The following is a 57,671-nucleotide window of genomic DNA, read 5'->3' on the forward strand; positions in this document are numbered from 1 at the left end:
GCTTATCTCCTACCTTTAATCCATTACCTTCTATGTATCCCCTTATCTTCTCTGCTGTCTGCTCCGGCAGCAGTTTCTCTTTTTGCGTCTGTCGCACGCGACCACCTCCCAATTATATCAAAAATACCTGATGTTTATCCGTCGTTATTTCATGATATAACTAACAAACCATGAATGTCAAGCCCATAACACCCCCCTGGGTGTTTTAAAAATGGAAGATTTTGGAAAGGGGCACTGCAGCCCGACTGATCGTCTTACTACAGCACCCCTTTTCTAAGTGTACTATTTAACTATCCCACCTGTGAGGACATCATCATGACTTAACTAAGAATCCGCCGTCTACAGGGATAACAGCACCATTTAAGTAGTCACTTGCATCAGAAGCCAGGAACAGTACCGGTCCCTTAAGGTCATCTGGCAGTCCCCAACGTGCTGCAGGGATTCTCTTGGTACACTCGTCTTTTCTTTCCTGAGTCATGTTAGCGCACATTTCAGTATCCATATATCCAGGAGCAATTGCGTTGCAGCAGATATTGTGGTCAGCACAGTCAGATGCAAGGCTCTTGGTCAGCATTGCTACAGCACCCTTAGCTGCTGTGTAAGCAGGAACAGTTGTACCACCAAAGAATGCGTTCATGGAAGCGATGTTGATGATCTTTCCGGTGCTGCCTTCCTTATCTTTCATAACCTGAACTGCCTTCTGGCACATAAACCATACATGGTTTAAGTCAACATCAATAACCAGTCTCCATGCATCCTCCGGGAATTCCCATGGCTCGTAACGTCTCTGGATACCTGCTGCAGGAATCATAACATCCAGCTTATTTCCCAAGATCTCCATAGCTTCTGCGAACATACGGTCAATCTCTGGCTTCTTGGATAAGTCACCTGCTACTGCATGTGCCTTGTAACCCATCTTGCAGTATTCATCTGCAACTGCCTGCAGCTTTTCTGCCTGAAGGTCCATTAATACAACCTCAGCACCATTCTCTAACAGACCTTCTGCCATACCTCTGGAAAGTCCCTGTGCTGCACCGGTAACGATGCACTTTTTGCCAGCTACGCTGAATTTTTCCTTGTAATCAAATGCCATTTTTTTATCCTCCTATAATAATATATGGTGGCCCGCTCCCGTGATACGGGAGCGGAATGTATAAATATATTTTGATTTTCCCCGGTAAACCGGGGAGATTGGTGTAAGAACCCGGGGATCCTTCATCCCTTTATGGAGTCTGCAATGCTCCGTCCCTGCGTCTTGTCTGTGTCCATGTAGTCACAGTATTCTCACAAGGATATTTTGCAGCTTCTTCCTCATTTAAGTCAACGCCTAAACCAGGTTTATCATTTGCATATACATAACCATTGTCAAACTCAGGCAGTCCCGGGAATACTTCAAGGAGAGCACCATGTGGTCCCTTTAATTCCTGGATAACAAAGTTTGGAGGCTCAATGCCGGACCATTCCTGTACACCAAAGTTTGGTGCTGCCAGGTCAATATGGATGTTTGCTGCATGAGCCAGAGGAGACATGTCTCCAGGTCCGTGCCATGCAGTGCGTACACCAAACTGTTCTGCAAAGATCTGCAGCTTTCTTGCCGGTGTAATACCGCCAACCTGACTTAAATGTACGCGGATGTAATCGATCAGCCGTTCTGAGATAAGTTTTCTCCACTCAACAGGATTGTTGAACAGCTCGCCTTCTGCGATTGGTATGGAGGTCTGCTCTCTCATTCTTGCTAACCAGTCTGTCTGCTCGATCGGTACCGGATCCTCTAAGAATAACAGATCAAATGGCTCCAGCTCTCTTGCCAGCTTAATAGCTTCAATAGGAGCAATACGTTCATGAACGTCATGTATCAGATTGATCTCATATCCTAATTTGTTTCTGATGCCTTCAAACAGCTTTACTGTATTGCGGATATAGCTTCTGGAATCCAGATAAACACCTGGCTGGGCGCCCTTTGGTGCAGTTGCCGGCGTATTTCCATAGCTTTCGCCGCCGTAACCACCGCACTGGCAGCGGATATTGGTAATACCCATTTCATGGAAACGTTCAATATTTTCACACAGCTCGGAAAGATCGCGGCCATCTGCGTGACGGTATACAGGAATACCTTCCCTGCACTTTCCGCCAAACAGCTGGTACAGCGGCATATTTGCTATTTTTCCCTTAATATCCCATAATGCCATATCTACGCCGGAAATAGCATTATTTTCAATGGGGCCGTTTCTCCAGTATCCGTTCTGGTTCATCAGCTGCCATAGATCTTCAATATTCTCTACATTTCTTCCAACAAGAAGAGGCTTCAAATATTCTTCTACTACCAGCTTTACAGCCAGGTGGCGGTAAGCAAAGGTTCCGCAGCCCAGTCCGTAAAGTCCCGGCTCGCTGGTCTCAACTTTTACCACCACAAGGTTGATGCCTTCCGGCGCTGTGCAGATTACCCGTATATCACGTATGGTTACTGCCATTTTACTATCCTCTCTAACTTACATTCTAGGTTTTTAACCCTTATAGTCTTCCAGATCCTGGATTGCCTGATAGATCATCTCTTTTGTTACAGGATAAGGTGTATGGGTCATTTCCTGGTTTGCCATTGTTGCTTCAAGGACATCCTCTAACTTGTCATCCTTTTCCAGCTCCAGATCAGCCAGGCATACAGGCAGGTCAATAGACTTATTTACGCCATAAGCCAGTTTCAGCTTATCCCAGTCCTTATCTACCATAAGATTTACCAGTGTGCCGTAGGAAACTACCTCACCATGGAGATGTTTCTTTTCAATATGCTCTCTCTTGGTCAGGCCATAGAATAAAGCATGTGCAATACCGCCATTATAATTTGGATGAACAGAAACAGATACAACACCTGGGGAAACAACAATATTTAAAATAGTGTTTTCAAGCTCTTCACTGTTTCTTCCTGCTTTTGCATCATCCATTGCCTTCTTCGCATCCTTAACCATTGGATAGAAGCACATCTGTCCTGCTGTGATACCAAACTCACTGCCAAAGCTTAACTTCTCCCCAGCCTTTGCAGACCAGCTGGACTCTACATGCTTTGCCATGGCATCGCCGATACCAGCCCACAGGTATTTAACAGGAGCTGCTAAAACCAGTTTCGGATTGATAAAGCAGTGTACCGGTACTTCCTTTAATCTTGGGATGTCGCAGAAAGAACCATCCTCATGGTACATAATACTGATCTGGGTAACAGGAGCACAGTTAGACGCAATGGAAGGAGCGGTAAATACCGGTTTTCCAAGGTGATCTGCAGCCAGCTTTGCTGTATCGATACATTTTCCACCGCCTACTGCAAGGAGCATATCTGCTTCCTGTACTGCAGGATCATTTGAGATCTTATCAGCGTTTTCATGGGTTGCATCATGTCCATACAGCCATTCTGTAGTAATCGTAAGACCTGCTTTTTCCAGTGCAGGAACTACATATTCCCTTGCTGCCTTCCATGCTCTTTCTCCGTGGATCACTGCTACTTTTTTTCCATATCTTCCCATTTCATCATGGAAAGCGTCAAATGCATTCTCGCCAATGGTAAAACGTGGGAGAAAAATTGAATCCATTGCGTTCATGTCTCTGCCTCCTAAATATAACTCTTAATTTTACTTTATTTCTGGCCTAGTTCATTTCTGCGCGCTTCGGGTCCAGAACTGCCAGATCATAACGACGACTCTTGTGGGAATGTGCTGCCAGTACCCATAAATATGTATTTCTGGTTCCCGGTGCAGCTACTGTAGGATGGTAACCTCTTGGTGCCAGGATCATAGTACCACTCTTAACAGTATGAGCTACTACTCCATGGGTATCTCCTGGTTCTACATAGCTTAAATGCAGTCCAAAATGAGGATCATCCATATCAAAGTAGCAATAAACCTCTTCCAGATCCTTTTCATGCTCATGAGGCGGCCAGCTGGTCCATGCACCATTTCCGCCCCAGGTCAGACCTACTAACAGTCTGGAAGATGCTGTACCTGGATCGATGGTCATAAATACCTCTCTCTGGCTGACGCCGGAGCCATGGATCTGATGGATCTCACCAATAGGCATGGTCAGGTCACATTTACGGAAAAATGGTTTTCCATATCCTTCATCAACAGCACCTGCAATGTAGAAAATACAGTCTTCTTTTGCTGTAATATGTACTTTCATATTGCTTACTACATAGAAGGAATCCAGCTTATCACAGGTTCCTGCATAACCGTCCCAGGAAAAATCAGCTGCACCTTTGATACATACAGCATCCATTTCCAGTTTTCCGGTCTCCAGATCAAAACTCTTTCCTGCGGACAGGTTTAAACGGTAAATATACTCCTGTTCACAGTCTGCCTTTCCTGGTGCAATGATCTCATGGAATCCTTCTTCACAGGAAGAATCAAACTTCCAGCCTTCCATACGTTCTTTTGTTATTTCACCTTGGATCATGATAAACCTCCTGTTATACCTGACCAGCCTTTTGCTGATCATGTTATGTGATTATTTACAAGGCCGCCTGCAGGCGGCCCCAGTTTTTAAAATTAAATAAGCATTGTACAGAAACCTCTTGAGAATACGCACAGGAAGAATACTGCAACATATCCGATCAGGAATGGGATCTCTGCCTTTGCAATGTCTCCCATTTTCAGTCCTGATACAGTTGACGCTGAGAAAATGTTAACTGCAACAGGTGGTGTCATAGTACCAACTACGTTGGAGATACATACGATCATACCAAAATGGATAACATCGATTCCCATGCTCTGGGCGATCGGCCACAGAACCGGAACCAGTAAAACTGCGATGGCAGTACCTTCCATAAATGTACCGAAAATAAGAAGAATGATAGCAACAACGAAGCAGAATAACATAGAATTCAGGTTCATTGCTACAACGGTGTCTACCAGTGCCTGGGAAGCGCCGGAGAAAGTAAATACCCAGGAGAATGCAGTAGAGGAAGCGATGATGAAAAGGATCATTGCGGAGCTCTTTGCAGAATCCTTTAAGATCGGGATCAGTTCCTTAAATGTCAGTTCCTTGTAGATGAACAGACCTGCAATAGCTGCCCATACAACGGCAACAGCTGCACTTTCAGTAGCTGTCAGCATACCGGAGTAGATACCGCCAAGGATGATGATAGGTGTCATTAATGCAGGAATAGCATCTAAGAACACTTTGAATATTTCTGCCGGTGTACGCTTTACTTCCTGTTTTGGCCATTTTTCTTTTCTTGCGAAGAAAAGAACCTCTGTCATAAGCACTACCATGATGGTAACACCTACTAACATACCCTGTTTGAACATATTACCTACAGAAGCACCGGTTAAGGTACAGTAGATAACCATGATAATGGATGGAGGAATGATCGGTCCCATACCACCGGATACTACTAACAGGCCGGCTGTACGGTCACCAGGATATCCCATCTTGACCATATCGTTGTAAAGCATGGTTCCGATAGCAATAACAGTTGCAGGTGCGGAACCGGATAATGCTGCGAAGAATGCACATGCAAGTACCAGCGCAAGGCTCATACCGCCGCGTACATTACCAACCAGGCAGTTAGCAAAGTTTACGATACGGCGGGAGATACCACCTTTTGTCATCAGGTTTCCTGCAAGTACGAAGAATGCGATGGCCATAATAGAGGTTGACTGAAGTCCACCGAAAATACGCTGTGCGATTACCGTAGAAGATGCGGACAGTCCGCCAAATACTACGGAGCAAAGGGAAGCCACTCCCAAAGAAATGGAAACCGGAACACCGATCACCAGGCATGCTGCGAATGCAACGAAAAGAATTACTCCTGCGCTCATGCCTCTACCTCCTTATTTTTCAGGTCCATAACTTTTTCAACCAGCACAACTGCCTGGATGACCAGGATCAGTGCAAAGGTCAGGACCAGTGAAAAGTACATTACTGACATTGGTACTTTTAAAACCGGTGTGGTCTGTCCGGTCTGTAACTGCTTGGAAAACAGTGCCAGACCTGCTTTTAACATTACGAAAGAGAAGATCTCCAGAATGATCTGTTCAATAATAGATACGATCTTTTTTGTAACTCCGTGGAGTTTTTCGATCACTGCAGTAACTGCTACCTGCGTGCCGTCACGAAGACCAACTTCTGTTCCTAAAAGTGCCATATAGATCATACTGTACATTGCAACTTCTTCTGTCCATGGCATAGATGCCTTGATGAAGTTACGGTTTACGACAGAGATGAAATACGCGATGACCATTGCCACAAAGGTAACGACCATGATGGCATATTCTACATTGGTAATGTAAGATAATGCTTTCTTAATTCCTTTCATTTCCAGTCCCCTTCTTTTCTCTCGCTCTTTAAAACAGCCGCACCGTCACTGACTGTTGCCGGCACGGCTGTATGTTTACTGCTTTTTTTATTTTGTGTTGCCTGTGGATCTTTGGCAGATTATTTTACAGCTGCTTTTGCTGCATCTACTGCTGCTTCCCATTCTGCATCGAAAGAAGTACCAGCCTTCTCCTGAGCTGCCTTGTAAGCGTCCTTCATTTCATCTAAGTTGATGTCATAGAACTTAACGCCAGCGCCTTCCAGGTTACCCTTAGCTTCTTCGTTTGCTTCGTTCAGATACTGCCACTGAGCTTCGCAGCCTTCTGCTACAGCCTTAACGAAGGTATCTTTTAAATCATCCGGGATCTTGTTCCAAGCGTTATCGCTCATGCACAGTGGGATGTATACGAAGCAGTGATGTGTATTGATAACGGAGTTTACACCAGCCTCATAGAACTTGTTGATCCAGCAGTTAGAAACAGCGTTCTCGCAAGCATCAATGGTCTTCTGCTGAAGAGCGGTAAACTGCTCAGAAGCGGAAAGTGCGATTGGGTTAGCACCGAAAGCGGTAAATGCTGCTAACTGTCCTTCGTTCTGCATTACACGGATCTTTACGCCCTTGAAATCTGCCATAGACTCGATTGGCTTTGTGGAGAATACATCACGGAAACCGGATTCCATGTAGCCAATTACGTGAATACCATGCTCATTTGCCTTAGTCTGGATCAGATCGCCTAACTCATGAGTTACTGCGTAGTTAGCCTGATCTGCGCTGTCCCACAGGAAAGCCTGATCCAGAATGCTCATCTCTGGGATGTAGTTAGCAAGTACGGAGTTTGCACAGGATGCGATATCAAGGTCGCCCTGAACTGCCATGTCCAGTGTATCGCTCTCGCCGCCTAATGTGCCGCCTGCCTGGATAGTCAGTGTGATCTTTCCGTCAGTTGCCTTTTCTACACATTCAGCGATCTTTTCAGCGCCCTTGTAGTAGTTGGAAGAAGTATTGTCAACCAGTGACATTGTAAAGTTGATAGCATCTGCAGAAGCTGTGGAGCCTGCTGCCTCTGTCTTTGTGTCAGAACCGCCTGCTGCTGCGGCTGTTGTAGCTGCTCCTTTGTCAGAAGAACCTCCACATGCTGTGAGGCTTGCTGCCATTGCTGCTGCCAGGATTGTTAACATTACTTTTGACTTTCTCATAACTTAATACCTTCCCTTTCTTTTAATAGATCCTGATCATCTGCAGGATCTTAATTAATAAGATGTCTGATGTAATCTTTTTACCACATCAGACATCTTATGTCAAGGGATTGTGAAAAATTTGTGTATCTCAAATGCGTTTTTTATGTTTTTCACAATTTTGTATTTATATTTTTGTGCAACATTACTTTGTATTTGTTTTGCGCAATAAAAATGCCTTTTGTACAGATGTACAAAAGGCATTAATTTGTATTATATTGGTCAGACAGCTTTTTCTGTCTGATGTTTTGGTAAGATTATTCCATGCGCTGGATCCACTCAGGACTACACCATATATCCGCCTTTAATAGGTGATACTGCATGCTCAGAGAACAGCTTTAAGGTTCCCTTGGTATATTTCGGAGGCTTTGGCTGCCATTTAGCTTTTCTGACCTTTAATATCTCTTCCATTTCCTCTGGAGTGCGCTTTTCACCCTTTACGCCTACGATCTCCAGTCTGCGCTCTTTTACATTAATATAGATCAAGTCATCTTCTTCTACCAGTGCAATAGGTCCGCCTGCAGCAGCTTCCGGGCTTACATGACCGATAACCGGGCCTCTGGATGCACCGGAGAAACGTCCGTCAGTGATCAGAGCCACGCTGGAAGCCAGTTTCGGGTCAGAACATATAGCTTCACCTGTATAGAACATTTCAGGCATACCGCTTCCCTTTGGTCCCTCATAGCGGATAAAGATAGCATCCCCTGGTTTTACCTTTCTCTTAAGAACAGCGTCAATACACTCTTCCTCACTGTTAAATGGTCTTGCAAGAAGGGTGGCCTCAAACATTTCCTTCGGGCATGCAGTGTGCTTGATCACACAGCCTTCCGGAGCCAGGTTGCCCTTTAAAATAGCAATACTTCCATCTGTTCCCTTTGCATCATCAAAGGCATGGATGATCTCTGTACGCTTGATCTCGCGTCCTAACAGCTTGCCCTTTTCCCTTAACAGCTCATCGCAGTGGTCATAGAAACCATTTTTCTTTAATTCTTCCAGGTTCTCACCTAAAGTCTTGCCTGTAACTGTCATTACATCCAGATGCAGCATATCCTTAATCTCTTCCATAACTCTTGGAACACCGCCTGCATAATAGAAATACTGGGCTGGCCAGTCACCAGATGGACGGATATTAAGCAGGTAATGAGCTCCTCTGTGCATACGGTCAAAGGTTTCTGCATCTACTTCAAAGCCGAATTCATGGGCAATAGCAGGAATGTGCATGGTAGCATTGGTAGAACCGCTGATAGCAGCATGTACCATAATAGCGTTCTCAAAGCTCTTCATGGTAACGATATCCTTTGCCTTGATACCTTTTTCTACTAACTTCATCAGCTGTTTTCCTGCATCATAAGCAGCCTGCTTTAATTCAGGTGCAGTTGCGGGCATCAGGGCAGTGCCTGGAAGCATAAGGCCTAATGCCTCTGCCATGATCTGCATGGTGGAAGCAGTACCCATAAAGGAACATGCGCCGCAGCTTGGGCATGCATTGTGCTTATAATAATTTAACTGTTCCTCCGGGATCTCGCCTCTCTTTTCCTGTGCATCGAATTTACCGATCTGCTCCAGTGTCAGCAGTTCGTTAATAGCGCAGGCCGGGTCATTTTCCACATACTTAGGTGTAATAGTATGTGCCTCCATAACACCGCCAGTAACTACAATAGCACTCATATCCTTTAAACGGCCGATACCCATTAAAATAGCAGGCACGGACTTGTCGCAGCTGGCAATAAACATGCCGCCGTCAAAGCCGCTTGCCATTCCGTGAACTTCGATCATATTGGTCATCATATCTCTGTGTGCAAGAGAATAATTGATGCCGTCATGTCCCTGGGCAATGCCGTCGCAGATATCGGTCACATAATATCTGGCTGCTTTTCCTCCGTTATCGTTGACTGCTTTTACGCCCTCTTCTACAAACTGGTTCAGATGGGCACTTCCCGGATGACTGTCACCAAAAGAGCTTTCTACTAAAATCTGAGGTTTATCCAGATCTGCCACGCTCCATCCCATTCCGATCTTTAACGGGTCATTTTCCGGTGCAAGTTTTCTAACTTCCTGACTGTGTAACTTCATAACCGTTCTCCTTTTAATTCATCATATTATTTTTTAAAAATTCGTCTGACATCTCATGAGTTTAGATTAGCATTTTTTTATTAAAAAGGCAATAGGTCAGACAAATTTTTAACAAAAAAAGAAGTCTGCAACGTTTTTATCCGCCACAGACTTCTTTTTACTAACAGTATATTCCTATTTTTATATTTCTGATTAATACATTCCGCCCATATCAGGTGCAGCCGGAGCAGCCGGAGCTGGCTCCTTGATGGTTGCTACTACAGACTCAGTGGTCAGTAATGTAGATGCAACGCTGTTTGCATTCTGTAATGCACTTCTTGTAACCTTAACAGGATCCAGGATACCTGCTTCGATCATGTTTACGAAAGTCTCATTGTAAGCATCAAAGCCTTCGCCAACCGGGGACTCTTTTACCTTGTTTACGATAACAGCGCCTTCCAGACCTGCGTTTGCTACAATGTGGAACAGAGGAGCTTCCAGAGCCTTTAAGATGATCTTGGCACCGGTCTTCTCGTCACCTTCCAGAGTATCAACTACCTTCTGAACATCAACGGTAGCATGTGCATAAGCAGAACCGCCGCCTGCGATAATTCCCTCTTCAACTGCTGCACGGGTTGCATTTAAAGCATCTTCCATACGAAGCTTAGCTTCCTTCATCTCGGTCTCAGTAGCAGCACCTACACGGATAACAGCTACACCGCCAGCTAACTTAGCCAGACGCTCCTGTAATTTCTCTCTGTCGAAATCAGAAGTGGTCTCACCGATCTGCTTACGGATCTGGGCAACTCTTGCTGCGATCATTTCCTTGCTGCCGTTACCATCAACGATCACTGTGTTCTCTTTCTGAACCTTAACGGATTTTGCACGGCCTAACTGCTCCATGGTAGCATCCTTTAATTCCAGACCAACTTCTTCGGAGATAACAGTACCACCGGTTAAGATAGCGATATCCTGCAGCATTTCTTTTCTTCTGTCGCCGTAGCCAGGAGCCTTAACAGCAACTACATTGAAAGTACCTCTTAACTTGTTTACGATCAGGGTTGTAAGAGCTTCTCCTTCTACATCTTCAGCGATGATCAGCAGTCTTGCGCCCATCTTTACGATCTGCTCAAGAATTGGCAGGATCTCCTGGATGTTGGAGATCTTCTTATCAGTAATTAAGATGTATGGATCATCCAGATTTGCTTCCATCTTATCCATATCGGTGCACATATATGCGGACAGGTAACCTCTGTCAAACTGCATACCTTCTACCAGGTCAAGCTCTGTCTTCATTGTCTTGGATTCCTCGATGGTGATAACGCCGTCTTTGGAAACCTTTTCCATAGCATCTGCTACCATGGTTCCTACTTCATCATCAGAAGCAGAGATAGCTGCTACTCTTGCGATCTGTGCCTTGCCGCCTACTGGCTGGCTCATCTTCTTGATCGCTTCTACAGCTGCATCAGTTGCTTTCTTCATACCTTTTCTTAAGATAATTGGGTTAGCACCTGCAGCCAGGTTCTTCATACCTTCATTTACCATAGCCTGTGCCAGTACAGTTGCGGTAGTAGTACCATCACCAGCTACATCATTGGTCTTGGAAGCAACCTCCTTGATCAGCTGTGCGCCCATGTTCTCAAATGGATCTGCCAGTTCGATCTCTTTTGCAATGGTAACACCATCATTTGTGATCAGTGGAGCACCGAAAGACTTATCCAGAACTACGTTACGTCCTTTCGGTCCTAAGGTTACACGAACTGTATCTGCTAACTGATTTACGCCTGCTTCCAGTGCCTTGCGGGCTTCTACACCATATTTGATCTGCTTTGCCATGATTATTTACCTCCGAACAATCTAAACTATTTCGTATTTATACCTACTATACGGGAAACGCGAACTCCGCTGCGCTGCGTTTGCGTAGCGAAAAATGCCTCTGGCATTTTTCTTTACTCTACAACAGCTAAAATGTCGCTTTGCTTTACGATCACGTATTTTTCTTTCTCTAACTCTACTTCTGTACCTGAGTACTTGGAGTAGATAACTTTATCTCCAGCCTTAACCTGCATGGTAACTTCCTTGCCGTCAACTACACCGCCTGGGCCTACTGCGATAACTTCTGCCTGCTGTGGTTTTTCTTTTGCTGCACCTGGAAGAACAATACCGGATGCTGTGGTCTCTTCTGCAACTAACTGCTTTAATACAACTTTGTCAAATAATGGAACTAACTTCATAACTAGATTCCTCCTTGATCGTCATTCTTATTTTTCTACCTGCAGCTTTTACTTTTCGCTGCTTCTTTCGCTCACAATGTAAGTTATAGCACCTATTGTTAGCACTGTCAAGTTCTGAGTGCTAATTTTTTCATTTTGTCTCTTAACTTTGTAAATCTTTTATATTTTTTTGCAATTTTAGTTTCTTTTTTTTTCTGTTCGTATTACAATATAATAATCAGACATACTAATTTATAAATTCAGACACTATTTTAAGAAGGGGGTATTTGTATGGCTAAGAAAGGTTTTGGAAAGTTTGTAGCCTTTGCCGCTATTTCCGGTGCTGTGGCAGCTGGCGTTTCCTATGTACTCCAGTACAAGATCTACCATAAAGAGCTTGATAAAGATTTCCGTGAATTTGAAGAGGACGAAGAAGACGAGGACGCTTCCCAGAGTGACTCCTTTGATCCCCGTAAAATAAACCGCAATTATATCTCCTTAAATTCCAGCAGGGATGAATTTAAAATGGCAGCAAAAGATATGGCATCTGCTACTAAAAATGTATTAAAAGATGCAGGAAATCTGTTCTCCGATACAGCCCACGAAGCAGTTTCCGCTGCTGTAGATACCGCACATATCGCTATCCACTCCATGAAAGCAAAAAAAGACGATCTCTTTGAAGAAGAGGATGATCCTAAAAAGGGAGACTCTTTTACAGAAGAAGATTATCTGGATGATGACTATGTAGACGATGACGATCTTTACGACTACGAACGTCTGGATCACTCTCCTTCACCAGCAAAAGAAGAAAACATCTCTGTTTCTGTTAATCCGGAAGCCGCTGATGATCTGGAAGAAGAAAGCGAAGAAAAAGAAGAGACAGCCAAGGCAGCTGAACCTGAAAAAGAAACAGCTACCATCGAGGAAGATACCATCTAATCTGATTTAACCAGACTTTAAAAGAGCTGCACAGCCCCAAAGCCGTGCAGCTCTTTTTTCTTAATTTTTCTGATACCGGATTGCTATGTTCTTTGCACTCACCCAATCATCTTAAGTATTTCTGGATCACCCGGATCAAATTTCCTGCGTCTAATGGTTTTGGAAGATGTTCATCCATTCCTGCCTGACGGCATTTTTGTGCATCTTCTTCATAATCGCTGGCTGTAAGGGCGATGATCGCTACTTTAGAGGCATCTTCCCGTTCCAGGCTCCGGATCGCTTTTGCTGACTGAAATCCATCCATCACCGGCATTACAAGATCCATAAGGATCACGGAAATATCTCCCGGAGCAGAAGCCTCAAAACATTCTAACGCTTCTTTTCCATTCCAAGCTCTTATGACCTGGGCTCCTTCTTTTCGCAAAAGGAACTCCGCGATCTCCATATTCAGCTCATTATCCTCCACTAAAAGGATCTTCTTTCCCCGGATGGATACAGGACGTTTCACAGCTTCCTGGACCTTTGCGTCTTTCTCCTGCGCCTGTTCTTCATCAATAAGGGACGGCAGACGGATCCTGCAGAATGCTTCGCCTGTTTCTTCATCTGAAAAATGGATCTCCCCGCCCATCATCTGGATCAGGCCTTTGGCAACTGCCAATCCCGGTTCCCCTCTTCTGTAAGAACTTCGGGTATCTGTACAGACAAATTCAAACCAGGCTGTCCCTCCCGCGGACTGACGTTCTTCACAGGAAAGTTCTACACAGTCACCACCACGGTTATCTTTAATAGCATTTCCCACAACATTTTTCAGGATCTGCTTTAAGTGAGACGGACTGCCATATAATTTCCAGTTTTTCCCAGATAACTGTCTGCTGTGGTAACGGATCCCTCTGTCAGCAGCAAGCTCTTTTGCCCACTGGCAGACATCCTCATATAACTCCCTCATATCAAAAGATCTCAGTTCCAAATCCACAGCGCCAGACTCCAACTTGTCCATATCCACCATGTCTGAGATCAGATCTAACAGCACATCTGAGGTCTCCCATATTTTTTTCCTGCATTCTCTCTGCTTTTCAAGGTCATGGTCATAACGATTGCCCAATTCTACCAGTTCCCGGATGCCATTGATAGGAGTGCGGATGTCATAACTGAGCTTGCGAAGAAAGTCTGATTTAGCTGCATTTGCCTTTTCTTCCTTTGTGGCAGATAACAAAACTGCCTCCTGACAGGCCATTTCCCTTTCTTCCTGCTCCTTTTCTTCTCTCTGACGCAGCCATAAGAAAACACTGCATAAAAGGATATAAAGGATCATGACATAAGCTAATGCCAGGGTCCTCAGGAAAAAAACAGAAGCCACAGGATAAAATACGTACAGATCATTCTCTCCATAAGACTCAAAGACCCCAAAATAAGCAGATCCGTAGTAGCGAAAGGAAAATAAAGTATCCGGCTCTGTCTCTTCTGTTATATTCTGGATCAAAGGTGCCTCTGCCTGCGTTTTTCCCTGATATTCCTCAAAATTTGATCCTGTCACAAGGCCATTTTTGCAGATCATTATGATCCCGTTCATTTCCAGATGAAGGCCCTGATAAAACTCTGCAAATGCCTCTGACCGGCTGCTCTGTTCCTTTATAAACTGTAACGTTTCTTCTGCTGCCACAGTCGCTTTGTTTTTTCCAATATTTGTAAATAAAATGAATACAGAACCAAACAGAACCATTCCCAAAGCAACCAGTATACCTAAGGTATGTTTTCTAAAAACAGATATTCTGTTTTCTCTCACTTTTCTGTCTCCTCTTTTATCTCCTCTGATAATACCGGATAAAGATCCTCATTTTTCTTCTTTTGAAATCCGGACTGCAGTTCTTCTTTTAACCGATCCTGGATATCCACCAGACATCCTAACAGGATGGGATTAAAGACTCCACATTCCCCGTTTAAGATCATTTCAATGGCTTTTTCGTGGGAAAATGCCTTCTTGTATACACGCTCACTTACAAGGGCGTCATATACATCTGCCATTGCAACCACCTGGGCTGCGATCGGGATCTCTTCCCCCTTTAATCCGTCCGGATACCCTTTTCCATCATACCGCTCATGGTGCCACCGGCAGATCTGGTATGCAACCTGTACCAGTTTTTCATTCCGGAACATTTCCAGACTGTCCAACATAGAAGCACCGATCAGTGTATGGGTCTTCATGATCTCAAATTCTTCTTTTGTCAGTTTTCCCGGCTTGTTTAATATTTTTTCATCAATTCCTATTTTCCCGATATCATGAAGTGCGGAAGCTGTTGTGATCATGAAACGGTCTGACCACAGCAGATGATACTGGTCTGTTTTCTGCATCAGACGTTCCAGCAGCATGCCCGTGATCGTATTGATATGTAATACATGGCTGCCGCTTTCTCCATTTCTGAACTCAACGATCTGGCTTAAGATGCTGACCATCATCCGGTTGTGTTTCTCTTTTTCCTGGATCTGGTCTGTAACCAGACTGATCAGATGTCTCTGCTTTGCGTAAAGTTTAATGGTATTAAACACTCTCTGATGTACTACCTGGGCATCAAAAGGACGGCTGATATAATCAGATGCCCCCATTTCATAAGCCCTTCTCACATAAGCCGCGCCATCTTCGCTGGAGATCATGATCACCGGCGTGTCTTCGATCCAGTGGTTTCGGTTCATCAGCGCCAATACTTCAAAACCATCCATCACCGGCATATTGATATCCAAAAGGATCAGTGAGATACCGGTTCCATACTGCTTTAACAGATCAATACATTCTTCCCCGTTTGCAGCTTCTAAGATCTTGTATTCCTCTTCCAGGATCACAGCAAGGATCTCACGGTTCATCTGGGAATCATCTACGATCAGGACCTGCTGCTTTTCCCTGCCTTTCACACTGTCAATACCGGACTTTTCTGTTACCGTCATATTTTTCCGGTTCTTTGCCTGATACATCAGGCTGTCCGCTCTTCCTACCGCGCTTTCCACTGTTTCATTATCAGCCAAAACGCCTCCAATGCTTACAGACAGGTGAAGCTGTGTATATCCGGGAACTTCTGCCTCATAGACCATATCCCGGATCTGTTTTAACTTCTTTGAAAAAACATCTTCCGACACATCCGGAAGGATCAGCAGAAATTCATCGCCCCCATACCGGATCAGGATATCTGTTTTTCGGATACATTTGCGCACGATCCCCACAACTGTATTTAACACCATATCCCCTGCATTATGTCCGCAGGTATCATTGTACAGTTTAAAATCATCCAGATCGATCATTGCAACTCCTGCATGACTTTTCACTTTGCGGATCCTGTCCTCATAATATCTGCGGTTGTAAGCTCCTGTCAGCGCATCCAGATACAGTTCTTCATTATATCCCCGGACTTTTGCCACCAGTGCTTCCCTTGCATTTGCCTCTGAGTCTGCTGCGTCCCCCAGAACATTCAACATCTCTACAACGTAAGGTTCCCCTTCGATCTCCACATAACGCGCGATCCTCTGATATACCCTGGACTCAACGTATTCCAGTCTTTTTTTCTGGCACCGTTCCCTGAATGCCTTTAATGAAATAGAATTTTTATCTTTTTCCAGACGCCTGACTGCTTCTATATCCAGGACCTTTACTTCTGTAAATATTTCTTCTAAATAAGCAAACATTTCCTTTGCCTGTTCTTTTGTCAAAACGGCATTGAATTTCATGTCTTTCTCCTTTACAGTCTGGTTTCCGTCATTTTATCCATTCATGTATCGTATCCTATTTAACCGGATTTTTCTTTTAGATATTATATCTATTTTCCCCTCTGTTGTCCATATTTCATTTAATCCCAGCCAAGAAGATTCATCCACAATACCTGATCTACCTGATCATCTGCGATCAGATAGGCATGGCTGACAGAGTCCGCAGACATAAGCTGGTATTCGCCTGCATCATCCAGATGGGTCCAACGTTCGTCTAACTGGATCTTTCCCTGGGAAACATTCATATCCCAGTGGGACAGCGTATCATCTGTTCCACGGATCTCATAGGAAATGCTGCCCTCCATTTCATCATCCACAAACTGTCCCTGCTTTTCCACCCAGGCATATTCCCCCTGGGGAACATTTTCATAATAACAGTAGCCAGTTGCTCCCTGTCCGTTCATTTTTCCACTGCTCCATACACCGTTTGAGAAATTATATCTGGGGCTGTCCACATTTACAAACTGTAATGCCAGACAGTTTCCCTGAGGCTGGCCATCCTGAAAAGTTCCGTAAAACAGGATCTCCGGCATGGTAAATACCAGTCCCTCTCCCTCTATTTCCTCTGAAATGGTACTGCCATCATAAAGGAAACGTTCTCCTTCAAAGGTTCCGTAAAAGATCTGGGCAAGAACCTCCTGTTTTTTATCCAGAAGCTTGGCAGCCTGGACCATATCTTCCGCTGCCACTGCCACACGGATATCTTCCAAAAGCTGTTTCTGATCTTGCGGAAGTGCCTCATATCTGGCACTGAACGAATTTTCTTCTACGATTTCCTGCGCTGTTTCCGTTTCCATATCACTTTCCGGCACTTCGCTCGATTCTGGTATGGTTTCTTCTGTTGCTTCGGTCTGTTCCATAACCGGCGGCTCTGTTGCCGGTAAAGCCCTGCTCATTCCCAAAAATCCAGCTGTTGGAAGAGCCAGACCATAAGCCACCAATGCTGCCAGCCACTGTCCCGGAAGCTTTTTTCCATTTATTTTCAATTTATTCACCTTCTAATTCTTTCCAGGCATTTACAAGGCGTTTGCAGCCCTCTGTGATCTCACTTTCCTTTAAACTTGCATATCCAAGTATAACGGTAGACGGAAAAAGATCTTTATTTTGTCCTATTACAAAATCTGACATTCCATAGACTTTTACACCTGCCTGTGCTGCAGTCTCTGTCAGTTTCTTTTCTGAAATCCCTTTCTTATGGGTAAGGAGAACATGGATCCCTGCATACTCACCGCCGATCTCAAAATAGGGTTCCAGCTCTCTTAATCCTGCAAGAAGCGTATCATGTTTTCCCCTGTAAACAGATCGCATCCTGTTTAAATGGCGCTCATAATATCCTTCTATAATAAAATGAGTCAGGATATTCTGGTCCACTCTTGATACAGTTGATGCATAAAAACCTGCTTTTTCCCGGTATAAAGCCAGCAACGGCTCCGGAAGTACCATAAAGCCCACACGGATCGCCGGAGCAATGGAACGGGAAAAGGTTCCCATATAGATTACCTTCTGGCTGTCATCCATTCCCTGAAGTGCCGGTATCGGACGGCCTTTATAACGGAATTCACTGTCGTAATCATCTTCGATCAGATAACGGCCTTCCTGTTTTTTGGCCCATTTCAGCAGCTCCTGCCGCCTTTTAATAGGGATAACGATTCCTGTGGGGTACTGGTGGGACGGCATAACATAGGCGATCCGTGCCTGTGTTTTCTCTAACTCTTTCACCTTCATTCCCCATTCATCCATAGATACAGGAAAAATAGGATGACCCAGGCTTTCAAATACACGAAAGGCCTGCTTGTAAGTGGGATTTTCCAGGGCGATACCCGTACTGCGGCCGATCAGCTGGGAAAGGAGCATTAAAAGATATTCACTTCCCGCACCTACCAGGATCTGTTCCGGACGGCAGTGGACTCCACGGGCAGAGTGAAGATAATCCCGGATCACCTGACGCAGGCTGTATTCTCCCTGGGCATTTCCCACTGCAAACATATCTTTGTTGTCATCTACCAGCGTATTTTTGCTTAGTTTTCTCCAGGCATTAAAAGGGAAACTGTCTAGGTCGATACCTCTTGGGGAAAAGTCTACTTTGTAATTGTAATTTTCATTTTCTTCCTGCTTTTCCTCTTTTTCTTCCGGCACTCCGTGATATTTTACTTCTACCAGTTCTTCGATCTGACAGACAAAATATCCCCTGCAGGGAAGAGCCTCTATGTATCCCTCTGATAGCAGCTGTTCATAAGCCAACTGGGTCGTACTCCTGCTTACATGAAGATTGTCCGCAAGTGTCCTGGTAGAAGGAAGTCTGCTGCCAGCCCGCAGTCTGCCGGCCCGTATTTCTGTTTTTATGTAGCGGTAGATCTGTTCATAAAGGGGGATGCTGTCTTTATTTTCAATAGGCACCATTAATTCCATAGGGCTTCTCCTAACATGAAAAAGGCTCTCTGTTTCCAGAGAGCCTCATTGCTTTGCTTCACTTCATTATTTCGGCAGTTTGAAAGAACTCTTCAGTGAAACGATCCGGTTAAATACAGGATTTTCCTTGGTGCTGTCCTTGCAGTCTGCACAGAAATAACCATTTCTTACAAACTGGAAGCTGTCATAAGCCTCCGCCTGTGCAAGAGCAGGTTCACCGTAGCACTCCTTTAATACAGTAAGGGAATTTGGATTTAAGTTCAGGGTTCCGTCTGCATTCAGCTTACCCTTTTCCTCATCTACGATATTTTCATAGAGACGGCACTCGATCTTCTTTGCAGTTGGTACAGCTACCCAGTGGATGGTACCTTTTACCTTTCTGCCTTCAAAGCCGGAACCACTCTTTGTCTCAGGATCATAAGTTCCGTGTACTACAGTTACATTGCCATTTTCATCTTTTTCGCAGCCAGTGCATTTTACGAAATAAGCGCCCATAAGACGTACTTCGTTTCCTGGGAACATACGGAAATATTTCTTAGGCGGCTCTTCCATAAAGTCTTCTCTTTCGATATAAACTTCACGGGAGAATGGAACCTTTCTGCTTCCCAGTTCCGGATTTTCCAGGTTGTTTGGAACATCCAGTTCTTCTACCTGTCCTTCCGGATAGTTGTCGATCACCAGTTTTACAGGATCTAACACTGCCATCATACGTGATTTCTTCAGTTTTAAGTCTTCACGGATGCAGTACTCAAGCATTGCATAGTCAACAGAGCTGTTTGCCTTTGACACGCCAACTAACTCTACAAAACGCTTGATGGACTCCGGTGTATAACCTCTTCTTCGCAGTGCAGCGATGGATACCAGACGAGGATCATCCCAACCGTCTACAATTCCGTCTTCTACCAGCTTCTTGATATAACGCTTACCTGTAACCACGTTGGTCAGGTACAGCTTTGCAAACTCGATCTGACGAGGTGGATTTTCAAATTCGCACTCTCTTACTACCCAGTCATACAGAGGACGGTGATCCTCAAATTCCAGGGTACAGATGGAATGGGTAATGTGCTCTACCGCATCCTCGATCGGATGAGCGAAGTCATACATCGGATAGATGCACCATTTATCACCTGTATTGTGATGATGCATATGAGCTACACGGTAGATGACAGGGTCTCTCATGTTGATGTTAGGGGAAGCCATATCGATTTTTGCGCGAAGAACCTTCTCGCCGTCCTGATACTTGCCTTCCTTCATCTCCTCAAAGAGACGCAGGTTCTCTTCGATGGAACGGTTTCTGTATGGGCTTTCCTTACCTGGTGTATTGAAATCGCCTCTGTACTCTCTGATCTGTTCAGCGCTTAAATCGCAGACAAAGGCTTTTCCCTTCTTAATAAGGAAAACAGCACACTCATACATTTTTTCAAAATAGTTGGAAGCAAAGAACAGTCTGTCCTCAAAATCTGCTCCTAACCACTTTACGTCTGCCATAATGGACTCAACAAACTCTGTTTTTTCCTTGGTTGGGTTTGTATCATCAAAACGCAGGTTAAACTTGCCATTATATTTCTGTGCCAGTCCATAGTTTAAAAGAATAGACTTGGCATGTCCGATATGCAGATAGCCATTTGGTTCCGGTGGAAAACGGGTCTGTACATGGTCATAAACGCCTTCTGCCAGGTCCTTATCGATTTCCTGCTCTATAAAGTTCTTAGAAACCAGCTCTTTTTCTTCGGTTTCTACTACAATGTCTTTCTCTGCCATAACTGCTCCTCCGTGATCTGTCGTCATAGTTATTTAAAATAATATCACACTTTCCGGTTATAGTAAAGCCGCAGCTTTGCGATCATTTTCTCTGAATTTAGTGGTTTTGCTAGATGTTCCGTCATTCCGGCCTCCTTGCAGCGCTTTCTGTCATCGGAAAAAGCATTGGCTGTCATTGCAAAAATAGGGATCTGCACTGCATCCGGGCGTTCCATTTTCCGGATGATCCTTGTTGCCTCCAGTCCGTCCATGACGGGCATCATCACATCCATTAAAATAAAATCAAACTCTCCCTGTTCGGAAGCCTTAAATATTTCCACTGCTTCTTTTCCGTTCTCTGCATTGACAACTGTGATCCCTGTATGCTCTAAGATAAACTGGGCAATTTCCCGGTTCAGCTCATTATCCTCTACCAACTGACATCCTCTACAGGATCCGGATCTTCCAATACCAGGATCAGTCCCCATTTATCAACTGCCAAGTCATACTTTTTTATTATTACAAGTGTAACATGAGGGGCATAAAATATCAAGTTTGTACCTGCTTTGTAACCACATATTTTCATTCTTGGCAAGAAATAGAAAATAGAATAAAATGGTTACAAAACAGTGGAATGGAGTTATATGAAAATGAAATCAGAAACCATGCCTAAAAAGAAAAAATCCTACCTGTCACGGCTTGGCATGACACTTTTAACTATACTGCTGATCGTTCTTTTCATTTTTATCATGTCCCTGGTAAGTAAGATCCAGGGTACTGCCAGAGTGGTCAATTATGCCGGTCTGGTCCGTGGAAAGACCCAGCGTATTATTAAATTGGAGATCTCCGGAAGCCCCCAGGATGAAATGATCGCTGATATTGATGCCTTTATTGACGGTCTGGAAAACGGAAGCAGTCAGTTAAACCTGGTGCGCTTAGATGATCCTGACTTTCAGGCCAAAATGAAAGAACTGGATGCCTATTTTTCCCAGTTAAAAGAAGAGGTCGCCCAAGTCCGTATGAGGGATTACCGTAAAACAGATATTATCGCCAAAAGTGAGCGTTTTTTCAATATCTGCGACGAAGCTACCGGCCTTGCAGAAGTTTACTCCCAGAAAAAGGCCACACAGTTAAACCAGTTGGAAAAGATCGTATTTGCGGATATTGCAGGCCTTCTTATCCTGATCGGTGCAGAGCTGGTAAAAACCCTTCGGTATGCTGCTTTAAACCGCCTGCTCCAAAGCAAGGTATATTTAGACGAAGCCACCGGCCTTCCCAACAAAAATAAATGTGAGGAACTTTTAAATGCACCGAAACCTGTACCTGCAGATGCTTTTGCAGCAGTATGCGTCTTCGACTTAAATAACCTTCGTATCATCAACAATACCATGGGACATGAAATGGGAGACGCCTATATCCGTTCCTTTGCTGACCAGCTGTATCAGGCGATCCCTGATGACCAGTTTGCAGGAAGAGATGGCGGTGATGAATTTATTGCCATTATAAAAGATACAGAAAGCAGTGCTTTCCATGCTTTTCTTTTTAAGTTGAAACAGCTGTGTGCAGACTATTCCCGTCTCCATCCAGATATGCCTATCAGCTATGCAGCCGGATATGCCACTTCGGAAGATTTTGAGGGAAGTACCCTTCGGGAACTGTTCCGGTACGCAGATAAAAATATGTACATTGACAAAAACCGGGCAAAACTGGAGGAAGCGGCAAAAGAAACTGCATCTTGAGCTGCTTTCTTCCATCCGTTCTCAGGGTTTCCATTTTTCCGACTGTATCTACTGTGACGCCCTGACGGATCAGTATAAGGTACTGCGTGCCAGCTCCGATTTCTTCTTAGCAGATGACGGAAGCTACTCCGGTGCAGTGGAACAGATCCTTTCCCAGGTTTCTGCAACCGAAAATATCAAAGCACTGCGAAAGCAGCTGCAGTTGGAAACTTTAAATGAAAAACTGATGGAGAACAATTCCCCCATCCGCCTGTTCTGTCAGTATACTGCCAACGGTATTTCCCACAAAGGCCGTCTGACTTTGCTTTATTTAGATGCCAATGCAAGCGGGCAGCTTCATCATTTTATCCTTGGCTTTGAAATTTTCCAAAATATGGAAAATACTAAAACAGATGAGAAAACACAGTTAAATCAGTATTACGAGCAGATGAAGCAGTCTATCCTTGAAAATGGGAATTATGTGGACGCGCTTTTAGAGTCTGCGCAGGCTGTCTATTCTGTAGACCTGACAGGGGACCGGTTGGAAAAAATCTTCTATCACACAACGGAATGCGAATTTGACCTGAACATAAAATTTCCCTGTTCTTATGATGAATACTGTTTAAACCGCAGTCGTTTTGTTACGGAAGATACCCAGGAAAATTACCGCATTGTGGACTCTTCTGCGAAACTTTTAGAGCGTTTCCGCTCCGGTACCAAGCAGGTTACCGTAGAATACAGGGAACAAAATGAAAACGGAGAAATTTTCTGGCTGCAAAAAACAGTGCTTATGTCACAGGATACGGTTTATAACAGTGAAACCGGAAAAGAAAGCACTGTGATCCATGGTATGATCCTGTTTAAAAACACTTCTGTCTTCCATGAAAAAGAACAGCAGGAAAGAGAACGGCTCCAGGTAGCCTTTGAGGAAGCCGACTCTGCCAGTAAAGCAAAAACCGAGTTTTTAAACCGTATGAGTCATGACATCCGCACCCCTATCAACGGTATTATGGGAATGCTTGAGATCATACGCAAAAACAGGGAGGACCACGCGCGGGTAGATGACAGCTTAGAGAAGATCTACGTTTCTTCCAGCCATCTCCTTGCTCTGGTAAATGACGTTTTAGATATGAGCAAGTTAGAGTCGAGACAGGCTGTTTTTAAGCCTGTAGATTTTGACTTATCCCAACTGATGCGGGATGTTTCCTATCTGGTAAAAGCCCAGATCATGGAAATGGGACTGACACACCGGACACACCGGCAAAATATCCAGCATGTGCTCCTCTCCGGCTATCCCCTGCAGCTGCGCCAGATCATGTTAAATCTTTTCAGCAATGCCATCAAGTATAATAAAAAAGGCGGTTTTATTGATACCGGCGCAAAAGAGATCTCTTTTGACGGAACAACCGTCGTTTATGAATTTTTCATTTCCGACACTGGCATCGGCATGAGCGAAGCATTTTTAAAGAACCAGCTTTTCGAGCCATTTTCACAGGAAAAATCAGATGCCCGCACACAGTACAAGGGAACCGGCCTTGGAATGTCTATTGTAAAGGGTCTGATCCGGCAGATGAATGGTTCGATAGAAGTAGAGAGCAGCCCTGGAGAAGGCACTACTTTTACTTTCCGTCTTCCTTTCCGACTTGCAAAAGAAGAGGCAAATGATGCAAAGGCTGATACGGCGTCCGAAACTGGAAAAGAACTGGAAGGGATCCATGTACTTTTAGTAGAGGATAATGAGATCAATATGGAGATCGCAGAGTTCTACCTGACAGACCGCGGTGCCACCTTAGATAAGGCATGGAACGGAAAAGAGGCTCTGGAACAGTTTGAGCGGTCACCGGAAGGAACCTACGATATTATCCTTATGGATGTGATGATGCCTGTTATGAACGGACTGGAAGCGTCCAAGCAGATACGTTCCCTTTCCCGTCCTGACGGAAATATGATCCCCATCCTTGCCATGACTGCCCAGGATGCCATCAGTGTTTCCAGCCAGTGCCGCCAGTATGGAATGGATGATTATGTGTTAAAACCAGCGGATCCGGAGCAGTTAACAAAGATGATCTTAAAGTACGTAAAAACGATATAAAAAAATATTTAACTTTTTTTCATTTTACTGTTGACAAATACTATTCCCCATGATAGTATATACGAGGTTCGCTTCTGACGAACAGAAAACGCTGCTGTGGCTCAGTCGGTAGAGCGTCGCATTGGTAGTGCGGAGGTCACGGGTCCGATTCCCGTCAGCAGCTTTTCATCTCATCAGAACCGGCAAATTTCATATAGTTGCTGCTGTGGCTCAGTCGGTAGAGCGTCGCATTGGTAGTGCGGAGGTCACGGGTCCGATTCCCGTCAGCAGCTTAGAAAAGGGTGGAAGCTTTTGGAATGCCAAGGGTTTCTGCTTTTTTGTTTTTGTCATTCAATTGAAAAGTGCTGCAATTAATTTGGGGAGATGAACCATATCGGTTCCATCTCCCTGAACTTATTTTTCATATGATCAATTACCGGATAAAATTAGTCTTAATCTTATCTTCTGCTGTAGGAACAGCTACACCGTTTTTCTTTCCTGCTTCAATACACTTTAACAGCCATGCCATGTTCTTTCCAAGGACACGCATGATCTGAACGCCTTCTTCGTCTTTCATTACTTCTTCCGGTGTGTTTCCGTGTACCATGTTCCAGTAGCAGGATGATACAACAGGCATCTGGTGATAGGAGAAGTATTTGGTGAGTACATCTAAGGTTGCAGTGGTTCCGGCTCTTCTGGCGGATGCTACGGCTGCTGCTGGCTTATAGAGCATATCTTTTCCTGCTACAGATGCCAAACGGTCCATAAATTCGATGATCTGGCCGCTTGGAGATGCCCAGTAAACAGGAGAGCCTACCACTAATGCGTCAGAGTCTTTTAACTTGGCTGCTGCTGCCTTTACATTTTCCATATCCGGATCACCAGCCTGGAACACTTCTGCGTCAATGCCTTCTGCCTTTAAAGCATCAGCTACTACATTCAGTGCTGTATAAGTACAGCCGTTCTTTCTTGGACTTCCGTTTAATAATAAAACTTTCATTTCTTTTCCTCCTCATGTATATATTCATCCTGAACCAGTCCGCACAGGCGGGTAAACAGGCTTAACTACAAGATACCCTCATAGCCTTCTCTTAGTATATCACAAGATTCGTTAAATTTCTCTTTTTCTTCCTCTGTAAGTGACAACGGCAGGATCCGCTGTACTCCGTTCTGATTGATAATGCAGGGAACACCGGCAAATACATCCATCTGGTCATATTCTCCCCTGAGCATGGCCGAAACAGTGAGAACGCTGTGTTCATCTCCCAGAATGGCTTTTGTGATACGGGTCAGAGCCATACCGATCCCGTAATACGTAGCTTTCTTTGCCTCTATGATCTTATAGGCAGCTGTACGCACCTCTTCTTCAATACGAAGTAAATGGGCCGTTAAAGAAGACTCTAGCTCCCAGTCCAGCTGGGAAATGGATTTCGTTGCCAGAAAAGCCTGACTCCAGGGAACAAATTCACTGTCTCCATGTTCTCCCATTACATAAGCATGAATATTCCTTGGATCCACTCCCAGATATTCCCCTAAGAGATAACGGAGCCTGGCCGTATCAAGGGCTGTACCGCTTCCCAATACCCTTCTTGGATTAAAGCCGGAAAGGGCGCAGGTGATCCGTGTCATAATATCCACCGGATTGGTAGCCACCAGAAAGATCCCGTTAAATCCGGAAGCAGTTACCGGCTCTATAATCGAACGAAATACCTGTGTGTTCCGCTTTAACAGATCCAGCCTGGTTTCTCCCTGCTTCTGGGCCACTCCTGCTGCGATCAATACCAGGTCTGCATCCTGGCAGCTTTCATAGTCCCCGGCATAGATCTTCATACTGGAACCGGCAAAAGCAAGCCCATGGTTTAAGTCCATGGCTTCCCCTTCTGCCCGCTTTTTATCTACATCGATCAGTACCAGTTCATCACATACGGACTGATTTAAAAGGCAGTATGCATAACTCATTCCCACCATTCCGGTACCTACGATCACGATCTTTCTTTTATCTGTTTTCATGAAAGCTCCTTTCTGAATCAGTCAGCAAAGGATACTTTTCCTACAGTCTTGCTATTTTTTTCTCCATCAGCTCTGTATTGCTGCTGTAGATGATAGCGGTATCCTTGCTGATCACATTTTGTCTGTAAAGAGCAAGGAGGCTGTTATCCATAGATATCATTCCCTCTTCCTGGGAGGTAGCGATAATACCGTCGATCTGGTGGGTCTTGGACTCACGGATCATGTTACGGATGGCATTATTTAAAAACATGATCTCAAAAACAGGACGTTCCCCGCCATCTAAGGTAGGCACCAGCTGCTGACAGATCACTGCATCTAACACCATGGAAAGCTGGGTCCGGATCTGCTGCTGCTGATTGGGCGGAAAGGCATCGATCACACGATCAATGGTATTGGCCGCCCCTAACGTATGAAGGGTAGAAAGGATCAGATGTCCTGTTTCTGCTGCTGTCATGGCAATACTGATGGTCTCATGATCACGCATTTCCCCAAGAAGGATCACATCCGGTGCCTGCCGCAAGGAAGCACGCAGTCCGGAAACATAACTGTCCGTATCCGTTGCAACCTCACGCTGGGTAACCACGCTTTTTTTATGCCTGTGAAGATACTCAATAGGATCTTCCAACGTGATCACATGGGCATTGCGGGTTTTATTGATCTCATCAATAATACAGGCAAGAGTGGTGCTTTTACCGCTGCCTGCAGACCCTGTTACAAGAACCATTCCCCTGGTAAGTTTTGAAATCCCCATGATCACATCCGGAAGTTTTAACTGACCTGGATCAGGAAGTTCAAACCGCACAACCCGGATCACTGCTGCCAGGGAACCTCTCTGGCGGAAAACATTCGCCCTGAACCTGGACACTCCGGGAATGGCAAAGGAAAAATCATCATCCCCATGACTTAACACCCGCTCCATACTGCGGTTCTTTGCAATTTCATAGATTCTTGTGATCATCTGGTCCAGCTGGTCCGGCATGATCTTTTCCTCGCCCTGGCAGATGATCCGCCCACCGATCTTATATGAAAAAGGCATACCAGGAACCAGAAATATATCCGCTGCATTCTGTTCCACAGCCTGTGTAAGAAGTTCCATTACCTCCATTACTCTTCCTCCCGTTATCATTCCCGTTTTTCCTGCTTTTAACCCCGGCAGTTCTTACTTTCCATCCCATACAGGCATAAAATCATCGATCTCATAATTTCCGCTGTCATATACATACCAGGATCTCACTTCGTATCTGTTTTCATCTCCCGTAAGAGCCAGATCAATATGAAGTGCCTGTCCCCGGTCCATGGAAATATCCGTACTGACAAAGCCTGTTTCCTCATCTGCATCACAGCCAAGTTCCAACGCCATTTTCTTTGCAAGAGCCTGGATCTCTTCCTGGTCCATTGCTTTTTTCGTCATCTCTTTCTGCAAAATGGCATCTGCCTGCTTTAGCCATTTTTCCCCTTCTGCGTCTGCCCGGTAATACTCTGTCACAGCACGGGCACTTCTGGCTGCCAGACTCTGGTCTCCTCTGGCGCTGCTTAAAGAAAGAAGACTGAAAGTAGCCAGACACAGGATAATGAATATAAGGATCAGGGAAGTCAGACCTATATTTATTTTGTGTTTTGACATTTGTCCGGCCATTCTCCCACCTGCTTTCTATCGTATTCTCTATAGTATCCTTCCTTTTCAGGAACGCCTGCGATCATGGTTTCACATACTGTTCTGCAAAAAGATGGTAGATCTTATATCCCTGGTCACCATAAGTTCCATATCCAAAGATAACTACTGCGATTTCTTTCATCTGATCCTTAACACCTGTAGTGATCAGCCCTACGTAAGCCAGTTTTTTCCCATTTTTTTCCAGTTCTTTTGTATCAGGGTAACTGTTCCATTCTTTATCCCACAGGATCTGATAATTCCGGACCTCTCCGCCATCTTTTATATACTGATATACAGCCTTTGCCTCCGGATCTTTTGTCTTCCAGTTTTCAAAGACTGTTCCAAAGACTTCATCTGGCTCATAGGTTCCAAAATCCCCTGTATTTCCAACTTTTACTCTTTCCACCAGACTTTCAGCAGCTAAAACTCCATGGTTAACATCCTGCCCGACTCTGCTTAAATGATCTGCCATTACAAAAGCAGACACGCATACAGCCACACAAAGCATAAAAAATCCGGCAGCGATCACCATTTCCATTAAAAATGGCCCGGAACCTGATCCTCTATTCCTACTCATCTGCCCCATTTCCTCCGCTTCTTAATGAAAGTTCCAGTCTTCCTCCACCGGATCCCAGAGTCTGCAGTTTCACAGAGTTTCCATCTTTTTCCATGGAAAGCCCGTCACATTCCAAGATCTCCAGTCCATCCTCCAGCCCCAGTCCACTGTTTTCATCTGTAAACAATTCCCGGATCTGTCCATCTTTCCAGTAGATCCAGGTATGGTACATCTCGTCCCCTACCTTCTGCTTCAACTGTAAAACAGGCGTTCCATCAACTTCTATTATATCCACTGCATCTTCTCTGTCACCCTGGCGTATCTTATTGGCAATATAACTTAAAGCCGTTGTACCTGAAAAATTTTCATCACTGCGTTTTGTGATGTTTTCATATACCCGGCTTCCCATAAGAACAGAAAAAAGGGCGCATAAAACAAAGACCAGAAACAGAAGCATGGTAAAAAGCCCGCTTATGGCCTGTCCCCCTGTCTGTGTTCTTTCTTTCATCTGTTTGCGTCCTCCTTAATCACTCCTGCTCTACCGGGATTACTGTGATCTCCGGCATGATATTAGAAGCAAAACCGTCATAAAAAACATTGTATTTATCATGGTCGATCTGGATCCCGTAATTTTCCTCCAGATACTCCACACTGGGCGGATACCTGCCCTCAATGGCATAACACTGTATGCAGGCTCTTGTAATGGCTTTTCTCAGTGTTTCCTGACTTCTCTGACCGGTCCTGTTTAAAAAGCCAAGGGAACCGGCCCCAAACGCTGCTGCCGCCGCCAAAAACAGCAAAAAGGATAACAGGAGTCCTCTAAACTCCCCTTTATCCTCTTTGTCTTTTCTCACTCTTATTTTCATAGGATCCCTCCGGTCTGAACCTTTCTGTCTTCCCTCATGCCTTCTGTCAGATTGCTGAAAGCACACCTGCAAGAGGAAGCATAACGGAAAGCAGTACCAGACCTACAGAAACTGCCAGCACTGCCACGATGGTCGGTTCAAATCTTGCGATCATATTGTCAATGGCTGTGTCTGCGATCTCTTCGTAATCATTTGAAATTTCTTCCATAACACTGTCAAGATGACCGCTTCTGGTTCCCACTTTGATCATCTGGATATAGAAACCGGAAAACATACCTGTTTCCTTTAAAGCCTCATAATAGCTTTCTCCCAGCTCCAGCTTTTCTTCGCATTTCTTTACCTGTTCTGCAATGCAATCATTTTCTGCCAGCTCTCCTGCCAGTTCCAGACCCTTTTCAAATTCAAGTCCGCTTCTTAAAGTAAGGGATAAGACAGATGTAAAACGCCTTTTTGCAATCGCATGGGCAATCTTACTGCGGTTTTTGATCTCTGTGGTGATCTTATCAGCGATCCCGATGCGGATCCCCATTTTAGAAGCAGCAGCAACCCCTGCCATAACTACAGCTATAACGGCTGACAGGACCAGTGCAGCACCACTGAATGTACCCCCCAGCCGGATAGCTGACTGGGCTACCGGTGACATCTCCGCCCCTAACTGTTCATACACTTTTGAAAAAATAGGCATTACCTTTACAAACAGCACAAACAGTACCACTAACAGCATAAGGATCATCATAGCCGGATACCTTACTGCATTTTTCAGTGTCTTGATAAGGCGGTCCTCTTTTTCATAGTAATCAGACAACGACTTCATCATCTGATCCAGGGTACCTGTTTCCTGTCCCAGTTTTGCCATGCGGATCACGTAATCAGGAAAAACTCCTGTATCTTTAAAGATCTTAAAGCAGGGATCTCCCAGTTCCGCTCCCTCTGACATATACAAAAGCATCTGCCGCTCTTTTTCATCTGCAGCATCCTCTGCCATAATAGAAAATCCTTCATCTAAAGGCACTGCTGCTTCCAGAAGCAGAGAGACCTGCAGGCAGAAAGCGGACAGTTCACTGCAGGAATATGGCTTCCACTGTCTGCTTTTTTCTTCCTTCTTTTCAAGATCTGCCATTGTCTTTCCTACTTTCCTCTGTGACGCTACTGTAATGCGATCAGTCTAATAGCTGTATTTAGCCTTATAATTAGAACCATTTCCAATATACTGCATGATCTCCCGGCTCTGCTTTCCGGAAGAAGCAAAGGTGGGATCCATCAGTTTCCAGTCATGTCCATCAAAATAGATCACGTTGTCTACCCATCCCTGGCCATCCAGATATACATTGATCCATGCATGATAAAGGCTTCCTGTATATCCCACAACCAGCTTGGTTGGTATATTCTGGGAACGCAGCATGGCTGTCATTAAGGCAGCATAATCAAAGCAGATCCCCGTATGCTGTGCAAGAACCACATCTACATTTGGAAGATAACCAGACTGTACAGACTGTGCTTTTGCTGTATCATAAGTCAGGTTATTGATCACATAGTTGTAAATAGCAGTAACCACTCCGATCTGGTCTGCGGCCCCTGCTGAAAGTTCTGCGCCTTTCTGGACCGCTGCACTGGCCGGATTAAAGTTCACATACTGGTTTGGATACAGAAACGGTCCGAAAGTATCTGTGATATCCACATTCAGGCTCTGGCTGAATGCCTGGGAATACTGGGTTCCCTGGATATTTTCAAATACTTTTACCTGATAGGTTCCATTTCCCTCTGATAACGGAAATACCTCATAGGTACCGCTGCTGTTCAGATCATAGGTATAGGTTTCTGAACCGCTTTTTGACACCTGTACTTTGATCTTTCCCACACTGCCTGTATATTTTACCATGATATAACCGGACGCTGTATTGGACGCATCCAGGGTTGCTTTATCATTTTTGTATACAGTAGCACCGGAGGCAATGGGTGTAAGTACATGGGCCTCTGCTGCCAGTCCTGTTACCAGACCGGTCTGACCTGCTGTCATCATAATTGCTGCCGCCAGTAAAACGGATAGGATCTTCTTTGTTTTTTTCACTGCCTGTTCAACTCCTTGTACTTTCGCACATCTACTGTTTTGCCAGACGCTGACGCACGATCTCATAAGCTAATACACCTGCTGCAACGGAAGCATTCAGGGAGTCAATATCACCCTTCATAGGAATGGATGCTACCATATCGCAGTGTTCTTTTACAAGTTTGCTGACGCCTTCCCCTTCATTTCCGATCACAAGTCCAATAGGGCCGGTAAGGTTCATTTTATACATCACGTCACCACCCATATCAGCACATACAAACCAGAGACCTCTCTTCTTTAAGTCTTCCATGGTAGCGGTCAGGTTTGTAACTTTTGCAACCGGAGTATAATTAAGCGCACCGGCTGATGTCTTCGCAACGGTAGCTGTCAGACCCACTGCACGGCGCTTTGGGATAATGACCCCATGTGCACCAGCCAGATTGGCAGTACGGATGATAGCTCCCAGATTGTGAGGATCCTCGATCCCGTCAAGAAGGAATAGAAATGGCGGTTCGCCCTTTTCTTCTGCCAGTTTTAACATATCTTCTACCTCTGCGTATTCATAAGCAGCCGCATAGGCGATGACACCCTGGTGTTTTCCTGTCTCAGACATCTGGTCCAAGCGCTCTTTTGCAACATAATTGATAATGGTATCGTATTTTTTAGCTTCTCTGACAATGGTACGCACCGGACCATCCTGACAGCCGTCTAATACAAACAGCTTGTCAATGGTTTTTCCGGAGCGGAATGCCTCTAATACGGCATTGCGGCCTTCAATAGTCAGTTCTTCGTATCTCATCTATTATTCTCCTTTTTGTTCAGGTGCCGGTGTTGTTTTTGTTTCCATTGCGCCGATCTTTGTAAGGCCCAGGCTTACAAGCTCTGTAAGGCGGTCAAAGCGCTCCTCAAGGAACAGCCAGCCTACCAGTGCCTCAAAACCGGTTGCTGTACGGTAATCTACCATCGTGGCATGTTTTGCCATAGTAGCTGATTTGGCATTGCGGCCTCTCTTATAAACAGCATGTTCCTCTTCTGTCAGGTCTTCTTCTAAAAGACGGATCATCGCTGCCTGGGTACCTGCCTTTACAAGTTCTGCGCTTCTTTTATGAAGTTTATTTACCTGGATGCTGCCTTTATTGATCACTTTTGCGCGGATCATCACTTCATAGACTGCATCCCCAATATATGCCAGCACCAGCGGAGAATAGGTCCCTGCGTCTACAGGGCCCATTTCCATTGTCTTTTTATAAAATCCCAGAAAGTCCTTTAAAGTTATGCTCTCTTCCACTTTACGCCCTCTCTGGTATCTTCCAGAACAATACCCATATCCAGAAGTTTTCCTCTGATCTCATCTGCAAGAGCAAAGTTTCTGTCTTTTCTTGCCTGCTGTCTTGCTGCGATCATTTCCTCGATCTCGCTGTCAAGAACTTCTGTCTTTCTCTCTGTGATAATGCCTAAAACATCACATAACTGTTCGATCTCCTTTAACAGGCAGGAAACATAGGACTTGGTGCTGGAAGCATCTGCTGTGGAGTTAGCCAGTTTAACCAGCTCGAAGATAGCAGAAACAGCATCTGCTGTGTTAAAGTCATCTTCCATAGCTGCCTCGAATTTTTCACGCAGCTTCTGTACTTCCACCATCTTTTCCTGCTCTGCACAGGTCTCTGCCGCACCTTCTGCCTTTGCATCCAGTTCTTTTAAGCGGTCTACTGCTGTAAGGATACGCTCTAAGCCGTTCTTGGAAGCTTCCATTAACTCTGCGCTGAAGTTGATCGGGCTTCTGTAGTGTGCGCTTAACATGAAGAAACGCAGTACCTGCAGATCATATTTCTCAGCAATATCACGTACAGTAAAGAAGTTTCCAAGGGATTTGGACATCTTCTTATTGTCAATATTTAAGAAACCATTGTGCATCCAGTAATTTGCAAATGTCTTATCATTTGCACACTCACTCTGCGCGATCTCATTTTCATGGTGTGGGAAGATCAGGTCCTCGCCGCCTGCGTGGATATCGATCTGGTCGCCAAGATAGTGCTTTGCCATAACAGAGCACTCAATATGCCAGCCCGGACGGCCCTGGCACCACGGAGACTCCCAGTAAGGCTCTCCTTCTTTTTTCGGCTTCCATAATACGAAGTCGTTTGGATCTTCCTTTACTTCTTCACCGCTTACCTTTAATTCACGGAAACCGGACTGAAGTTCGTCCAAGTTCTTATGGGACAGTTTTCCGTATTCTTTAAATGATTTAACCTTGAAGTATACAGTTCCGTCATCTGCTACATAAGCATGTCCCTTATCGATCAGGGTCTGGATCATGGTAAGCATGCCCTGGATCTCCTGGGTTGCCTGTGGATTTACAGTTGCAGGCTTTACATTTAACGCTGCCATATCCTTTTTGCACTCTTCAATATAGCGCTTGGAGATCACTTCTGCATCTACGCCTTCTTCATTTGCCTTCTTGATGATCTTGTCATCTACGTCAGTGAAGTTGGATACATACTGTACATCATAGCCCTTGTACTCAAAATAACGGCGTACTGTATCAAATACGATCATAGGTCTTGCATTTCCAATGTGGATCAGATTGTAAACAGTAGGTCCGCATACATACATTTTTACCTGTCCCGGTGTTAATGGGACAAATTCTTCTTTTCTTCTTGTGAGAGTATTAAAGATCTTCATAGTCATTCTCCTCATTTCTGTAAGCTTTACAAACTTACATATTTATCCCCAGTTTTATTTTTGAGAGCCGCAGCAGCCTCCACAGCCTGTGCAGCTATCATTTACTATCTTATTATCATAGCAGTAATCAGCTACTTCCGTCAATAATGTAATTGCCTGGGAGGAAATTCCTTCCCCGGTTCCTGTAAAGCCAAGCCCCTCTTCTGTAGTGGCTTTTACACTGACTCTGGATACATCCAGATGCAGCGCCTGGGCAATGTTTTCTGCCATCTTTGGACGGTAATTTAAAAGTTTGGGACGCTGGGCAATGATGGTGGCATCGATATTTTCCACTACATAGCCTTTTTCTTCCAGTAATTCCCCTACTTTTTTCAGCAGTTCTATACTGGATATCCCTTCATATCTTGGATCCGTATCAGGAAAATGCTGTCCGATATCCCCTAAAGCAGCTGCGCCTAAAAGAGCATCCATTACAGCGTGTACAAGCACATCTGCATCAGAATGGCCTAACAGTCCCTTTTCGTAAGGAATCCCCACACCGCCAAGGATCAGCTTTCTTCCTTCTACCAGTTTGTGTACGTCATATCCCTGTCCAATCCTCATTTATTTTATGTCTCCTTTATAACTGATTTATAAAATTCTGTCTGGCAGACCCTGTGATCAGAACATCATCCGTACTTTCCGCGGAATACATTCTGCCTGTATATCGTTTACATTTCCACACACTTCTCCGTCCACATGAACTGGAAGCGGGGCATCTGTGTGTATCTTCACTTCCCTGCACTCATAGGTTCTGGTTCCTTTATAACGCTTTTTCCTGCCGGTCATGGCTCCCAAAAGAAGAGGGATCAGTTTCATCCGGTTAGAATGACTGACTACGCATATGTTCATCAGCCCGTCTTTTCCGTCTGCTTTCGGGGCAAAGACGAAACCGCCGCCTTCTGATGGCTGGATGTGGCAGGATATAAACAGGATGTTATTAAATTCTACCCGTTTTACACCATCTAAAACAATATATCCTCTGGAAGACCTGCATTTAAAAAACTGGCCGATCCCAAGGAGCAGATAGGAAAGCCTGCGAAAACCCATATGTCCTAAACGGCTGCGAAGCCGGGAGTCAAGGGCTGCCTGACAGACTGCAGCGTCAAAGCCGATCCCGGCACTGACTAAGAAACGTCTGTGAAAAGGTTCTCCTTTTCCATAGGAAAGGACACCATAATCGATCATGGAAAAATGTCTTGGCTGAAGCTGCTTTTTCAGGCACTTCACCGGGCTTGCCGGCATGTGCAGACTTCGCCACAGATCATTTCCTGTTCCAGCCGGAATATAGCCAAGATTTAAAGGACCATGAAAGGATGCACCATCTAATACCTCGTTCATCGTGCCATCTCCGCCTACAACAATAAGGAAGCATGGCTTTCCTGCTTCCTTTGTCAGCTCTCTGGCAGCGTCTCTGGCTTCGCCGATCCCATTTGTCAGAACCGCTTCATATTCAATATTGTGCCGGTCCATATAACCGGCAATAGCTCTCCATACTTTCCATCCTCTGCCGGAGCCTGCGTTTGGGTTAATGATAAAATGGTACATAGGCAAACAGGGTGTCCTTTCTTGTTTTTCTGTGCTCATTTTATTATAGCATAATGGTACCGAAAAGAATATAAAACGCATCGAAAATTTCTATTAAAAATGCCCCTTATGTCACCGTCTATGAACTGCTCGTCCAGTGACCTGCCAATGTATATTTGTATATAGCAAAAAAGCAATCTGCACTACGCAAATTGCTTTTTTCATAGCGAGAGGGGGATTCGAACCCTCGACACCGCGGGTATGAACCGCGTGCTCTAGCCAACTGAGCTATCTCGCCATATTTAGTTATTGGATGGGGCCTACAGGGCTCGAACCTGTGACCCTCTGCTTGTAAGGCAGATGCTCTCCCAGCTGAGCTAAGACCCCATACAGTAGCGGAAGGGAGATTCGAACTCTCGACACCACGGGTATGAACCGTGTGCTCTAGCCATCTGAGCTATTCCGCCATAATTATTTAATTGGATGGGGCCTACAGGGCTCGAACCTGTGACCCTCTGCTTGTAAGGCAGATGCTCTCCCAGCTGAGCTAAGACCCCGTATCCGCTTTCACATTTGTCTCAAATGCGATTGCTTGAATAGTATAATTCAAATTGTAGGAATTGTCAACACTTTTTGAAAATTATTTTTCCATTTATTTTCATGGCTTTTTCATATAAAAGAATGTGTCCTGGCGCAAAAACAGCCCGGCCGTTTCTCCCCTTGGCCGGGCTGCTGTAAAATACTCCCTTAAGTATATATCTGCTTTCCCCTGCGATGTAGGGGAAGATGCAATATTTTATTCTTCCACGTTCTTTTTCAGAATTCCCAGGATTAAGCAACCTACAACAGCTCCGATCACAACTGCTGCCAGATACATCACCGGATTGCCGATGGTAGGCAGTACGAATAATCCGCCGTGAGGTGCTCTTAACGTACAGCCAAATGCCATGGACAGACCACCTGCAATGGCAGAACCGATGAGACAGGACGGGATTACACGAAGAGGATCCTGCGCTGCAAATGGAATAGCGCCTTCTGTAATGAAGGAAAGACCCATTACGTAGTTTACAACACCGGACTGACGCTCTTTTTCCGTAAATTTCTTCTTAAAGAAAGTAGTGCAAAGAGCGATCGCGATCGGAGGCACCATACCACCTGCCATTACCGCTGCCATTACTTCAAAGTTTCCTTCTGCTAACTGCGCTGTTCCGAATACATAAGCTGCTTTGTTGAAAGGACCACCCATATCAATAGACATCATGCCGCCAAGGATCATACCTAAAACGACACGGCTGGTTCCTCCCATTCCATTTAAGAAGTGGGTCAGTCCATCATTGATCATGCCCATATATGGATTGATAAAGGTAGTAACGACTGCTGCAAGGAAAATACCGATCACTGGATACAATAACACAGGTTTGATACCTTCCAGTGACTTTGGAAGTTTGGAAAACAGTTTCTTCAGTCCTAATACAATGTAACCACCTGCAAAACCTGCAAATAATGCGCCAAGGAAACCTGCGTTTACATCTCCGCCAGCCGGATTTGCAAAAGTAGAACCCATTTTAGCGATCAGACCTGCTACCAGACCAACTGCAAGACCAGGACGGTCTGCAATACTCATGGCAATAAAGCCTGCAAGGATCGGAAGCATCATGCCAAATGCCTGCTCACCAATGGTCTTTAAGTAAGCTGCAAGAGGTGTGTTCTTACCAAAATTGGATGGATCAATAGAATAATCATCCAGTAAGAATGCCAGTGCGATCAGGATACCGCCGCCGATCACAAATGGAAGCATGTGGGATACACCGTTCATCAGATGCTTGTAGATCTGTCTTCCTACGCTGTCATTCTCCCCTTCAGAAGCTGCGCCGGAAGCGTCTCCTGAGTAATGATAGATCGGTACGGTTCCGCTTACTGCCTGGTTGATCAGAACCTCTGCCTTGTGGATACCATCTGCTACAGGAACCATGATCACCGGCTTTCCGTCAAAACGGGCCATTTCCACGTTCTTATCCGCTGCTACGATGATCGCCTCTGCTGCCGCAATCTCCTCTTTTGTCAGCACATTCTGGGCACCGCCGGAGCCATCTGTCTCAGCCTTCAAGGAAATCCCCAGCTTCTTTCCTGTATTTTCCAGATTTTCCGCTGCCATGTACGTATGGGCAATACCTGTAGGGCAGGCAGTTACAGCTAACACCCGGTAATGTGCATTAACCGCCAAAGCACTCTTTTCTGCCCCATCATCTACCTTCTGTTCCACAGCCTTATCCTCTGTCACATTTTCTGCAGCTGCCTCTGTTTTCCTCTCTTCTTCGCCAAAGCGCTCATTTTCCGCCTTGTCGATGATATCTAAAAACTCATCTGTATCCTTTGCAGCGATCAGGCTCTCCTTAAATCCCGGGTTCATCAATAAGGTAGACAGTCTGGATAATGCCTGTAAATGCACATCATCTCCTGCTGCCGGTGCTGCGATCATAAAGATCAGATTTGCCAGGGAGCCGTCAAATGCCTCATAATCCACGCCTTCCGGAACTACCATTGCTGCAAGTCCCGGTTCTTTTACTGCCTCTACCTTTGCGTGTGGGATGGCAATTCCTTCACCAATGGCTGTACTTCCAAGTGCCTCTCTTGCTAAAATTCCTTCCTTATATCCCTGTGTACTGTTAAGCCGTCCACCAGCATCCATCAGTGAGATCAGTTTGTCAATGGCTGCGTTCTTGTCTGCCACTTTCACGCCCAGTTCAATGCTTTCCTTTTTCAACAGCTCTGTAATACGCATGTGTATACCTCCTTCTATATTTCAATCTGCTTTTTCATGCCCATATTTTATTTCATCGTAAGCTTACTGTAACTGTCCTAACAACTCCATGATCAGTTCCTTTGTACCAATACCATAGGAAAATGCGGTTGCGCCGCCACTGGCTGTTCCCAGCTTCAAAGCGTACTCATAATCTCCTTTTTCCAGATAACCGGCTAAAAATCCCGCTACCATAGAGTCACCGGCACCTACGGAGTTTTTCACTGTTCCCCTGCAGACACCTTCCTTATAAATATGTCCATCTTCTGCAACCAGCAATGCGCCGTCTCCTGCCATAGAAACCAGGACATTTACAGCACCCCGGTCCTGCAGTTCCTTTGCGCACTCTATGATCTCATCTTCCGTCTTCAATTTTCTTCCAAACATCTGACCCAGTTCATGATTATTTGGCTTAATAAGAAATGGCTTCAAAGGCAGTACATCCAACAGCAGATCCTTTTCCGCATCCACAACCATACGTACACCTCTGTCCTCCAGCCGCTTCATGATCTCCTCATAAATATGATGACTGATCATAGAAGGAATACTTCCGGAAAGTACCAGCACATCCCCTTCTTTCAGGCCATCCAGCTTCTCAAACAAAGCATCCACATCTTCCTGCTGGATATCCGGTCCCATGCCGTTGATCTCCGTCTCTTCGTCTGATTTCATCTTCACATTGATACGGGACATGCCCTTCTTTACATGAATGAAATCTGATGCAAACCCCAGCTCTTTCGCTCTCTTTTCGATCTCAGCTCCTGTAAAACCTGCTACAAAGCCCAGTGCTGTACTCTCATAACCCAGATTTGCTAAAAGAGCCGATACATTGATCCCTTTTCCCCCGCAGATCATGTTTTCTGATACGGTCCGGTTGATCTTACCTGGAGTAAAATGATCCACAGAGATCACATAGTCCAGTGCCGGATTAAAAGTCACCGTGTAAATCATACGTCACTTCTCCTTACTTTTAAGAAATTTTATTTCTTATCCTTATGGCTTTACTATAATATGATTTTTATTTTTCGTCAATAGTGTTCTTTGAGAAAATTAATTTCACACTAATTTTCAGCACTTTAGATAAAAAGAGCCGCATTTTTCTGTAAAATGCGACTCTCTTTTGTGCAGATTGTTAGGTGCTGCCTGATATATTATCTTGTGTATCTATCCCCTCTGTTTATCAGATAATATAGCTTTTTCATGGCGTCTGATATGCTCAACCGCATCCTTCTTTCCCGCCATCAAAAGAAGGTAAATGATCTCGATCACAGTAGTGGCTGTGACTCTGGAAAACCAGAATTCCTCTGTGAGAAGTTTTTCCCTGGTAGCAGTAATGATCTTATAATCACAGATCTGTGCTAACGGTGACTCCCTGTTATTCGTAATAAGCACCAGGGTACTTCCATTTTCCTTCGCTCCCAAAGCCAGCGTCTCCAACCGCTTGGAAGAACCAGAGTTTGAAATGATCAAAACCACATCCTCCGGCCCCAGATTAAAAGCATACGCAGCCTGGGCTTCCCAGATATCCCCTGCCACTGCCGGAATACCCAGCTGGTTCAGCTTAAAAGCTCCGTCTAATGCCACAGGGATCGTATTTCCCACAGCTGCCAGCTGCACCATCCTTGCATGCTCCAGCTTATCCAGAATAACCTCCAGATTTTTAATGTCCATCATCTTTATAGTCTCTGTCAGTTCCGCAATTTTATTCGCAAGAATGTTCTTTAAAGACTGTTCCAGATCCGTCCTGTCAATATCATTGGTCACTTCCTGGCTCTGATGCTCTTCCTCCAGAATCTCTCTTGCAAGTGTCAGTTTCAGGTTCTGAAATCCCTTAAAACCACATCTGCGGCAAAATCTTGACACAGTAGCATCACTGGTACCGCTAGCCTTTGCCAGTTCTCCCACTGTCATATCCACAGCCTGCTCTTTATGTTCCATAATATAGTCCGCGATCTTTTTCTCTGCTTCAAAAAAACTGTCATAGGCAGAACAGATCACTCCCAGAACGCTTCGTGCTTCACTCATTTCTCACGCCACCAATCTCATGTAAATTTATTTCTTAATAATAAATATATCATAACAAAAATAAAAATAGAAGAGAACTTTATTAATATTTCCTGACTCCCCTTGTTTTTCAAAATTTACCGTGCTATAATCTCCACGATAAAAAAGAAACTATGTAAACACTATTTCAAAATTTGTTTGATACTATATAGGATAAGAAAGGAAACTATGAAAAAGATCCGCGAATTTTTACACAAATACAGGCATGCATGGCTGCTGTCCTACGCATTCATCTACCTGCCCTGGTTCATGTACCTGGAGCGGACAGTCACCCGTGATTATCACATTATGCATGCGTCCTTAGACGACCTGATCCCATTTAATGAATACTTCATCATACCGTACCTTTTGTGGTTCCTCTACGTAGCAGGAACATTGGTTTTCTTCCTGTTCCGCAGCAAAGAAGACTACTACAAAATGTGTACATTCCTGTTTTCCGGCATGACCCTGAGCCTGATCATCTGTACCTTCTTCCACAACGGTACCGACTTCCGCCCGGTCATCGACCCGAACAAGAACATTTTCAGCGCAGCCGTAGCTGCCCTCTACAAAACAGACACCTGCACCAATGTCTTCCCAAGCATCCACGTATACAATGCCGTAGGAACCCACATTGCCATCAGCAGAAGCCAGATCTTAGCAAAATATCGCTTCCTGCGGTTAGGATCACTGCTTCTCACCATTTCCATCTGTCTGGCAACCATGTTTTTAAAACAACACTCCATCATCGATGTATGCGGTGCTTTCCTGATGTCCTATGCCATCCACTACTTAGTATACGGATACGCAACCGACACCGAAGACAAGAAGATAACAGAAAAAGCGCTTGGCTAAAACACCAAGCGCCTTTTTATTTTATATTCTTGAGATAATCCCCAGATTTTTAATTTCTCGATTGTCCGTGGGGGATTAATTAAACCCATAGAACTTCTGCGTAATCTTATACCCCAAGATCAGCAACTCTCTACCGCCCTTACCCGGCAGATTGCATCCCTGTCCCAAAAATCCAAACCGCAATCTCAGCCAAAGAGCCAAATTCTGCTTCTTCAAAGACTCCCAAAGTTCCTTCTTCTTTTCCATATTCTCCTCTGTCCCCGACTTAATAGCCAGCACAGAACAGATCGTCATCATGATCTCCAGATAAGAAGTCATATAATGCTTCAGCTTTCTGTTCGGGATCTTCGTCACATCATAATATCCCAGCATCAGCTTTGTAACCCGCAGCTGCTGGTCGATCCTTCCGATCATTACCTGCTCATTTACAGACTGGTCCGATCTTCCAATAAAATAGCGGTAGAAATTCACATCCAGGTAATACATATTCTTTACATGAGGAAGTGGCTGGTACACGAAAATATTATCCACATAGAATGTATGCTTCGGCAGTTCCAATCCACACTGACGCAGCAATTCTGTTCTGTAAATAACAGAATGCATCAGGATATACTGTCCTGTCATAAAGAACTTAACGTCCTTCCAGGTAAACACCTTATCCTTAGGAAAAGCAGTATGATAATTCATCACCTTTTTCCGCTTTGCCCCTTCCTTTTCATAGACAAAGTTGGTAACCAGCATATCAATGGTCTCCTGACCATACACAAACTTTCTCAGAGTTTCCAGAACCTTCTGGTATGCCTCTTCATTGACCCAGTCATCACTGTCCACAACCTTAAAAAACACACCTGTAGCATTTTTAAGACCTGTATTTACCGCCTGGCCATGTCCGCCGTTTTCCTGATGGACCGCACGGCAGATGCCCGGATATTTCCGCTCATACTCATCTGCGATCTCCGGTGTACGATCCTTCTGTGAACCATCATCTACAATAATGATCTCCACCTCATCACCACCTGTAAGCAGTGTATTGATACAATGTTCCATATAAGCTTCTGAATTATAACATGGAATCGCAATGGATAATAACTTCACGTTCTTCCTCCTTCGCTTCTCTTTCTTATTTTGCTGTTATCTACACTTCATCATTACTTAAAATAAGCCACTAAAAACCATACTGCAAAGCACCGCCGCCCCATTGGCAGCCCCATGCATCAGCACAACCATCCTGTACTTTCCAAAAGAACTGCTCTCATATCCCCAGGCAAGAAGCAGCCCAAAAACAAAACCATAAATTCCCTGGATCCAGTTCCCATGATACAGACCAAATGCAAGTGCTGATAAAAACGCAGCCGGAGTCACTCCCAGCCATCTTCTAAAGACTGCATAAATCCCTCTGCGAAATATCCCTTCTTCCACCAGAGGCGCTATAAGAAGCGTCAAAAGCAGATAAACTCCCACAGGATAATCCCCCAGTATCTCTGCTGCAGCCCCATAAGACGCCTTCATAAAATCCGGCCACGGGATCACGTACTGCACCAGGATATTCCCAGCCACAGCTGCTGCCATGGCTGCCAGAACCTTCCATCCGAAGCCTTCCGGCAAGATCCTCATTCTATTCACATTCTCTTTTTTCCGCCTTACACACATGCAGTCAGTATAGCACAGCCATCAACCTTTTGCTATCATCTTTTTTCGCTTTTCATTGCAATTATCATCATAATAATGTATCATAATGTTAAAAATATTTCCTGAAAAGTGAGGTAAGCATTATGGCAAAAAAGAGGATCGTCATGGCCATCGGCCATAAAGATATGGGAACCAATCTTCCGGAACAGAAGGAAGCCGTAAAGCGCACTGCAAAAGTGATCGCAGACTTCATCCAGGACGGCTGGCAGGTTGCCATCGTTCACAGCAACGCACCACAGGTAGGAATGATCCACACAGCAATGAATGAATTCGGCAAGCAGCACGACGGATACAGCTCCGCTCCTATGTCTGTATGCTCCGCTATGAGCCAGGGCTATATCGGCTATGACTTACAGAACGGCATCCGCGCTGAACTGATCAAACGTGGCATCTACAAGCCGGTAAGCACCGTTCTTACCCAGGTAACCGTAGATCCTTACGATGAGGCATTTTACACCCCTGTAAAAGTAGTTGGCCGTGTAATGAGCGAAGAAGAAGCAAAAGAAGAAGAGGCAAAGGGCAACCATGTAAAAGCCGTAGAAGGCGGCTTCAGACGTATCGTAGCTTCTCCTCATCCAGTTGCCATTGTTGAGATCGACGCCATCAAGGCTTTAATGGACGCAGACCAGATCGTCATCGCCTGCGGAGGCGGCGGCATCCCGGTTATGGAACAGGGATATAACTTAAGAGGCGCCAGTGCCATTATTGAAAAAGACCTGGCAACCGGCCTTTTAGCAAAAGAGATCGACGCTGACGTTATGATGATCCTTACAAGCGTTGACAATGTTACCTTAAACTTCGGAACTGATAAAGAAGAGCCGATCCATCATATGACCATTGACGAAGCAAAGGCATATATGGACCAGGGACAGTTTGAATTTGCTTCCATGCTGCCAAAGGTTTCCGCTTCTGTAAACTTCTTAGAGGCAGGAAAAGGCCGTAAGGCGATCATCACTTCTCTGGACAAGGCAGAAGAAAGTCTGACTGGCGAAGCCGGAACCACCATCGAATAAATCATCCGAATATAAAAATTGCCGCCTGCTAACGCAGGCGGTCTTTCCTATAAAGTAAAAAAGGACCGTGGCTTTCACACCACAATCCGTTCTTTAATATATTCATTTATCTTTTCCTTAGATATATCAAGTGCAAGGGAAAGCTCTGAATTCAGATAATCTTCTGCCATGCGAAAATACCGCTCATCCAGATCCGTCACCTTTTTCTTGTGCTCGATCCGGTCCTGTTTTCGCAGATACAACGCCTTGATCATACTCACCCATACACGGCAGTCGCAGGTTTTTAAAGCCTCTTTATACCGTTCTTCCCTCTGTTTGTCATTTGCCACGGTCATTTCTTTGATCTGAGGGATCTCTTGGATCAGCGCCTCTGCCTCCGGTCTGGTAAGCAACAGCCTTGTAATGGTCTTCTCCGAGTCTACCGGTGTGACGATCTTTCCATCCTTCTGATTATAAGGATGAAGTTCATAATAAAGACGCCCTTTGGGCCCGACGGGATGATCAATGGTGATAATGTCTGCTACCTGGCAGACTCCACGGATGCCGTATACAATATATTGTCCTTTCTCGTACATAAAATTTTGCCTGCTTTCTTTTGTATCTGAGACTTTCCCAGATTTTCTCATGCTTCACATTCACAGTTTCCTGTTTCAGTTTAGCACGATTTTTCGAAAAATGTCAGAGCCGGCAGGCAGTTTTCTTTATTTTTGTTAGTTTTAACTAATTACAATCCGGCTGCTATTGTGCACTATTTCGTTACAGTTCAGCAAAAATATTCAGGCCAGTATCATATACAAAAGAGGCATGGTAAAAAGGGAAAGTACCGTAGACAGAAAGACACATTCAGAAGCATATTTTGCATCCCCGTCATATTTTTCCGCAAGGATCGCTGTGGTACTTCCTGCAGGCATTCCTGCTAAGATGGTACATACACCTGTTACCAGCGCCCCCATTCCAAGAAGACGGCATACGACCATGGTAACAGCCGGAATTCCCAGAAGGCGCACGACACAGTAAAATAAGGTGCTTCCCTTTAACATTTTACGGATATCTGCTTCCGACAAAATACTTCCAATGACGATCATGGAAACAGGAAGAACACATTTGCTGCAGGACTGCATGGTCTGAAGCAGGAAACTTGGAACAACATCAGGAAATGGCATCAGGGCCATACCGATAACTACTGCAATGATACAGGGATGATGGACCAGTTTTTTTACAATATCCTTTGGACTTGCCACTGTAAAGCAGGAAAGACCGGCAGACCACATAAAGATTCTTAAGGGGATCAGATAAACAGAAGCATACAGTAAGCCCTGGGAACCATAGATCCCTTCCACTACCGGATTTCCCATAAATCCGGCATTGGAACAGATAGTTGCATAGCGCAGGACCATTCTCCGCCCGTTTACTTCCTTCCTATATAATACCAGTCCCAACAGATAGGAAATGATCTGGATCCCAAGAGCGATCACAAGCACCTGAAAGGCCTCTGCAAATACGTCCCTGCTGATGCCCGTCAGAAAGGCGCAGATAATATTTGCCGGAAGGAACAGGTCGATGAGCAGGTCAGACATGCCTTTTCGCCGCTCACTGTTGATGACTCCTTTTCTTGTAAGGATAAAGCCACAGATAAACAGGGCAAACATCACCAGCTGAAGGTTGATCACTGCACTAAGATTCATAAGCTTTCTCCTGGATAAACTCTTTCATCCGCGCTGTTGCCTTTCTTATGGTATCTTCTGATGCTGCAAAGGAAATACGCACTGCGTCCTTGCAGTTCTCCCCAAGACCGGAGCCCGGGATCACTGCCACATGTTTTTCCTTTAAAAGCTTTGCTGCAAAGGTATCTCCGTCTACCCCAAAAGAGGATACATCCACCATGGCATAAAAAGCGCCTTCCGGCTTCACATAGGTAATTCCCGGGATCTGATCCAGTCCTTCAATCAGCACTTCCCGTCTCTTTGCAAACGCATCTACCATTTTGCACACTGCCTCTTCTGTTTCCGGCAGGTCCAGTGCATTTGCAAGACCCACATGGATAAAGGTAGGACAACAGGTGCTGCAGTACTGATGTACCTTTAAGATACTTGGCAGAAGCTTTGCAGGAGCTGCCACGTAGCCTACTCTCCAGCCGGTCATTGCATAGGTCTTGGAAAAACCATTGATGATAATGGTCCTCTCCTTCATATCCGGGAAAGAGGCAATAGAATAGAATTTTCCGTCTCCATACACCAGTCTGGAATACATTTCATCAGAAAGGATCAGGAAGTTCTTCTCCTTTGCCAGCTCACATACCTGCTCTAAGCACTCTTTGCTGTAAACAGCGCCCGTTGGGTTGTTTGGATTGTTCATCACCAGAAGCTTTGTCTTGTCTGTAACAGCAGCCTTCAGATCATCCATATCGATCTGATAGTTATTTTCCTTCTTTAAAGGCACTTTTACCAGTTTTGCACCGCACATATGGACCAGATTTTCATAGGTGATAAAAGCCGGTGAAAATACGATCACCTCATCTCCCGGATCTACCACTGCCATAAAGGCATTGTTTAAGGCTTCTGCACCGCCGGTGGTGAAAATGATCTCTGTCTCCGGATCATAGGAAACCCCTGTCTCTTTTTCCAGTTTCTCTGACAGAAGTTTTCTAAGAGCCGGATAGCCTCTGTTGGAGCCATAATGGGTATAATTTTCTTCCAAGGCTTTGATCACTGCCTCTTTAATAGGGGCCGGTGTGTCAAAATCCGGTTCTCCGGCGCTTAATGCCAGCACTTTCTCCCCTTTGGCACGAAGGTCAGCTACCATATCCATTACTGTACGAATCTTGGAAAACCGTACTTCATCCAGTCGTTTTGCACCTGTTAATATATCAAACTCTTTTTCCATATCTAGGTCCCTCTTTTCCCTGATTTTGTACCCTTTATCCCTGTAAACGCTCTCTTAGGTCAGTTCATGAGCACAGCTTCCTGTCTGTCCGTATTCCCAGAGATTTTCCACTGTGGTCTCGATCATATTAAAGATCGCACGGTCTGTATAAAAAGCAGTATGGGCAGTATAGATCACATCTTCTCTTGAAATAAGCTGGTCAAATACAGCATCACCTGTACTTTCCCCTTTCAGGTCCTTACGCAGATAATTTTTTTCATCCTCGTAAACGTCCATTGCAAGGGCACCGATCTTTCCTTCTTTTAAGCCCTCTAATACAGCCTGATGATCAAAAAGTCCCCCTCTTGCCGGGTTTACAAGGACCACACCTGTGCGCATTTTACGGATGCTGTCACCATTTACCATATGGAAATTTTCTTTTGTAAAAGGACAGTGAAATACTAAGAGTGTTGACTTTTCGTAGATCTCATCCAGAGAAACATAGGTCCCCATTGCTTTCGCGTCTTCTCTTGGATAAGGGTCGTAGAGTAAAATATCCTTTGTGAAAGAGGAAAATATTTTCAGACTTTCCATGCCGATCCGGCCGGTTCCGATAATACCAATGGTCTGGTCACGCAGTTCCTGGCCGCGCAGACCTTTTAAGGTATAATCTCCTTTTTCTGTCATGTGCAGCTGCTTTTTTACCTTCCGCAACGCCATCATAGATGCCATGACGGCGTATTCCGCAATGGCATTTGGAGAATACAAAGGAACATTGCAGGCCTTGATGCCATATTTCTTTATGGCTGCCAAGTTTACATGGTCAAAACCGGCGGAACGGCAGGCGATAAATTTTACTCCTGCCTCTGCCAAAAGGGCTGCTACCTTTTCCGTGATTATGCACCTGGTCTGGATCACGATCCCTTCATAGCCTTTACAGGAGGAAACATTTTCCTCTGTTAATGTATCCGGAGTATATTCAAACTCAATTCTTCCCTTATTATACTGTTCAAATACCCTGCAGTCCTCTGCAGTAGCACACCATACCAGTACTTTCACCTTTGCTCCCGCCTTTCCAGATCCTATTTCCCAGATTGCAATTTTCAAGTGGTATTTTCCAGATTTTTCCAATTACTCCCGTGTTTTAACCACCCAGATATGCTTCCTTCACCTGCGGGTTGGACAATAACTTATCTGCATCATCCGAAAGAACGATCTCACCCGTCTCTATTACATAGCCTCTTTTTGCCACACGAAGAGCCTGGTTTGCGTTCTGCTCTACCAGCATAATGGTGGTTCCTGACTTATTAATAGAAACAATGGTATCAAATACCTGGTCAACCAGTCTTGGCGAAAGTCCCATAGACGGCTCATCAAGGAGCAGAAGTCTTGGTCTTGACATCAGCGCGCGCCCCATAGCCAGCATCTGCTGTTCGCCGCCGGATAAGGTGCCTGCCAGCTGGTTTTTACGTTCTAACAGTCTTGGGAACATTTCAAAGATCTTGTTTAAGTCGCCTTTTACATTTTCCTTATCCTTACGGCTGTAAGCGCCTAACAGCAGATTGTCCATTACAGAAGTTCTTGGAAATACACGTCTGCCTTCCGGTACCATGGTCATACCGTTTCTTACGATCTCCATGGTTCCGTTTCCGTGGACTGCCTGGCCTTCAAAGCTGATCTGGCCTGTAGACGGGATCTGGCCCATAATAGCCGTCAAAAGAGAGGTCTTTCCTGCGCCGTTTGCCCCGATCAGGGAGACCAGCTCTCCTTCTTCTACTGTAAGACTTATATTTTTAATAGCATGGATCTTGCCATAATATACATTCAGGTCTTTTACATCAAGCATCGCCATTTGCAGATGCCCCCTTTCCCAGATAAGACTCAATCACAACAGGATCATTTTTTACATCCTGTGGCAGTCCTTCTGCGATCTTCTGTCCGTGGTCAAATACTACCACCCGGTCTGCAATATTCATGACCATACGCATGGCATGTTCAATGAGGATAATGGAATATTTCTCTGCTTTCAGGCGATTGATGATCTCCACCAGCTCATCCTTTTCATGTGGGTTCATGCCTGCTGCCGGCTCATCAAGTAGGATCAGGCTTGGCTCTGTTGCCAGGACTCTGGCGATCTCCAGTCGGCGCTGCATGCCGTATGGAAGATTTTTAGCCAGCCAGTCTTTTTTATCATAAATACCTACGTATTCCAGACATTTCTTAATGTATTCCTGGTTTTCCGCCTCTTCTTTTTTAAGTCTTGGACTTCCTATTAAAGAGTCCCAGATACCAGTCTTTCTTCTGCAGTGGCGGGCAATAATGATATTTTCCGCTACTGTCATATTTCCAAAAAGACGGATATTCTGGAAAGTACGGGCCATGCCAAGGCGGGTAATAGCTTCCGGCTGCATTTTTTCTATGCTTTTGCCCTTGAAAATGATCTGGCCTCTGGTTGCAGGGGAAATTCCTGTAAGTACATTATAAAATGTAGTCTTGCCTGAACCGTTTGGTCCGATGATGGCTACGATCTCGCCTTCATCAATGGAAAAATCAATATCACTGTTGGCGTGAAGTCCGCCGAATATTTTCGTTACTTTTTTTGTCTCAAGCAGCATATCCATCACCCCTCTTCCACTTCTGCTGTTTCCTTTTTAGTCACGCCCCAGATGCCCTGCGGTCTGAAACGCATCATAAATACAAGAAGGAAGCCGTAAAGGATCATCCATGGGTCAAATGGAAGTCCTGCAATGTCTTTTACGGAATGGAATAACTCAGGAAGAATGGTAAGAAGGATACCTCCTAAGATCATACCTTTGATGCTTCTGCGTCCACCGATAACTACCATAGTAAGAATGGAAATGGACTTGGTAGAGTTTAAAAGCTCCGGGCTGACCATGCTTGCAAACACTGCCTGAAAACTTCCTGCAATGCTGCAGATCACTGCTGAGATCACCATGGCAAGTACCTTGTAATACTTAGTGTTAATACCCATGGCAACAGCTGCGATCTCATCTTCCCTGATAGCTGAAAAAGCATAGCCGATCCTGGAATGTTCTGTTTTCCATGCGAAAAATGCTACTGCTGCTACGATCAAGAACAGGATCAGGATGTAACCGCCTTTGCTGGAAGCTGCCAGCTTGGTGATCTTAATACCAAAGATCTCCGGGGATTTAAGTCCCGGTATACCGGCTGTTCCACCTAAAGCTGCTGTATTAATGGCGATGAAACGTAAGATCTCGCAAAATGCATAGGTGATAACAATCAAAAACTGTCCCTTTACACGAAGGGAAGCCATTGCCAGTGGAATAGATACAAGAGCTGCCAGAAGAAGTCCCACAGGAATGGTGATCCAGAAACTGATGTTGGTATATTTTAATAATACGGCTGTTGTATAAGCGCCAATGCCATAAAATGCTGCATGGCCTAAGGAAGTCTGGCCTAAATAGCCGGATACAAAGTTTAATCCTAATGCCAGGATGGCTGCAATCAGACAGTTAACTGCCACATGCTGAAAATAAGTAGGGATCCAGGCGCTTCCACCATGGAAATTGTCAATATAACAGATCAGTAAGACCAGAACTGCTGCTCCAAGGAAGGCAGTCTGTCCGTTTTTTCCGAAAAAACGTTCTTTTTTCATATGCTGCCTCCTTAAACTTTCTCTTCAAATTTATATCCCATAAGTCCTGAAGGCTTAATGAGAAGTACCAGGATCATTACCGCAAATCCAATGGCATCCTTATAACCAGTGGAAATAAAGCCTGCTGTCAGGTTTTCTACAATTCCAAGGATAATACCGCCTACCAGGGAGCCTGTGATGCTTCCGATTCCTCCAAGGATGGCACAGGACCAGCCTTTAAGACCTGCTAAAGCACCCATGGTTGGGTTAATGGCGTAGATGGTACCAATAAAGAAACCGGCTGCTGCTCCAAGGGCACCGCTGATCGCAAAGGTAACTTTGATCAGCTTTTCTGCATTAACACCCATAAGGCCTAAGGTCTGCATATCCTGGGAAGCAGCCAACATAGCCTTTCCTGTAAGAGTATGCTTGATAAACAGCTCCAGACATACCATGATGATAATGGTTCCAATGAGGATATATAAATGAAGGGAGCTGATGGTTAATGGCTGACCTGAAATAGTACAGATGGTGATCAGTTTCTGGTCTACCAGCTGTGGATACGCTTTGGGGTTGACTGTAAATACAGCGTTGGCAGTATAGCGCAGGATCGTGGAAATACCTAAAGCGGTAATAAATCCGGTTGCTGCCAGAACCCCTTTCTTTCTTAATGGCTTATAGCCAAACTGGTCTACTGCCATTGCGATCAGTGCTCCGGCTGCCATGGAAATGAGAAGCGCAGGAATCAGCGGAAGTCCCAGATAAGTTGTTACAAAATAACCTGTATATGCACCCAGCATATAGATCTCACCGTGGGTCCAGTTAATGACTCCTACAATTCCAAATACCGTTGTCCAGCCTATGGCGATCAGGGAGTAGATACCTCCCTGTGCCAGACCATTTATAACCTGCTGCAAAAATACCAACATATTGTCACCACCTGTACTGTTTTGATCTATTTTCCTGAAGAATTACTCTTCATATAATACATACTTTCCGTCTTTTACAGTCAGTGTCAGGTAATCTCTTACCCAGTCACCGTTGTCATCAAAGGTAACGGTACCGGTAACGCCTTCATACTCAGTTGCCTTTAATGCTTCTGCAAGAGTCTGTCTTGTAAGTTCACCGCCGTTTTCCTTCATGGCTCTTTCTGCTGCATCTGCCAGTACATACATCTGGTCATAAGCTAATGCTGCAAATCCGTCCGGAACTTCACCGCTGTACTTTTCGCCGTACTTGGTTACGAATTCCTGTCCCTTTTCATCTGCGCCTGCTGCTACGAATACGCCGCTGCAAAGAAGGCCTTCAGAAGCATCTCCTGCGATGTCGATGACATTCTGGCTGTAAAGTCCAGGCTGTCCCATGATCGGTGCTTCAATTCCCATCTGTCTTGCCTGCTTGATGATCAGTGCTCCGTCTGTTGTAGTTCCGCAAAGAGCGATACAGTCAGGATCAAGGCTCTTTACAGTAGTAAGGATCGCTGCGAAATCCTGGTCAGTTGCCTGATAAGGTACGGAGTCAAGAACCTGTCCGCCGTTTGCTTCAAACTGTGCATTGAAGCTGTCCTTTAAACCAGAGCCGTAATCGTTGTTGCAGTAAAGGGTAACTGCTTTGGTCTTGCCCATTTTTGTAAACTGGTTTGCGATCTGAGGACCAACTGCCGCATCCTGAACCGCCATACGGAAGAAATAATCACTGATGCCTGTTAAAGATTTTGCACTGGAGCTTACTACCAACTGAGGCATCTCTGCATCCCCTGTAATAGGAAGCATGGCTGCTGTACAGGAGGTAAGGCAGGAACCGCCGATTGCCAGAATGGAGTCATCATCTGCAAACTTCTGTGCTCCGTTGGCTGCTGTAGAAGCATCACCGCCGTCATCATATGTTTCCAACTCTAACTTGGCTCCTAACACACCGCCAGCTGCGTTGATCTCTTCCATTGCCAGCTCATAACCTTTTTCCTGCTTGGTACCATAAGCACCGTTATCACCGGAAAGAGGAGCTACCAGACCGAATTTAATGGTATCCACCGCTGCCTTTACATCAGATGTGTCCGCTGCAGTAGTGCCGCTTTCTGAAGAAGCTGCTGCTTCAGTTTTGCTTTCCGCTGCTGTAGAAGCCGGTGCGGAAGAAGAGGAAGAACACCCGGAAACTGTCATTGCTGCAACTGCAGCCATCATTGCATACACATAACCTTTTTTCATAATCATTTCCTCCTTGCCCAGAGCCTTGAAAACAAATGATAACTACCGCTCCCGGCGGTCCGCCGGGAAGATTTCAGGTAAAACAAAAGAGGAAACTCAGACTATTGTTCTGAATTTCCTCTTTGAAATCATTTATGCCTTTTCGGCTCCGTTTGCTTATTTATTTTTGATGTGTCGAATGATACACCAGTTTTTAGGTGATGTCAAGTTTTTTTACTAAAGTTTTGGTAAAAAAATTCGTTTCACCCTCTGAAATATTTTGCAGCCCCTATGGATCAATAAGTAAAATAATCATGGATCAGAATGGCTAAAGACATGTATACACGCATGTAATAATCCGTAAAATTAATGCCGCAGAGAGCGGAAATATTCTGCAGCCGCTTCATCAGTGTATGGCGGTGGATGTACAGATGTTCCGCTGTTTTCGTAGCATTGCAGTTGTGTGCCAGATAGATACGGATGGTATGTACATAGCCTGTGTGATTATACCGGTCATGGTCCAAGAGTTTCTGTAATGCCTGGTTTCCCAATACAATAGAATACTCATTTTGATGAAGCGTCCCAAGAAGTTCCACTAAAAGTCGGTTATCAAAGGTACAGATCCCCCGTTTTGCCCCGATCCGGTCCAGCAAACAGATATGATCGTAGGCTTCTTTTACGCAGTCAGGCAGATCCCTGCTTTCTTTTAAAGGCTGGGCACCTACATAAAAGTTGATCTCTTCATTTTCCGAAAGAAAGGTAAGGAAAATGCTGAAATCATACATGGCATCTGTAAATGCTTCTCCATCGGAAAAGGGCGCCAGAAACATACCGGTTCCATCTGGCAAGGTCTCACCAATACAGGTTTTTGACATAGAAGAAAGAAAAGAGCCTACTTTTCCCATTCCCTGCCGGAGACTTTCCTCGTCCCGGCTGTTTTTTCCTGTAAGGCAGATGAGAAAAAGATATACCTGCTGTTCTTTTTCAAATAGTTTCTTTTCACTGATATTTAATTTTTTTCCAAGTGCAATGCGCAGTGTGTCCAGTCCCTGGACCAGCTTTCTGGAAATAAGATTGTTTTCCGTGATCTGATCCATAAGCACATGAAGGATCTCTGAAAATGACAGCCGTTCCGGCAGCTCCAGCACCGGCAGCCCTTCTTTGTTTGCGTCTTCTATAATGTATTCCGGGATCTGATCGATATAATAGCCCGGCTGGATCGCCAGACCGCTGACCCCTCTTTTTTTCAGCTGGTGGATCAGGTCCTTATGAAGAGACTGATCCTCCAGGCCATATCCGGTAGACACCACTAACTCACCCTCATTTAAAGATCTGGGAGTGTCCAGTATTTCCATTACATTGACCCATAAAATAGGGTTTGAAACATTTAAAACGCCTGCTACCAGCCTGACTCCGCCAAAGATCTGCCGGTCCACCAGGTCTTTTACAAGAAATGCCATAGTGTGCTCCTTTCCGGATACCTGCAAGTTGAAATGTGTCCATGTGAAAACAGTAAGATGTACAATATGTCCATTATTATACGCATTTGGTGTACAGTTTGCAACTTGTTTTAGAGACGACTTTTCGCTAGACTATTGGCAAATGAAGTTGATCGGCCAGTTCTGGTCATTGTTTTCAGAAGATTTTTCCGGTAGGAGGTAATGTATATGAGCAAAAAAATTTTAATCACAGAAGCTGTAGACCCTGCAGGCATTACTCTGCTTCAGGACCATGGATACCAGGTGGTCATGGGCACCGGATATGACGAAGAGACCCTTATGAGAGAGGCACATGACGCAGACGGCGTTCTTACAAGAAATGGTCATTTTACAGAACGTGTTTTAAATTCCTGCCCGAAGCTGCAGGTCATCGGCATGCATGGTGCCGGTGTAGACTGTATTGATGTAGAAGCTGCCGAACGGCTGGGCATCCAGGTAACAAACGCAGCTGACGCCAACAGCGGTTCTGTTGCAGAATTTACCCTTGGACTGATCTTAAGCCTTGCAAAGAAGCTTCCACAAAGCCGTGACGGCTTACGCAAAGAAGGCTGGAGCATCCGCCCACAGATTACTACCTTTGATCTGGAAGGAAAGACCTTAGGGGTACTTGGAATGGGACGGATCGGCACTGCAGTTGCCAGAAAAGCTTCCTATGGCTTTGGAATGAAAGTGTTAGGATACCGCAGAAACCTTCCAGGAGATATCTGCGCGGACTATGGCATTCTTACAAGTGATCTGGACAAAGTGATCCGGAATTCCGATTTTCTTTCTATTCATCTGCCATATACAAAAGATACCTTCCATCTGGTAAGCTGTGAAAAGCTGGAACTTATGAAACCAGATGCGTATCTTTTAAACCTTGGTCGTGGTGAAGTAGTCGACCAGGCTGCTTTAAGGGAACTGCTGCTTTCCAACCGTCTGGCAGGGGCTGCACTGGATGTATTTGAAGGTGAGATCCCAGATGCAGACGACCCGCTGCTGCACATGGATCAGGTAATTGCAACGCCACATATTGCAGGTTTAAGCAAGCAGGCTATGGAACGGCTGTCTTATCAGGCCGCTCTGGGCATTACAGAGGTGTTAGAAGGCCGCAAAGTGACTTATCCGGTCAATCATCCGGAGAAGTATGCAAGTGACGTTTCTGTGGCATAATTTTCTCAAACCATTAACCGACAAACCGCCTGCTGCTGCAGGCAGTTGAGTGTGAAAATACAGGGTTCGTGAATTTACAATACAACATCATAAAACACAAAAAGCACATGAACACAGGCATTTAAAACCTGCTTCCATGTGCTTTTCTTTCGTTTAAAGAACCTGTCACCGGCAGTTTTTCTTCCACTGCACGTCTGCACAAGTGAACCCGCGCCTGGCGCGGGTCCTCTCTCACATTTCATTATAATCCCGCCTCTTAGGCGAAATTTATATTTATTCACACTTATGCATTCTTCACAGTTGCAATATCCACCAGTGTCAGCTCTTTTGCACGGTTCTCAAGGCTTGTTACAAGAGCTCTTGCTGTGTCAAGGGCTGTAAGTACATTTACACCTGTCTCAATGGCATTACGGCGGATCACAAAGCCGTCATGGCTTCTTTCTGCGCCCTGTGCCGGGATATCGATGATCAGGTCGATCTGATGTCCTAATACCAGGTCAAGGATATTCGGGGACTCCTGCTCCAGTTTGCGGATCTCAAAGGCCTTTACTCCATGCTCATTTAAGGTTCTTGCAGTTCCCTTGGTAGCAAAGATCTGGTAGCCTACATTTGCAAATCTGCGGGCAATATCCACTGCCTCTTCCTGCTCATTCTTTCTGATGGTCATGATCATCTTCTTATACTTCGGCAGACGGATGCCAGCGCCCTCAAATGCCTTGTAAAGAGCCTCGTTAAAGGTCTTAGCGATACCAAGGCACTCACCGGTAGACTTCATTTCCGGTCCAAGGCTGATATCTGCGCCGCGGATCTTTTCAAAGGAGAATACAGGCATCTTAACAGCGATATAATCAGCTGCCGGCTGCAGTCCCGGATTGTAGCCCAGTTCCTTAATGGTATGTCCGCAGATGATCTGGGTTGCAAGAGGAACGATCGGGATACCGGTTACCTTGCTGATATATGGTACGGTACGGGAAGAACGTGGGTTTACCTCGATGATGTATACGTCATCCCCGTCTACAATAAACTGGATATTGATCATTCCCTTTACATGAAGGGCCTTAGCCAGTTTTTCTGTGTATTCCACAATGGTGTCAACATTATGCTGTGTAATATCCTGTGCCGGATATACGGAAATACTGTCTCCGGAGTGGATACCGGTACGTTCAATATGCTGCATGATACCAGGGATCAGGATATCGGTTCCGTCACAGATAGCATCTACCTCGATTTCCTTGCCCATAACGTACTTATCTACCAGGATCGGATGCTCCTGGGCGATCTGGTTGATGATACCGATAAATTCATCAATATCTTCATCGCAGATAGCGATCTGCATGCCCTGTCCGCCAAGTACATAGGAAGGGCGTACTAAAACAGGATATCCTAAAGCATTCGCTGCTTTCTTTGCCTCTTCTGCGGTAAATACAGTATGTCCTGCAGGTCTCGGTATATGGCACTGCTCCAGGATCTCATCAAAGCGTTCCCTATCCTCTGCTGCATCTACATCTTCTGCCGCTGTACCAAGGATAGGCACACCCATTTTCATCAGAGCTTCAGTCAGCTTAATAGCAGTCTGCCCACCAAACTGTACTACTGCTCCGTCTGGCTTTTCAATATCTACAATGCTCTCTACATCTTCTGGTGTTAAAGGCTCGAAATACAGCTTATCTGCAATATCGAAGTCTGTACTTACAGTCTCCGGGTTATTGTTGATGATAATGGTCTCATATCCTTCTTTGCTGAAGGCCCAGGTACTGTGTACAGAACAGAAGTCAAACTCGATTCCCTGTCCAATACGGATCGGGCCGGAACCAAGAACCAGGACTTTCTTTCTTCCTTCTGTCTTTTCAGCCTCATTGAAGCTTCCAAAGCAGGAGTAATAATATGGTGTCTCTGCAGCAAACTCAGCTGCACAGGTATCAACCATTTTGTATGCAGCGCGGATGCCATTGTCATAACGCTGCTTCTTGATCTCTTCCTGAGGAATACCGGTAAGACGGGAAATTACATTATCAGGGAACTCAATGCGTTTTGCTTCTGCAAGGAGCTCTGTAGTAAGCTCTTTCTTTCCTTCGCCTACTGCCTTTAATTCTTTCTCCATTTCTACCAGGATAGCCAGCTTGTCAATAAACCAGATATCGATACGGGTG

53 protein-coding genes and 6 tRNA genes (2 of these 59 cut by a window edge) are annotated in these 57,671 nt (G+C 45.0%); 8 read left to right on the forward strand and 51 right to left on the reverse strand.

From position 1 onward, the window contains the following. The 11 genes from DW251_RS00260 to DW251_RS00310 form a co-directional block, all read right to left on the reverse strand. Positions 1 to 97 carry the 5' end (the start) of a FadR/GntR family transcriptional regulator gene (locus DW251_RS00260; protein ID WP_118299891.1) on the reverse strand. Its footprint begins 638 nt before the window's first position, so the window shows 97 of its 735 coding nt (coding positions 1–97); it begins with the start codon at positions 95 to 97; its stop codon lies beyond the left edge, outside the window. Between the two features lie 216 nt (positions 98 to 313). Beyond that, positions 314 to 1,093, reverse strand: coding sequence for an SDR family oxidoreductase (locus tag DW251_RS00265; RefSeq protein WP_021869740.1), 780 nt, complete (start codon positions 1,091 to 1,093; stop codon positions 314 to 316). A gap of 130 nt (positions 1,094 to 1,223) precedes the next feature. Further along, complete coding sequence (locus tag DW251_RS00270; RefSeq protein ID WP_118299892.1) at positions 1,224 to 2,471, reverse strand: enolase C-terminal domain-like protein; 1,248 nt, start codon at positions 2,469 to 2,471, stop codon at positions 1,224 to 1,226. Between the two features lie 33 nt (positions 2,472 to 2,504). After that, on the reverse strand, positions 2,505 to 3,587 hold the full coding sequence (locus DW251_RS00275) for an iron-containing alcohol dehydrogenase family protein (protein ID WP_021869742.1): 1,083 nt from the start codon (positions 3,585 to 3,587) through the stop codon (positions 2,505 to 2,507). Between the two features lie 46 nt (positions 3,588 to 3,633). Then, positions 3,634 to 4,437, reverse strand: a complete 804-nt coding sequence (locus DW251_RS00280; protein WP_118299893.1) for a 5-deoxy-glucuronate isomerase — start codon at positions 4,435 to 4,437, stop codon at positions 3,634 to 3,636. A 92-nt stretch (positions 4,438 to 4,529) separates the two neighbouring features. Beyond that, entirely contained in the window at positions 4,530 to 5,804 is a 1,275-nt protein-coding gene (locus DW251_RS00285; RefSeq protein WP_118299894.1) for a TRAP transporter large permease, read from the reverse strand. Beyond that, on the reverse strand, positions 5,801 to 6,301 hold the full coding sequence (locus tag DW251_RS00290; protein ID WP_118299895.1) for a TRAP transporter small permease: 501 nt from the start codon (positions 6,299 to 6,301) through the stop codon (positions 5,801 to 5,803). The genes DW251_RS00285 and DW251_RS00290 overlap by 4 nt, the downstream gene beginning before the upstream one ends. Before the next feature lie 119 nt (positions 6,302 to 6,420). Next, positions 6,421 to 7,497 (reverse strand): TRAP transporter substrate-binding protein, encoded by a 1,077-nt coding sequence (locus DW251_RS00295; protein ID WP_118299896.1) that lies wholly within the window; start codon positions 7,495 to 7,497, stop codon positions 6,421 to 6,423. Positions 7,498 to 7,821: 324 nt separating this feature from the next. After that, positions 7,822 to 9,609 carry a dihydroxy-acid dehydratase gene (gene ilvD, locus DW251_RS00300; protein ID WP_118299897.1) on the reverse strand — a complete coding sequence of 596 codons (1,788 nt, stop codon included), beginning with the start codon at positions 9,607 to 9,609 and terminating at the stop codon, positions 7,822 to 7,824. Positions 9,610 to 9,801: 192 nt separating this feature from the next. Further along, on the reverse strand, positions 9,802 to 11,424 hold the full coding sequence (groL, locus tag DW251_RS00305) for a chaperonin GroEL (RefSeq protein WP_021869744.1): 1,623 nt from the start codon (positions 11,422 to 11,424) through the stop codon (positions 9,802 to 9,804). A 113-nt stretch (positions 11,425 to 11,537) separates the two neighbouring features. Then, positions 11,538 to 11,822, reverse strand: coding sequence for a co-chaperone GroES (locus tag DW251_RS00310; protein ID WP_021869745.1), 285 nt, complete (start codon positions 11,820 to 11,822; stop codon positions 11,538 to 11,540). Positions 11,823 to 12,092: 270 nt separating this feature from the next. Here DW251_RS00310 and DW251_RS00315 point away from each other — a divergent pair, with 270 nt between their 5' ends. Beyond that, positions 12,093 to 12,740, forward strand: coding sequence for a hypothetical protein (locus DW251_RS00315; protein ID WP_118299898.1), 648 nt, complete (start codon positions 12,093 to 12,095; stop codon positions 12,738 to 12,740). Positions 12,741 to 12,846: 106 nt separating this feature from the next. Here the strand turns inward: DW251_RS00315 and DW251_RS00320 are convergent, their stop codons facing one another. The 6 genes from DW251_RS00320 to DW251_RS00345 form a co-directional block, all read right to left on the reverse strand. Beyond that, positions 12,847 to 14,523 (reverse strand): response regulator, encoded by a 1,677-nt coding sequence (locus tag DW251_RS00320; RefSeq protein WP_118299899.1) that lies wholly within the window; start codon positions 14,521 to 14,523, stop codon positions 12,847 to 12,849. Next, on the reverse strand, positions 14,520 to 16,451 hold the full coding sequence (locus tag DW251_RS00325) for a diguanylate cyclase (protein WP_118299900.1): 1,932 nt from the start codon (positions 16,449 to 16,451) through the stop codon (positions 14,520 to 14,522). Before DW251_RS00325 ends, DW251_RS00320 begins: the two co-directional genes overlap by 4 nt. A 119-nt stretch (positions 16,452 to 16,570) precedes the next feature. Next, on the reverse strand, positions 16,571 to 17,476 hold the full coding sequence (locus DW251_RS00330; RefSeq protein ID WP_021869749.1) for a hypothetical protein: 906 nt from the start codon (positions 17,474 to 17,476) through the stop codon (positions 16,571 to 16,573). A 1-nt stretch (position 17,477) separates the two neighbouring features. Continuing rightward, positions 17,478 to 18,899 (reverse strand): PLP-dependent aminotransferase family protein, encoded by a 1,422-nt coding sequence (locus tag DW251_RS00335; protein WP_021869750.1) that lies wholly within the window; start codon positions 18,897 to 18,899, stop codon positions 17,478 to 17,480. A gap of 66 nt (positions 18,900 to 18,965) precedes the next feature. After that, complete coding sequence (locus DW251_RS00340; RefSeq protein WP_118299901.1) at positions 18,966 to 20,660, reverse strand: glutamine--tRNA ligase/YqeY domain fusion protein; 1,695 nt, start codon at positions 20,658 to 20,660, stop codon at positions 18,966 to 18,968. A gap of 44 nt (positions 20,661 to 20,704) precedes the next feature. Beyond that, entirely contained in the window at positions 20,705 to 21,076 is a 372-nt protein-coding gene (locus DW251_RS00345; RefSeq protein WP_347474597.1) for a response regulator, read from the reverse strand. A gap of 213 nt (positions 21,077 to 21,289) precedes the next feature. On the opposite strand from DW251_RS00345, the gene DW251_RS18115 reads away from it, so the two are divergent. The 4 genes from DW251_RS18115 to DW251_RS00360 all read left to right on the forward strand — a co-directional run bounded on the left by DW251_RS18115 (position 21,290) and on the right by DW251_RS00360 (position 24,721). Continuing rightward, positions 21,290 to 22,378: a diguanylate cyclase gene (locus DW251_RS18115; RefSeq protein WP_243034826.1), complete on the forward strand. Its 1,089-nt coding sequence runs from the start codon at positions 21,290 to 21,292 to the stop codon at positions 22,376 to 22,378. Then, complete coding sequence (locus DW251_RS00350) at positions 22,326 to 24,449, forward strand: ATP-binding protein (RefSeq protein ID WP_243034827.1); 2,124 nt, start codon at positions 22,326 to 22,328, stop codon at positions 24,447 to 24,449. Before DW251_RS18115 ends, DW251_RS00350 begins: the two co-directional genes overlap by 53 nt. 90 nt (positions 24,450 to 24,539) lie before the next feature. Further along, positions 24,540 to 24,612: transfer RNA gene (locus tag DW251_RS00355), tRNA-Thr, on the forward strand. A gap of 36 nt (positions 24,613 to 24,648) precedes the next feature. After that, a tRNA-Thr gene (locus DW251_RS00360) sits at positions 24,649 to 24,721 on the forward strand. Between the two features lie 140 nt (positions 24,722 to 24,861). Here the strand turns inward: DW251_RS00360 and DW251_RS00365 are convergent. The 21 genes from DW251_RS00365 to DW251_RS00465 form a co-directional block, all read right to left on the reverse strand. Next, on the reverse strand, positions 24,862 to 25,428 hold the full coding sequence (locus DW251_RS00365) for a flavodoxin family protein (protein WP_118299903.1): 567 nt from the start codon (positions 25,426 to 25,428) through the stop codon (positions 24,862 to 24,864). A 65-nt stretch (positions 25,429 to 25,493) separates the two neighbouring features. Next, a complete protein-coding gene (locus DW251_RS00370) occupies positions 25,494 to 26,438 on the reverse strand; it encodes an L-lactate dehydrogenase (RefSeq protein WP_118299904.1) in 945 nt (314 codons plus the stop codon). A 40-nt stretch (positions 26,439 to 26,478) separates the two neighbouring features. Beyond that, complete coding sequence (locus DW251_RS00375) at positions 26,479 to 27,543, reverse strand: PilT/PilU family type 4a pilus ATPase (RefSeq protein ID WP_118299905.1); 1,065 nt, start codon at positions 27,541 to 27,543, stop codon at positions 26,479 to 26,481. Positions 27,544 to 27,597: 54 nt separating this feature from the next. Further along, positions 27,598 to 28,062: a short-chain dehydrogenase gene (locus DW251_RS00380; RefSeq protein WP_347474598.1), complete on the reverse strand. Its 465-nt coding sequence runs from the start codon at positions 28,060 to 28,062 to the stop codon at positions 27,598 to 27,600. A gap of 73 nt (positions 28,063 to 28,135) precedes the next feature. Further along, complete coding sequence (locus DW251_RS00385) at positions 28,136 to 28,669, reverse strand: hypothetical protein (protein ID WP_118696870.1); 534 nt, start codon at positions 28,667 to 28,669, stop codon at positions 28,136 to 28,138. Beyond that, positions 28,662 to 29,156: a DUF4860 domain-containing protein gene (locus tag DW251_RS00390; RefSeq protein WP_021869760.1), complete on the reverse strand. Its 495-nt coding sequence runs from the start codon at positions 29,154 to 29,156 to the stop codon at positions 28,662 to 28,664. The genes DW251_RS00385 and DW251_RS00390 overlap by 8 nt, the downstream gene beginning before the upstream one ends. A gap of 19 nt (positions 29,157 to 29,175) precedes the next feature. Next, on the reverse strand, positions 29,176 to 29,514 hold the full coding sequence (locus DW251_RS00395; RefSeq protein WP_021869761.1) for a hypothetical protein: 339 nt from the start codon (positions 29,512 to 29,514) through the stop codon (positions 29,176 to 29,178). A gap of 46 nt (positions 29,515 to 29,560) precedes the next feature. Continuing rightward, positions 29,561 to 30,634 (reverse strand): type II secretion system F family protein, encoded by a 1,074-nt coding sequence (locus tag DW251_RS00400; protein ID WP_118299908.1) that lies wholly within the window; start codon positions 30,632 to 30,634, stop codon positions 29,561 to 29,563. Positions 30,635 to 30,679: 45 nt separating this feature from the next. Then, positions 30,680 to 31,582 (reverse strand): transglutaminase-like domain-containing protein, encoded by a 903-nt coding sequence (locus DW251_RS00405; RefSeq protein ID WP_347474599.1) that lies wholly within the window; start codon positions 31,580 to 31,582, stop codon positions 30,680 to 30,682. A gap of 31 nt (positions 31,583 to 31,613) precedes the next feature. Next, the gene (gene rlmB, locus DW251_RS00410; protein ID WP_021869764.1) at positions 31,614 to 32,360 is read right to left on the reverse strand and encodes a 23S rRNA (guanosine(2251)-2'-O)-methyltransferase RlmB; all 747 of its coding nucleotides are present in this window, start codon (positions 32,358 to 32,360) and stop codon (positions 31,614 to 31,616) included. A gap of 3 nt (positions 32,361 to 32,363) precedes the next feature. Then, positions 32,364 to 32,798, reverse strand: coding sequence for a ribonuclease III domain-containing protein (locus DW251_RS00415; protein WP_118300147.1), 435 nt, complete (start codon positions 32,796 to 32,798; stop codon positions 32,364 to 32,366). A 35-nt stretch (positions 32,799 to 32,833) separates the two neighbouring features. Further along, positions 32,834 to 34,243, reverse strand: coding sequence for a cysteine--tRNA ligase (gene cysS / locus DW251_RS00420; RefSeq protein ID WP_021869766.1), 1,410 nt, complete (start codon positions 34,241 to 34,243; stop codon positions 32,834 to 32,836). Positions 34,244 to 34,297: 54 nt separating this feature from the next. Continuing rightward, positions 34,298 to 34,846: a 2-C-methyl-D-erythritol 2,4-cyclodiphosphate synthase gene (gene ispF / locus DW251_RS00425; RefSeq protein ID WP_118299909.1), complete on the reverse strand. Its 549-nt coding sequence runs from the start codon at positions 34,844 to 34,846 to the stop codon at positions 34,298 to 34,300. A gap of 57 nt (positions 34,847 to 34,903) precedes the next feature. Next, complete coding sequence (locus DW251_RS00430; RefSeq protein ID WP_021869768.1) at positions 34,904 to 35,830, reverse strand: diacylglycerol kinase family protein; 927 nt, start codon at positions 35,828 to 35,830, stop codon at positions 34,904 to 34,906. Between the two features lie 203 nt (positions 35,831 to 36,033). Next, positions 36,034 to 36,107 (reverse strand) — tRNA-Met (locus DW251_RS00435). 16 nt (positions 36,108 to 36,123) lie between these two features. After that, positions 36,124 to 36,196 (reverse strand) — tRNA-Val (locus DW251_RS00440). Between the two features lie 6 nt (positions 36,197 to 36,202). Further along, positions 36,203 to 36,276: transfer RNA gene (locus DW251_RS00445), tRNA-Met, on the reverse strand. Between the two features lie 17 nt (positions 36,277 to 36,293). Further along, positions 36,294 to 36,366: transfer RNA gene (locus DW251_RS00450), tRNA-Val, on the reverse strand. Between the two features lie 239 nt (positions 36,367 to 36,605). Further along, positions 36,606 to 38,591 carry a fructose-specific PTS transporter subunit EIIC gene (locus DW251_RS00455; protein ID WP_118299910.1) on the reverse strand — a complete coding sequence of 662 codons (1,986 nt, stop codon included), beginning with the start codon at positions 38,589 to 38,591 and terminating at the stop codon, positions 36,606 to 36,608. A gap of 63 nt (positions 38,592 to 38,654) precedes the next feature. Continuing rightward, positions 38,655 to 39,560 carry a 1-phosphofructokinase gene (pfkB, locus tag DW251_RS00460; RefSeq protein WP_021868617.1) on the reverse strand — a complete coding sequence of 302 codons (906 nt, stop codon included), beginning with the start codon at positions 39,558 to 39,560 and terminating at the stop codon, positions 38,655 to 38,657. Positions 39,561 to 39,773: 213 nt separating this feature from the next. Further along, positions 39,774 to 40,634 carry a MurR/RpiR family transcriptional regulator gene (locus DW251_RS00465; RefSeq protein ID WP_021868616.1) on the reverse strand — a complete coding sequence of 287 codons (861 nt, stop codon included), beginning with the start codon at positions 40,632 to 40,634 and terminating at the stop codon, positions 39,774 to 39,776. Positions 40,635 to 40,841: 207 nt separating this feature from the next. Here DW251_RS00465 and DW251_RS00470 point away from each other — a divergent pair, with 207 nt between their 5' ends. Continuing rightward, a complete protein-coding gene (locus DW251_RS00470; RefSeq protein ID WP_118299911.1) occupies positions 40,842 to 41,507 on the forward strand; it encodes a phosphatase PAP2 family protein in 666 nt (221 codons plus the stop codon). A gap of 75 nt (positions 41,508 to 41,582) precedes the next feature. Here DW251_RS00470 and DW251_RS00475 read toward each other — a convergent pair whose 3' ends face one another. Beyond that, on the reverse strand, positions 41,583 to 42,602 hold the full coding sequence (locus DW251_RS00475; protein WP_021868614.1) for a glycosyltransferase family 2 protein: 1,020 nt from the start codon (positions 42,600 to 42,602) through the stop codon (positions 41,583 to 41,585). 57 nt (positions 42,603 to 42,659) lie between these two features. Next, positions 42,660 to 43,121 (reverse strand): CPBP family intramembrane glutamic endopeptidase, encoded by a 462-nt coding sequence (locus tag DW251_RS00480; RefSeq protein WP_021868613.1) that lies wholly within the window; start codon positions 43,119 to 43,121, stop codon positions 42,660 to 42,662. 158 nt (positions 43,122 to 43,279) lie between these two features. Between DW251_RS00480 and arcC the strand changes: the two genes are divergently transcribed. After that, positions 43,280 to 44,209: a carbamate kinase gene (gene arcC, locus DW251_RS00485; RefSeq protein ID WP_021868612.1), complete on the forward strand. Its 930-nt coding sequence runs from the start codon at positions 43,280 to 43,282 to the stop codon at positions 44,207 to 44,209. Between the two features lie 74 nt (positions 44,210 to 44,283). Here the strand turns inward: arcC and DW251_RS00490 are convergent, their stop codons facing one another. From DW251_RS00490 to DW251_RS00535, 10 genes are all read right to left on the reverse strand, one after another. Then, a complete protein-coding gene (locus DW251_RS00490; protein WP_118299912.1) occupies positions 44,284 to 44,784 on the reverse strand; it encodes a CarD family transcriptional regulator in 501 nt (166 codons plus the stop codon). 201 nt (positions 44,785 to 44,985) lie between these two features. Further along, complete coding sequence (locus DW251_RS00495) at positions 44,986 to 45,894, reverse strand: AEC family transporter (protein ID WP_118299913.1); 909 nt, start codon at positions 45,892 to 45,894, stop codon at positions 44,986 to 44,988. Next, entirely contained in the window at positions 45,884 to 47,092 is a 1,209-nt protein-coding gene (locus DW251_RS00500) for a pyridoxal phosphate-dependent aminotransferase (RefSeq protein WP_118299914.1), read from the reverse strand. Before DW251_RS00500 ends, DW251_RS00495 begins: the two co-directional genes overlap by 11 nt. Before the next feature lie 54 nt (positions 47,093 to 47,146). Beyond that, a complete protein-coding gene (locus DW251_RS00505; RefSeq protein WP_021871164.1) occupies positions 47,147 to 48,130 on the reverse strand; it encodes an NAD(P)-dependent oxidoreductase in 984 nt (327 codons plus the stop codon). 85 nt (positions 48,131 to 48,215) lie between these two features. Further along, on the reverse strand, positions 48,216 to 48,917 hold the full coding sequence (locus DW251_RS00510) for an ABC transporter ATP-binding protein (protein ID WP_118300148.1): 702 nt from the start codon (positions 48,915 to 48,917) through the stop codon (positions 48,216 to 48,218). Continuing rightward, positions 48,910 to 49,686, reverse strand: a complete 777-nt coding sequence (locus tag DW251_RS00515; protein ID WP_021871162.1) for an ABC transporter ATP-binding protein — start codon at positions 49,684 to 49,686, stop codon at positions 48,910 to 48,912. The genes DW251_RS00510 and DW251_RS00515 overlap by 8 nt, the downstream gene beginning before the upstream one ends. 5 nt (positions 49,687 to 49,691) lie before the next feature. Next, complete coding sequence (locus DW251_RS00520) at positions 49,692 to 50,708, reverse strand: branched-chain amino acid ABC transporter permease (protein ID WP_118299916.1); 1,017 nt, start codon at positions 50,706 to 50,708, stop codon at positions 49,692 to 49,694. Positions 50,709 to 50,719: 11 nt separating this feature from the next. Beyond that, positions 50,720 to 51,616, reverse strand: coding sequence for a branched-chain amino acid ABC transporter permease (locus tag DW251_RS00525; protein ID WP_207663343.1), 897 nt, complete (start codon positions 51,614 to 51,616; stop codon positions 50,720 to 50,722). A 42-nt stretch (positions 51,617 to 51,658) separates the two neighbouring features. Next, positions 51,659 to 52,891 (reverse strand): ABC transporter substrate-binding protein, encoded by a 1,233-nt coding sequence (locus DW251_RS00530; protein ID WP_021871159.1) that lies wholly within the window; start codon positions 52,889 to 52,891, stop codon positions 51,659 to 51,661. 275 nt (positions 52,892 to 53,166) lie between these two features. Beyond that, the gene (locus DW251_RS00535) at positions 53,167 to 54,330 is read right to left on the reverse strand and encodes a PucR family transcriptional regulator (protein ID WP_021871158.1); all 1,164 of its coding nucleotides are present in this window, start codon (positions 54,328 to 54,330) and stop codon (positions 53,167 to 53,169) included. A gap of 207 nt (positions 54,331 to 54,537) precedes the next feature. Here DW251_RS00535 and DW251_RS00540 point away from each other — a divergent pair, with 207 nt between their 5' ends. Beyond that, the gene (locus DW251_RS00540; protein ID WP_118299918.1) at positions 54,538 to 55,521 is read left to right on the forward strand and encodes a hydroxyacid dehydrogenase; all 984 of its coding nucleotides are present in this window, start codon (positions 54,538 to 54,540) and stop codon (positions 55,519 to 55,521) included. A gap of 283 nt (positions 55,522 to 55,804) precedes the next feature. Here the strand turns inward: DW251_RS00540 and carB are convergent, their stop codons facing one another. Continuing rightward, positions 55,805 to 57,671 carry the 3' portion of a carbamoyl-phosphate synthase large subunit gene (gene carB / locus DW251_RS00545; RefSeq protein WP_118299919.1) on the reverse strand. It continues 1,352 nt past the right edge of the window, so only the last 1,867 of its 3,219 coding nucleotides appear in the window; its start codon lies beyond the right edge, outside the window — the gene reads right to left on this strand; its stop codon occupies positions 55,805 to 55,807.

The sequence above is a fragment of the Clostridium sp. AM22-11AC genome (assembly GCF_003473545.1).
Taxonomy (GTDB): domain Bacteria; phylum Bacillota; class Clostridia; order Lachnospirales; family Lachnospiraceae; genus Enterocloster.

Excerpts from the sequence above, each read along its gene's own strand:
- DW251_RS00265 (WP_021869740.1), bottom strand. The coding sequence starts at position 1,093 with ATGGCATTTGATTACAAGGAAAAATTCAGCGTAGCTGGCAAAAAGTGC.
- DW251_RS00270 (WP_118299892.1), bottom strand. The coding sequence starts at position 2,471 with ATGGCAGTAACCATACGTGATATACGGGTAATCTGCACAGCGCCGGAA.
- DW251_RS00275 (WP_021869742.1), bottom strand. The coding sequence starts at position 3,587 with ATGAACGCAATGGATTCAATTTTTCTCCCACGTTTTACCATTGGCGAG.
- DW251_RS00280 (WP_118299893.1), bottom strand. The coding sequence starts at position 4,437 with ATGATCCAAGGTGAAATAACAAAAGAACGTATGGAAGGCTGGAAGTTT.
- DW251_RS00285 (WP_118299894.1), bottom strand. The coding sequence starts at position 5,804 with ATGAGCGCAGGAGTAATTCTTTTCGTTGCATTCGCAGCATGCCTGGTG.
- DW251_RS00290 (WP_118299895.1), bottom strand. The coding sequence starts at position 6,301 with ATGAAAGGAATTAAGAAAGCATTATCTTACATTACCAATGTAGAATAT.
- DW251_RS00295 (WP_118299896.1), bottom strand. The coding sequence starts at position 7,497 with ATGAGAAAGTCAAAAGTAATGTTAACAATCCTGGCAGCAGCAATGGCA.
- ilvD (WP_118299897.1), bottom strand. The coding sequence starts at position 9,609 with ATGAAGTTACACAGTCAGGAAGTTAGAAAACTTGCACCGGAAAATGAC.
- groL (WP_021869744.1), bottom strand. The coding sequence starts at position 11,424 with ATGGCAAAGCAGATCAAATATGGTGTAGAAGCCCGCAAGGCACTGGAA.
- DW251_RS00310 (WP_021869745.1), bottom strand. The coding sequence starts at position 11,822 with ATGAAGTTAGTTCCATTATTTGACAAAGTTGTATTAAAGCAGTTAGTT.
- DW251_RS00315 (WP_118299898.1), top strand. The coding sequence starts at position 12,093 with ATGGCTAAGAAAGGTTTTGGAAAGTTTGTAGCCTTTGCCGCTATTTCC.
- DW251_RS00325 (WP_118299900.1), bottom strand. The coding sequence starts at position 16,451 with ATGAAATTCAATGCCGTTTTGACAAAAGAACAGGCAAAGGAAATGTTT.
- DW251_RS00335 (WP_021869750.1), bottom strand. The coding sequence starts at position 18,899 with ATGGAATTAATGGTGCCTATTGAAAATAAAGACAGCATCCCCCTTTAT.
- DW251_RS00340 (WP_118299901.1), bottom strand. The coding sequence starts at position 20,660 with ATGGCAGAGAAAGACATTGTAGTAGAAACCGAAGAAAAAGAGCTGGTT.
- DW251_RS18115 (WP_243034826.1), top strand. The coding sequence starts at position 21,290 with ATGAAATCAGAAACCATGCCTAAAAAGAAAAAATCCTACCTGTCACGG.
- DW251_RS00365 (WP_118299903.1), bottom strand. The coding sequence starts at position 25,428 with ATGAAAGTTTTATTATTAAACGGAAGTCCAAGAAAGAACGGCTGTACT.
- DW251_RS00370 (WP_118299904.1), bottom strand. The coding sequence starts at position 26,438 with ATGAAAACAGATAAAAGAAAGATCGTGATCGTAGGTACCGGAATGGTG.
- DW251_RS00375 (WP_118299905.1), bottom strand. The coding sequence starts at position 27,543 with ATGGAGGTAATGGAACTTCTTACACAGGCTGTGGAACAGAATGCAGCG.
- DW251_RS00380 (WP_347474598.1), bottom strand. The coding sequence starts at position 28,062 with ATGTCAAAACACAAAATAAATATAGGTCTGACTTCCCTGATCCTTATA.
- DW251_RS00385 (WP_118696870.1), bottom strand. The coding sequence starts at position 28,669 with ATGAGTAGGAATAGAGGATCAGGTTCCGGGCCATTTTTAATGGAAATG.
- DW251_RS00390 (WP_021869760.1), bottom strand. The coding sequence starts at position 29,156 with ATGAAAGAAAGAACACAGACAGGGGGACAGGCCATAAGCGGGCTTTTT.
- DW251_RS00395 (WP_021869761.1), bottom strand. The coding sequence starts at position 29,514 with ATGAAAATAAGAGTGAGAAAAGACAAAGAGGATAAAGGGGAGTTTAGA.
- DW251_RS00400 (WP_118299908.1), bottom strand. The coding sequence starts at position 30,634 with ATGGCAGATCTTGAAAAGAAGGAAGAAAAAAGCAGACAGTGGAAGCCA.
- rlmB (WP_021869764.1), bottom strand. The coding sequence starts at position 32,360 with ATGAGATACGAAGAACTGACTATTGAAGGCCGCAATGCCGTATTAGAG.
- DW251_RS00415 (WP_118300147.1), bottom strand. The coding sequence starts at position 32,798 with ATGGAAATGGGCCCTGTAGACGCAGGGACCTATTCTCCGCTGGTGCTG.
- cysS (WP_021869766.1), bottom strand. The coding sequence starts at position 34,243 with ATGAAGATCTTTAATACTCTCACAAGAAGAAAAGAAGAATTTGTCCCA.
- ispF (WP_118299909.1), bottom strand. The coding sequence starts at position 34,846 with ATGAGGATTGGACAGGGATATGACGTACACAAACTGGTAGAAGGAAGA.
- DW251_RS00430 (WP_021869768.1), bottom strand. The coding sequence starts at position 35,830 with ATGTACCATTTTATCATTAACCCAAACGCAGGCTCCGGCAGAGGATGG.
- DW251_RS00455 (WP_118299910.1), bottom strand. The coding sequence starts at position 38,591 with ATGCGTATTACAGAGCTGTTGAAAAAGGAAAGCATTGAACTGGGCGTG.
- pfkB (WP_021868617.1), bottom strand. The coding sequence starts at position 39,560 with ATGATTTACACGGTGACTTTTAATCCGGCACTGGACTATGTGATCTCT.
- DW251_RS00465 (WP_021868616.1), bottom strand. The coding sequence starts at position 40,634 with ATGAGTGAAGCACGAAGCGTTCTGGGAGTGATCTGTTCTGCCTATGAC.
- DW251_RS00470 (WP_118299911.1), top strand. The coding sequence starts at position 40,842 with ATGAAAAAGATCCGCGAATTTTTACACAAATACAGGCATGCATGGCTG.
- DW251_RS00480 (WP_021868613.1), bottom strand. The coding sequence starts at position 43,121 with ATGAGGATCTTGCCGGAAGGCTTCGGATGGAAGGTTCTGGCAGCCATG.
- arcC (WP_021868612.1), top strand. The coding sequence starts at position 43,280 with ATGGCAAAAAAGAGGATCGTCATGGCCATCGGCCATAAAGATATGGGA.
- DW251_RS00490 (WP_118299912.1), bottom strand. The coding sequence starts at position 44,784 with ATGTACGAGAAAGGACAATATATTGTATACGGCATCCGTGGAGTCTGC.
- DW251_RS00495 (WP_118299913.1), bottom strand. The coding sequence starts at position 45,894 with ATGAATCTTAGTGCAGTGATCAACCTTCAGCTGGTGATGTTTGCCCTG.
- DW251_RS00500 (WP_118299914.1), bottom strand. The coding sequence starts at position 47,092 with ATGGAAAAAGAGTTTGATATATTAACAGGTGCAAAACGACTGGATGAA.
- DW251_RS00510 (WP_118300148.1), bottom strand. The coding sequence starts at position 48,917 with ATGCTTGATGTAAAAGACCTGAATGTATATTATGGCAAGATCCATGCT.
- DW251_RS00515 (WP_021871162.1), bottom strand. The coding sequence starts at position 49,686 with ATGCTGCTTGAGACAAAAAAAGTAACGAAAATATTCGGCGGACTTCAC.
- DW251_RS00520 (WP_118299916.1), bottom strand. The coding sequence starts at position 50,708 with ATGAAAAAAGAACGTTTTTTCGGAAAAAACGGACAGACTGCCTTCCTT.
- DW251_RS00525 (WP_207663343.1), bottom strand. The coding sequence starts at position 51,616 with ATGTTGGTATTTTTGCAGCAGGTTATAAATGGTCTGGCACAGGGAGGT.
- DW251_RS00530 (WP_021871159.1), bottom strand. The coding sequence starts at position 52,891 with ATGAAAAAAGGTTATGTGTATGCAATGATGGCTGCAGTTGCAGCAATG.
- DW251_RS00535 (WP_021871158.1), bottom strand. The coding sequence starts at position 54,330 with ATGGCATTTCTTGTAAAAGACCTGGTGGACCGGCAGATCTTTGGCGGA.
- DW251_RS00540 (WP_118299918.1), top strand. The coding sequence starts at position 54,538 with ATGAGCAAAAAAATTTTAATCACAGAAGCTGTAGACCCTGCAGGCATT.